This is a genomic window from Actinomadura sp. NPDC049382 (assembly GCF_040677125.1).
In the GTDB taxonomy this organism is placed as follows: domain Bacteria; phylum Actinomycetota; class Actinomycetes; order Streptosporangiales; family Streptosporangiaceae; genus Spirillospora; species Spirillospora geliboluensis.
This window is the reverse complement of sequence record NZ_JBFARO010000059.1, coordinates 1-47,226: the sequence shown is the minus strand read 5'-3', so window position 1 is coordinate 47,226 and position 47,226 is coordinate 1. Positions and strand designations below refer to the sequence as shown.

Genomic DNA, 47,226 nt, shown 5'->3' with positions numbered 1-47,226 from the left:
GGGGTGGCCTCGCTCCCGTGGGGGGGCCCCCGCCCCCCATCTGCCTCATTTCCCCGGGGGGGCCCCCCCCCGCCCCCCCGGGGGGGGGGCCCCCCCCCCCCACGCCCCCCTCCCGGCTCAGGTCTTTCTTTCTGTACCGGTTGGTGCGGGGTCTGTTTTTTTGGGGCTCCGCCCCTTGCCCCCTTCTGGTTCAGGTTCTTGGGATGGTGGCGACTTGCGCGGGGTTTGGGGCTTCGCCCCTTGGCCCCTCGTGGCTCAGGTGTTCAGCTCGTGCCGCTTGCGCGGTCTGTTCTTGGGGCTTCGCCCCTTGCCCCCTCGTGGCTCAGATCTTCGGTCTCTGACGCTTGGTGCGGGGTTCTGCTTATGGGGGGTTCGCCCCTTGGCCCTTGTGGTTCGGGTGTTCGACGGTGTTGCTGGTTCAGGGGTGGTGGGGGGCTAGTTTGCTGGCGGCCTTGTGGATTGCTTCTAGGTAGGGCTTGTCCTGGGCTTGTGTTTCCTGGGGCAGGGCGTTGAACGGGAGTAGGGCCGGGTGGGTCGGGTCTACCGTGAGCATCCAGGCTGACCAGGCGTCGTGGACGTCTTCGGCTGTTGTGGCTTTGCCCTTGGCTCGGGTCAGGAGCGCGTAGATGCGGAAGAGTGCTGCCGCGTCCTCGGGGGGACGGGCCTCTGGGGGGAGGCAGTCGCGTACTAGTGCGGCTACCTCGTCGATGTAGGTCACGGCAGCACTGTTCCACTTGTTACGGGCGGACCAGGAGTGCGTTGCCCAGGGAGCGTTGGCCCGTTGCGTCGGACGGGCGGTTCACTATGCCGTCGCGGGTCACCATGACGCTGGAGCCGCCGCCGTCCAGGTTGAGGGCCTCGCGTGCGCCCAGGAGCTTCATGAGCTCGGCTGTCTGGGCGATGCCCAGTCCTTCGCTGTAGCCGTCCTGGCGGCCGTCCACGACCACCAGCATGAGGCGGCCCTGGCGGTCCATGCCGATCATTGAGCGGGGGTTGCTCCGGACGGTCCAGTTGTAGGTGAAGGTCTGGTCGGTGCCCTCGCGGATCAGGCCGTCGGCGGCGGCGTTCACCGAGATCCTGCCGTCCCGGACGAGGGTTGGGCCGACCTGGAGGATCGTCGTGTCCGGAGTCAGCGGCACGCGGCGGCCCTTGCTGTCCTCGACGCGTTCGCTCAGGTGCAGGCGGTCGCCGGGCTTCACGTGGGTGCGCAGCCAGGCTGCGCTCTCGCCGGTGGCCTGGATGGTGGAGCCCCCGGTGGGGACGTGGGCGCCACGGGAAGTGTTCACTGCCGTCACCTTGTTGCGGGCGTCCAGGACTGCTTCTGCGCCTGTGCCGGTTGGCGGGGTGCCCCATTCGGGGGTGAACAGCACCAGTTCGCTGTCGTCGGTGCACTTCAGGTCGTGCTGCGGCTTCTCGGTCGGCTGGTCGCCGCCCACGCCGCCGCAGTTCCAGATCTCGCCCGGCAGGCGGTTCACGCCGTCGATCTCGGCGGTGGCCCGGCCGGTCCGGAGGGTCACGCGGGCCGTGTAGGCGTCCACGTCGACGCGGCGGCCGTCCTGGGTGATCTTGACGCCGCCCCTGCCCTGGGTTGCCGAGCCCAGGAGTTTTCCGTGCTTGACGTACATGCCGCCAGGGGCGCTGTTGTAGAACCACTGCCCGTTGATGCCGGCGATCGCGCCCGTGGCCAGGTCGGTCAGCTTCTCCGTGCCGTTCAGGGCCGGGCCGTGGTCGGGGCCGACCGTGCCTTTGAAGCTGCGGAAGTCGACGCGGAGTATGTGGACTTTCTGTGGGGCGCCTGGGTCGGTGCCGTCTTGGGCTGTGTAGCGGGTGCCGCCGGCGAAGCCGGTCTTCTTGATCGTGGAAAGCGCGCTGGACGCTTCGGCGGCGGTCTCGTAGCGGCCGACCCGGACGGTCCAGCCGAGGGGGCCTGCGGGGCGGTCCGCGTACGCGGGCGTGGAGATCTGCTCCAGGCGTGGCTCGAAGTTCTTTTCGCGGAGCGCGGCGGCGACTCGGTCGGCGATCGGTTTGGGGCCCAGGGCGGTGTTCGCCTTGTCGAGGGGCCCGTCGGTCGTGGGCGGTAGGTATACGTGGACCGTCCAGTAGTCGTCGGCGTCCTTGGCACCGAGGGAGAGGGAGGTCAGCGTCACTCCCGGCGCGATGGTGGTGTTCACCGGTGCCGCGGTGAGCGGCAGGCGTTCGCCGAAGAAGGAGTGGTGTGGGGGCGCTGTCGTTGTTGTTGTCGCTGCGGCGGGGGTGCTCAGGGTCAGGAGCGCGGCGGCGGTCGCTGTTAGGGCCGAGGGGGTCTTCACTGTTGTTCCTTCAATGATCGGTTTGGGTGCAAGATCATTGAAGGATGCGCAGGTTGCCGCCAGGTGTCCCCTGCGCGGCTACTGGGGCGCCAGCAGGCGGTCCATCAGGACGTGGAGGTGCTGGCGGAACGAGGCCACGGTCTCTGGGTCGTCGGATCGGCGCATGCCCACGGAGGGGCCCAGGACGCCCGAGCCCAGGAAGCCGTGGACGCACCAGATCATCGTGCCGAGCAGGTAGTAGGGGTTGACGTCCGGCGGTACCGCGTCGCGGATCTTACGGGCGGCCAGGTGCAGCAGCGGCCGGGCGTAGCGGTCCTCCAGTTCGGTGATGTCGGCGGCGTCGTCGACCCAGCGGTGCGCCCACAGGGACCGGTTCGGGTGCGCCACATGGAAGTCGAGGTAGGCGTCCACGATCTGGTGGACAGCGGCGCGGCCGGGTTCGGCCTGCGACACGACGGCTTCGAGCATGGCCCGTTCGGACTCGAACGCCTGGTCCATCACCTCCAGGTAGAGCGCGCGCTTGTCGCCGACGGCCTCGACGATCGCCCCGGGGTCGGTCCCCATGGCGTCCGCGATGAGCCGGACGGACGTGCCGTCGTAGCCGAGTTCGCTGAACAGGCGGGTCGCCACGTCGACGATCCGCTGCCGCTGGATGGCGTTCGCCATCCCGTCACCGTATGCAAGTTTAAGGGCACGTTCTGCAAAGGGCGCGACAAGTCCCGATAAAGCGCCCGCCTTTGGAGGAAGCACACCGATGATTACTGTTAGTTGTCGATTGATTGCTCAGTGTTGTAAGTTGCTACCCGGCGCGAGGAGGGCGGTGCCTCGATGGGAGATGTCAGGTGGCGCCGATTCGTCCTGATGCTGGTCCCCTCGCTGGGCGCGTTGGGCGTGCTCGGCGTGGGGATGGCGCAGGGGGCGGTGCCGGTGTCGTTCGCACTGTCGGGGCGGCGGATGCAGGTCTCCGCGGACCGGCTGTCCGGGCAGGGGTTCGGGCTGTATCCGGTCGTGGTGCGCTCGGCGGACGGCGAACGGCACCAGGTGCTGTCGCTGACGATGCGCTCGGCCGCCGTCTACGGGCTGTGCCAGTCCTCGGTCGTGGACACCCCGCTCGGGCGCTACGTCGTGCGGCTGAGCACGCGGGATCCCGCGCGGCCGTCGCAGGTGCGGGGGCTGACCATCTCGGCCCGGAGCATCGAGGCCGATGTCGACTTCGGCTCCCTGGTGCTCAACAAGGACGCGCGGACGCTGGGAGCCGACGGCCGTGCCGGTGACTACGGCGTCGGGGCCCTGGGGTTCACGGTGGAGCATGTGAAGGTCGACTCCTGGATGGTGGCCGGCGGGACGTTCCAGGTGACGGGGCTGAAGGTCGCCATCGGACGGGACGTGCCGACATGCTTCTGACACGGTGGCGGTGTCTGACACGGTGGCGGTGTCTGACACGGTGGCGGTGTCTGACACGGTGGCGGTGTCTGACGCGGTGGGGGCTTCTGACACGGTGGCGGCGGGCGCGGCCGTTCGGGGCGAGCTGCCTGGTGGCGGCGGCCGGTGTGGAGATCCTGCTGGTGCCGGTCGCGGGCGTGGGGCTGGTGGTGAACAGCGGTGTGGGCGGGTACGCGGGCTTCCTCGTGGGGGTGTTCCTGATCGCGATGGGCGCGGGGCTGTGCTGGGGCGGTCCGCGCGACGTCATCGCGGTGCTGGTGGTGATGGCCGCGCTGGTCGCGTTCGTGCTGTCGAACCTGGGCGGTCTGCTGCTCGGGTCGCTGATGGCGATCGTCGGCGCGGCCTGGGGCTTCGCCTGGACGCCGCCGGTCATTCGAGCATGAACCGGCGCAGCGCGATGAGCAGGTCGTCGCCGGCGTCCTCCACGACGAGATGGCCGGCGTGCGGGTAGAGGCGGACGCGGGCGCCGGGCAGGCGGACCCGCCATTCGCGCAGGAACGTCGGGTCGAAGACGGGGTCGTGGCGCCCCCAGGCGATCAGCGCGGGGAGGTCGGCGAACCGGCCCAGGGAGTCGCCGATCCCGCACAGCAGTGGCCAGGACGGGTCGCGGGGCCCCAGCGGGATGTCCTGGACGAAGCGCTGGATCGCCAGGCGTCCGCCCGGCTGGTCGGAGGGCGCCAGGTAGGCGGCCCGGACGGCGCGCGGGAGCGGCCTGCGCACGCCGCAGGGCGGGAGGGTCGCCAGCCGGACGAACGCGTTGTGCCGCTGGAAGATGCGCGTGCCGAGGCGGTCACCGCGCAGCATCCGGAAGGGGACCCGGAGTGAGGGGCGCACCCGGGCGCCGTGCGGGTTGGGGAAGGCGGCCGTGTTGAGGACGACCAGCCGGGACACGCGTCCGGGGTGCCGTCCGGCCCAGCCCATGCCGATCGGGCCGCCCCAGTCGTGCATCACCAGCGTCCAGCCGGTGGTGGGGGCGCCGCGGGCGGTGATGAGGTGGGTGGTGAGGGCGTCGAGGTCGTCGATACGGGCCGCGAGAGTGTGTGCGTAGCGGTCGCCGGCGGGCTTGTCGGACAGGCCCATGCCGATGTGGTCGGGCGCGATGCACCGGAACCGGTCGCGCAGCGCCAGCACGGGGCGGCGCCACATGTAGCTCCAGGTGGGGTTCCCGTGGACGAACAGCACCGGCGGGCCGTCGCCCTCGTCCACGTAGTGCTGGTCGAGGCCGTTCGCGCCGGGATGGGTGAACCAGTGCGAGTCGAACCGGTAGCCGGGGAAGAAGCTCACCTGACTGCTCCCAGGGGATGCTCGGCCAGGTGATCGGCGAGGCGGGCCAATCCCTGCGCGGTGCTGACGGAAGGGGTGTAGCCGAGGTCGCGGCGGGCCGCGGAGATGTCGAACCAGTGCGCCGTGGACGCCTGGTCGACCAGGAACCGGGTCAGCGGCGGTGCGGCGCGCACTCCGGGCAGGGCGAAGAGCAGTTCCAGCGCGGCGGCCGCCAGCATCGCCGGTGCGACCGGCACGCGGCGGGTGACCGGCGGGAGCCCTGCGGCCGCCAGGAGCCCGTTGATCCATTGCCCGAAGGGTGCGGGTTCGTCCTGGGTGATGAAGTAGGCGCGGCCGTTGACCGGCGACTCGGGGGCGAGCGTGTCCAGGGCGAGGAGGTGGGCGTCGGCGGCGTTGTCGATGTAGACGGTGTCGACGGTCTTGTCTCCCGCTCCGATCAGGCGCAAGCGGGAGCCCGCCGCGGCCAGGCCCGGGAGGAAGTGCGGGTCGCCCGGCCCCCAGATGAGGTGCGGGCGCAGCGCGGCGGCGGGGATCCCCCGGCCGGCGGCGCCCAGGACGAGCCCCTCGGCGGCGGCCTTGGTGCGCGGGTAGTGCGCCAGGAAGTGGCGGGCGTAGGGCAGCGACTCGTCCGCGCCCTCCAGGTCGTGTCCGTCGTGCACCACGCTGGGCGAGGACGTGTAGACGAGGCGGGCGCCCACGCGCGCGCACGCGGCCAGGACGTGCCGGGTCCCGTCCACGTTGATCTGCTCGTACTCGCGGCGGCGCCCGCCCACCCCGGCCTTGGCGGCGCAGTGCACGACCGCGTCGCACCAGTCGGCGGCGGCCAGGACCGCGTCCCGGTCGCGGATGTCGGCCAGGTGCTGGACGACGCCGAGGTCGTCCAGCTCGCGCGAACGGCGGCGCTGCAGGGCGTGGACGGTGTCGCCGCGCACCGCGAGCCGCCGGCAGACCGCCGCGCCCAGGAACCCGCCGCCCCCGGTGACCAGGACCTTCATCGGCCGCGCCCGTCCAGCTTGCGGGCGGCCCAGCGGGCCAGCTCATGGCGGCGGATCTTGCTCTGGTGGCGGGCGTCCACGGGCAGGTCGCGGCGCACCAGGACGTCGTGGATCCCGGCGGCCGGTGCCCGCTCCTCCGCAGCGTCCAGCACCGCGGCGATGAGGCCGGGGCGCTCCCGGCGGCCGAGTTCGGGCACCGGTTCGACGACCAGCACCGGCCGCTGCGCCCCCTCGGGGCCGACGCCGACCAGCGCGGCCCGCCGCAGGCCGGGGACGTCGGCGAAGAGCGGTTCGACCTGCTCGGTGCACAGGTCCCCGCGGCCGGTCCGGACCCGTTCGGACTTGCGGCCCGCGAACCACAGCCGGCCCTCGGCGTCGATCCGGCCGAGGTCGCCCGTGCGGTGCCAGTCGCCGCCGCCGTCGGGGATGCGGGCCAGGGCGGTCGCGGCCGGGTCGTCCAGGTAGGGGTCGGCGACCATGGGGGCCGACACGGCGATCTCTCCGAGGGCGCCGGCCGGCACGGGCAGGTTCTCGCTCCAGCGGCGGATCGGGCCGTCGGTGACGGGGATGACGCGGACCCGGACGCCGGGCAGCGGCTCGCCGAGGCAGGTCCCCTTCCCGGCGGCGGTGGCCGCGTCGGTGCCGGCGTGCTCGCGGCTCTCGATCGCCGCGACCGGCAGGCACTCGGTGGCCCCGTACACCGACAGCAGCCGCGCCCGGTCGCGGATCACCGCGCGCATCCGCTCGCGGGTTCCGGCGGGCAGCGGCGCGCCGGCGGCCAGCACGTGCCGCAGCGGCTCCAAGATGATGCCGCGGTCGAGGCAGTGGCGGGCCAGCCGGTCCAGCAGCGCGGGCGGCGCGAACATCGCGGTCACCCCGTGGCGCAGGACGGCGGTGCTCAGGGCGGCCGGGTCGGCCCGGCCCGGATGCCGCGGGTCGGTGTCCGGGACGAGCGCGGCGGCGCCGAACGCCGTCGCGGCCAGGGCGAACGGCGCGAACGCCGACAGCATCACCGAGCCGGGCGACACGACGTCCAGCGCCGCGAGCGCGTCCAGCTGCGCGGCCAGCTGCCGGTGCCGCAGCGGCACCCCCTTGGGCGGCCCGGTCGAGCCGGAGGTGTAGCCGATCAGCGCGACGTCGTCCACCCTCGGCTCCGGCCACTGCCGCGGGTCGCCGGACGCGGCGTCGCGCAGGGCGTCCATGCGGGCTCCCCAGGAAAGCCACCTGGGGCCGACGGTCACCACGACGCGCGCGCTTCTGGCCCAGCCCAGCAGCAGGCGGGCGGCCTGCGCGCGCGGTATCGCGATGTACGCCTCCGGCCGGGCCCGCCGAAGGCACCGGCGGATCTCACCGAACGGCAGGCCCGGGTCCACCAGGACCGGGACGGCTCGCAGGCGGGCCAGCGCCAGGACGGCCGCCCACAACTGCGGCCCCGGCGGCACCATCACGGCCGTGCGCGTGCCCTCGCGCACCCCGGCGCGGGCCAGCGCCGCCGCGGTCTCGGCGACCAGTTCCGACAGCTGCGCGAACGTCGTCGCCTCGCCGTCGGGGCAGCGGCAGGCGACCGCGTCCGGCCGCCGGTGGCGCCACCATCCGGCGCGCAGGTACAGGGGGCTGACGGCCGGGGACCGCTCCTGGATCATGATCACCACCGGGCCAGGACGATTCCGGCGCTGACCCCGCTGGCCAGGCCGACGAGGGCGACGAGGTCACCGCGCCGCACGCGGCCGGTCTCCACCGCGATGGCCAGCTGCACGGGCAGGGTGGCGGCGACCATGTTGCCGTGCTGGACGATCGTGACGACGACCTTGCCCGGCGGGATCCCGGCGTGGTCGCAGAACTTCCACAGCATGGGCAGCGACGCCTGGTGGACGCAGACGGCCGCGCAGTCGTCCCAGGTCAGGCCGAGGTCGGTGAGCGGCTTGCGGAAGAGGGCGGGGTCGATGCTCTCGAAGCCCCGCAGCAGGGCGCGGGCGTCGACCAGGAGCGGGCCGTAGTGCGGCGCCGGGGTCGCCGGATCGCTGGAGGCGTCCAGCACGCGGACGACCGCGCCCTCCCACGCGGCGGAGTGGGCGGCGGAGCGGTGCGCCAGCACGCCGGGGGCGGACCCCGCCTCCAGCAGCAGGGCGGCGCCGACGTCGCTGACGGTGTAGCCGGCCGCGACGGCGTAGAACTCCTCGACGCCGCCGACGCGCCACGGGGTGATGGCGCTGGGCAGCTCGCCGCAGCAGACGAGCACGCGCCGGTACCGGCCGCCGGTGATCAGCGCGTCGGCCAGCTCGATGGCCGTCAGCACGCCGTTGCAGGCGTTGCGCACGTCGAAGACGGGGCACTGGGCGCCGAGCCGTGCCGCGACGAGGTGCGCGGTCGCGGGCTCCACGACGTCGGCCGACACTCCCGCGTAGATCAGCAGGTCGACGTCGTCGGCGGCGACGCCGGCGCCGTCCAGGAGTTTGCGGCAGGCCGCGGCGGCCAGGTCGGACGGCCCGTCCTCCGGCGCGGCGACGTGCCTGCGCCGCACCCCGCTGGCCTTGAGGATCAGGCCGCGCGGGACGTCCAGGCCCGGGTTGCGCTCGGCGAGCCGGTCCTCCAGCTCCGCGGTGGTCAGCGTGGTCTCCGGCAGGTGCGCGGCCACCGCCGCCAGCCGGGTGAACGGCGCGCCCTCGACGGTCATTCCGTCCCGCCCGTCTGCGCCGCCGCCAGCGTCTCCGGGGCCTTGTCTGGGGCCGGGTCCGGCTCCGGTGGTCGGGGGCGGGGCGGTGAGGGAGGCGGGGGCGCCGCGGCCTCGGTCGCCGACAGCCCCAGGCGGACCAGGACGATCTGGGCGATGTCGGCGATGGTTCCGCCGCTGCGCAGCAGTTCCAGGGGCGGGATGTCGATGCCGTACCGGGTCCGCACGGAGGCCATCAGCTCGCCGCCCATCAGGGAGTCCATCCCGTACTCGTCCAGCCGGCGGTCGACGGCGATCTGGTCGGCCGGGAGCAGCAGCACCTCCGAGAGCACCTGCCTGATCTCCGCGACGAGGAAGGCGAGGGCCTGCTCGCGGTCCATCGCGGCGAGCGCCTCCAGCACCCGCGTCCGGTCGGTGCCCTCCTCGTCGAGGCCGGCGGGCAGCAGCGACGCCGTCATCGGCCGCCGCAGGCCGGGCATGACCTGGCTGAGCCGGCCCCAGTCGCACCGGCCCACCATCGCCACGTCGGCCTGCTCGGCCAGCATGTCCTCGATGGCGGCGAGCGCCTCCGCCGGGCGCGTCGCCTCGCCGCCGAACACCGCCGCCAGCGTCCCGCCCTGGGCGTCGCGGGCCAGCACGCCGGTCTCGCTGAGCGCCCCCAGCGCCACCGTGAGCGCGGTCCCGCCGCGCCGGCGGCGGAGGCGGGCCAGCGCCTCCAGGTACAGGTTGGCCGCCGCGTACGCCGACTGGCCGATGTTGCCGAGCGCGGAGACGGAGGAGTACATGACGAACATGTCCAGGTCGCGGTGGCGGGTGAGGTCGTCCAGCACCAGGGCCCCGGCGACCTTCGGGTGCAGGACGGCGCGGACCCGGTCGTCGGGCAGTTCGGCGAGCGGCGCGTCGTCCAGGTGCATCGCCGCGTGGACGACGCCGCGCAGCGGGCGGCCGTCGGCGTCCATGCCGCGCAGGATCCGCTCCATGGCGGCGCGGTCGGCGGCGTCCGCCGCGTAGGCGCGGGCGTCGGCGCCCAGGGCGCGCAGGTCGGCGAGCAGGCCCGGCGCCTCGGGCGTCTCGGCGCCCCGGCGGCCGACGAGGGCCAGGTGGCGGGCGCCGCGGCGGGCCAGCCAGCGGGCGGTCGCGGCGCCGAACCCGGTCAGCCCGCCGGTGACCAGGTAGGTGCCCTCGGGGTCCAGGACCGGCACCGTCCGCCGGGGCCGCACGCGGAACGGCTCGTCGTGCTCGGCGAACGAGACGACGATCTTCCCGATGTGGCGGGACGAGCCCATCAGCGCGAACGCCTCGTCCACCCGGGCGGCGGGGAAGACCGTGTGCGGCAGCGCGGTGACGCCGCCCGTCCGCACCAGGGGGTAGCAGGCGGTGATCTCCCGGGCCGCGCGCTCGGGGTCCTTCCACTGCAGGGTGCCGACGTCCACCCCGAACATCGAGATGTTGTCGCCGAACGGCCGCAGCAGCAGCGGCTTGTTCTCGAAGATGTCGCGCTTGCCCAGCTCGATGAACCGGCCGCCGTGCCGCAGCACCTCCAGGCCGCGGGTGATCGCCTCCCCGGCGAGGGAGTTGAGGACAACGTCCACGCCGCGCCCCTCCGTCAGCTCCATGACCCGGTCCGCGAAGCGGAGGCTCCGCGAGTCCAGGACGTGCTCGGCGCCCAGCGCGCGCAGCAGGTCGCGCTTGGCGGGCGAGCCGGCCGTGGCGATCACGCGGGCCCCGCAGGCGCGGGCGACCTGGAGCGCGGCCAGTCCGACGCCGCCGGCGCCGCCGTGCACCAGGACGGTCTCGCCCGTCCGCACGCGGGCGCAGTGGATGAGCGAGTGGGTCGCCGTCACGAACGCCATCGGCAGGGTGGCCGCCTGGGTGTAGGTCAGCCCGTCGGGGACCGGCATCGCCATCCAGGCGGGGACGACGGCGTGGTCGCCGATGCCGACGGGGCCGGCGGTCAGCACCCGGTCGCCCGGCGCCAGGTCGGCGACGCCGGCGCCGACGGCGCTGACGACCCCGGCGCACTCCAGCCCGAGTTCGTGCCATCCGTGCACCGCCTCGATGGCCTCCACCGGCAGCAGGCCCGCCGTGCGCATCACGTCGCGGTAGTTGAGCCCGGCCGCGCGGACCTCGATGGCGACCTCGCCGGCGCGGGGCTCGGCCTTGCGTTTCTGCCGCCAGTCCAGGGTGAACGTCCGCCCGGGGTCGCGGACCGCGAGTTCGCAGCCGTCCCCGATTCCGGTGGACGGGACGGTGGCGGCCGGCGCCTCCCGGAGCCGCGGGACGAAGCGGCCGCGGCGGGTCAGGAGGATCTCCTCCTCGTCGTCCGGCGCGAGCATCTCCGCCGCCAGGCGCTCGGCGTCCAGGGCGGGGTCGCCGGTCGGGCTGAGGCAGACGCGCCGGACCCGCAGGTTCGGATGCTCGTTGCCGAGGGAGCGCGCGGCGCCCCAGACGGCGGCGTCCTGCGGATGCGTCCCGGCTTCCGGCTCGGCCGCCCCCGGCCCGCCCGTCTCCGGTAGGGCACCGGAGGGGCGGGCGGCGAGCCACAGGGAGACCTCCAGGTCATGGGGCAGTTGCTCGCAGGCCAGCGCGACGGCGCGGAGTGCCGCGATCCGCCGGGTGATCCGCTCCACCTCCGCGGCCGGGTCGGGTGGGGGCTCGGCGGCGTTTCCGGCGTCGTTTTCTGGGGCGTCGGCGTCGTCCAGGAGGATGCAGAAGGCGGCCTTGCGTGCGTCGGCGGGCACCTTCAGGGCCCAGTCTCCGGGGTCGGTGCCGATGCCGGATCTGGCGACCTGGGCGCCTCGGTCCCGCAGGACGTCCTCAAGCGCGTCGGCCACGCCTTGGTCGCCCTCGGCGGCGATGATCCAGGCGTCGCCCTCCCCCGCCTGCGGCAACCGCGCCGGGGTCGCGGGACGGGCCTCCCCGGACGCGGGCTCCGGGGCCGCGGCCAGCAGGACGGAGAAGTCGCCGGGCTCGGACTCCCCGCCCTCGCCGGTGGCGCCGATGGCGGTGAACCCCGCGTCGACCAGCAGTTCCGACCACTGCTCGCGCGGCAGGAGCGGCGAGTCGGGACGCACGTCGCGGTCCGCGAAGCGCCAGAACTCCGGCAGGAGGCCGAAGACCGGCAGCAGCGCACCCAGCCGGTGCGGCTCGGCGGCCAGCAGCAGGCCGCCGGGCGCCAGGAGGGTGCGCGCGTGGTCGAGCGCGGCGGTGACGTCCTCGGCCAGGTGCAGGACGTTCACCGCGACCACGAGGTCGAACGCGCCCTCGGCCACGTCCTGCCCGGCGGGCGCCCGGTCGATGTCCAGGGCCGCGCATTCGACGAGGTCGGACGCGGCGAACCGCTGCCGCAGCCGGGTGAGGACGGTCTCGTCCGCGTCGGTGGCCGTGTAGCGGGTGCGGTCGGCGGGCAGCACCGGCAGCAGCGCGTCGGTGGTGCCGCCGGTCCCGGCGCCGATCTCCAGGACGCGCAGCGGCCGGTCGGCGGGCCACCGCCGGACGATCCCCTCCACCACCGCGCGCACGACCCGGTTGGCGGCCGTGCACAGCGGCCCGGTGCGGTGGAACTGCTCCAGCAGGTCGGCGCCTCCCCCCGCGAGGAGGTCGGCGGCGGTCTCGCGCCCGGCGAGCAGTTCGGGCAGGTGCGTGCCGACGAGCACCGTCAGGGCGGCGTGCGCGGCGAAGGCGTTCCCGCGCCAGATGAGTTCCTCGTGCAGGGTGTCCAGGTCGGCCGGCGGGGTCGCCCAGCGGAGTTGCCGTGGGCCCAGCCGTCCCAGCAGGCCGTGCCGTTCGAGGAGCGGCAGCGCCGACTCCAGCAGCCGCCGGTGGTCCGGCGCGGGATGGGACCGGAGGAGTTCCTGCGGGTCGAACGGGCGGGCGCGGCCGTCGGCGCCCGGTGCCCGCAGCGCGCGGGCGACCGCGTGCGCGAACGCCTCCTCGGCCTGCGCGGCGAACCGGGGGTAGTCGAGCTCGCGCCACGCCACAAGGGCCCGGTCGGCGGTGCGGGCCGCCTCGTCGAGGAGCACTCGCGGCTCCGCCACGGGGGTGCCGCCGTCCGCGAGGCTCCGGTCGTCGGCTGCGAGGCTCGGGTGGTGGGCGGCGCCGGGTCGGGGTGCGGCGCGCAGCACCGTCTCGTAGCGGGTCAGCCGGGTCGCGATGCCCCGGACGGCGCGCAGCCGGCAGCCGAGGATCTCGGCGCTGACGTTGCCGTCGAGGTCGGTGATGGTGATGTCCCAGCAGACCTCGTCCTCGTACCTCGAACGTTCCCGGACGTGCAGCAGCCCCTGCGGGGAGGGCCGGTCCCACAGCCGCATCGAGGCGATCGCCGCGGGCATGTAGTGCTTCCCCGCGAGCATCTCGTCCACCAGCCACACCACTCCGGCCTGGAGCGCGCTGTCCAGGACGACCGGATGCGCCTGGTAGGCGCAGCCCTCCTGCGCGTCGCACGAGTAGGAGCCGAGGATTTCCCTACCGGCGCGCCACAGGCCGGTCAGCACGCGGAAGTGCGGGCCCCACTCCATGTGTCCTTTGGCGGCGCGCGCGTAGAAGTCCGCGACGTCGACCGGCTCGCTGATGCGGGAGCGCAGCGCCTCCACGTCCACCGGCGGCGGAGCCGGGCGCAGCATGCGGCGGACCCGTCCCCGGCAGTTCTCCCGCGGCTGCCTGGTGCGGTCCTCGGCGCCGGCCACGACGACCACGCCGGTCTCGGGGTACAGCGTGGTGCTCGCGCACGTCGGCTCGGTACCGGTCGCCGCCGACAGCACCAGCGCCCGGACGATGTCGACCCGGTCGACCTCCACCGTGCCGGCGGCCTCCGGCAGCCCGAGCCGCCCGGCGGCGGCCATCATCTCCAGGTAGCCGGTGGCGGGCATGACGGGGGGTCCGCCCGCCTTGTGGTCCAGCAGCCAGCCGAGCCGTCCCGGGTCGAGTTCGGCCGCCCACGAGGGGAACGGCACCGGCAGCCGCTCGCCCAGCAGCGGATGCTGGATCGCCGGGTCGCCGAACCGGCTGATCCAGGTGCCGGGGCCGCCGATCCAGTACCGCTCGCGCTGCCACGGGTAGGCGGGCAGCGGCCGCACCCGGCCGGGGCGCGGGAAGTGGCGGTCCCAGTCCAGGCGGGCACCGGACGCGATCAGGTGCGCGACCGCCGCGCGCATGCGGGACGGGCCGGACTCGCCGCGCCGCAGGGTCGCGGTGACGGCCGCGCGGGCCCGCGTCTTACCGGTGACGCGGCGCAGGTAGGACCGCAGCACCGGATGCGGCCCGACCTCCACCAGCACGTCGCAGCCCTCGTCCGCCACCCGTTCGACGGCGGCGGCGAACCGGACGGGCTCGCGGACGTTCCGCCACCAGTACGCCGAGGTCAGGTCGGGTCCGTCCACGAGGCCGCCGGTCACCGTGGACAGCAGCGGGATCCGGGTGCGGTCCGGCCGCAGCCCGGCCAGCGCCTCCAGCAGGCCGTCGCGGATCGGGTCCATGGCCGAGCTGTGGAAGGGGTACTCCAGGTCGAGCATCCGGAAGAAGGCGTCGCGGGCCGCCAGCTCCTCGCCGAGCGCGGCCAGGGCCTCCTCCGGGCCGGCGACGGTGACGTCCCGGTCGGTGTTGACCGCGGCGACCTCCACGCCGGGATGGTCGGCCAGCAGCCGCCGGACCGCGTCCTCCGGCAGGCCCACGGCGGCCATCCGTCCCCAGCCCCGCGCCTGCGCCTGCGCCGCGCTCCGCTCGGCGATGACCCGCGCCGCCTGCGCGGGCGACAGCGCCCCGGAGACGTAGGCGGCGGCTACCTCGCCCACGCTGTGCCCCAGCACGCAGCCCGGCCGCACGCCCGCCGCCTTCAGCATCTCCGCGAGCCCCGCCTGCACCGCGAACAGCAGGGGCTGCGCGACCTCCGTCGCCGCCAGGCACCACCGCTCGGCGGGCACGGCCAGTTCCTCCAGGACCGACCAGCCCAGCCGCGGCGCCAGCTCGGCGTCCAGCACCTCGACCGCCTCGCGGAACACCTCGTCGTCGAGCAGGTCGGCGGCCATTCCCGCCCACTGCGCACCGTTGCCCGAGAACACCAGCGCGACGCGGCCGTGCTCCACCGCCTCACCGAAGGCCGCTTCAGCGAACGCCGCCTCGCCCTCGCGGGCGTTGCCGTCGTCGCCCTCGTTCCCGTCCAGCAGGCGTGTCAGGGCTTGCGCGGCGTCGGCGGGCGAGTCCGCGACGACCGCGGCGCGGTGCGGGTGGAGGCCGCGACGACGGCAGGAGGTGTAGGCGAGGTCGTAGAAGTCCTGGTCGGCGGTCGACGCGAGCGCCCCGGCGGCCTGCCGGACCGCCTCGCGCAGCGCGGTCGGCGTCCGCGCCGACACCACCAGCGGCAGCGCCTCCGCTGTCGGCCCGCCCTCCTCGCCGGCTTCCTCGCCGGCCTCCTCTGACGGCGGCGGGACGGTCAGCGCGACATGGACGTTGGCGCCCCCGAACCCGAAGGAGTTGACCCCCGCCACCGGGCGGGCGGCGGCGCCGTCCAGCGGCACCGGCCGCGTCGCCACGCGCAGCCCCAGCCCGTCGAAGTCGATGGCCGGATTCAGCGTGCCGGCGTGCAGCGTCGGCGGCACCATCCGGTTCCGCAGGACCAGCATGGCCTTGAACAGGCCCGGCATGCCGGACGCCGGCTCCAGGTGCCCCATGTTCGACTTCACCGACCCGATCGGCAGCGGGCCGCCGGAGCGCTCCGCGCCGAGGGCCCGGCCGAGGGACAGGCACTCGGCCGGGTCCCCCGCCTGCGTCCCGGTGCCGTGCGCCTCGACGTACACGACCTCGTCGGGCGAGACGCCGGCCTCGGTGTACACCTGCCGCAGCAGCTGCTCCTGCGCCTCCGGGCTGGGCAGCGACAGCCCGAACGTGCGGCCGTCGTTGTTGGTGCCCGCGCCCACGATCACCCCGTGCACGCGGTCGCCGTCGGCGAGCGCGTCGGCCAGCCGCTTCAGCACCACCAGGCCCCCGCCCTCGGCCCGGACGAACCCGTCGGCGTCCGCGGAGAACGCCCGGCACCGGCCGGTCGGCGACAGCATCGACGCCTGGCTGAACCCGACGAACGAGCCGGGGCTCAGCAGCAGGTGCATCCCGCCGGCCAGCACGACCCGGCTCCGGCCCTCGACGAGCGTCCGCCAGCCGCGCTCCACCGCCAGCAGCGACGACGAGCACGCGGTGTCGATGCTCATGCTGGGGCCGCGCAGGTCGAACACCTGCGACAGCCGGTTCGACGCGATCGACAGCGTCGACCCCGACATCGTGTACGGGCCGATCCCGCACGGCTCCAGCATCTGCAGCACGCCGTAGGCGGGGTCGGAGATCCCGATGAACACGCCCGTGTCGGACCCGGCGAGGGACGCCGGGTCGATGCCGGCGTCGTCCAGCGCCTCCACGGCCGTCTCCAGCAGCAGCCGCTGCTGCGGGTCCATCGCCGCGGCCTCCTTCGGCGAGATCCCGAAGAAGGCCGCGTCGAAACCGCCCGGGTCGCCCGCCAGGAACCCGCCCGCGCGGGTGTAGCTGCGGCTCGCCCGGGGCATCCGCTCGTCGACGAACCGGTCGGCCTCGAACCGCTCCGGCGGCACCTGGCCGACCAGGTCGTCACCGCGCTCCAGCGCGGCCCACAGACCGTCCAGGCCGGTGATGCCGCCCGGCAGCCGGCACCCCACCCCGACGACCGCGACCGCGCGCCCGTCGATCCCGCCAGGCCGTTCCCCCATGCGCGCACCCTCTCGCGATTACATTCAGTAGTCGTACGGCCACTAAATGCTGCGACGGGTCCGGCGCGGCGGCAACAGACGCGGAAGCGCCGAAGCCCTACCCCCGGGGTAGCGGGGGCGTCACCGCCGGGGGCGCGTGTCAGTCGTAGGACGCGAGGGCGCGGGCGTGCATGCCGAGGACGTGCGTGAACAGGGCGGGGGCCTGCGCGCCGGCGGCGTCGGGGAGGACGTCGGGGGTGAGCGTCCAGTCCGTGCCGACCCACGAGTCGGCGATGGCGTCCGCGCTGGACGGGAGGTTGTTGCACGCCTGCCGGAGCCGGACGGCGCGCACGGACTCGGCGGCCGGGGTGTCGGTCTCCACCAGCAGCACCGGGACGCCGGCCGAGGGGCCGTCCTCCACCAGGCGCAGCAGCCCGTGCGCGTCGTCGCCGTCGAGCGCGGCGCCGGCGTCGAGGATCACCACCAGCCGGATCGGCGGGCCGCCGCCGGGCAGGTCGTCGCCGCCGCCGATGCGGCGCAGGTCGACCAGGTCCAGCAGGCGGCGGACGCGTTCGGCCGCGCCGGTGCCGACGGCCACGCCGCCGCCGAGGAGCCGGGCGGACGTGGCCGGGTCGAAGCCCTGCAGCCAGCCCGCGCCCGACAGGCCCGGCGCGTCGACGACGTCCAGCCCGACGAGCCCCGGCGGGGCCGCGGCGAGGAACCGGGTCGCCAGCGACCAGGCGTAGGCGGTGGAGTCGCCCGGCATGGTGCCCTGGGAGATCCACACGGCGCGCCGCCACGGCAGCCGCAGGACGAGCGGGATCCGCAGGTCCGGCAGCTCGGCGGTGGACAGCCGGCCGAGCAGCACGCCGCCGGCCAGGTCGGTGCGGGGCCGCCAGGTCAGCCAGGACGGCGCGTCGAACGGCGCGACCTCCGCCTCGACGTGCGGCTCCACCCGGGCCAGCTCGTCGCGGAGCTGGGCGGCGTCGGCGCGCAGCCGCTGGTCGGCGGTGGCCATCAGCTCGTCGAAGCGGCCGCGGGGCCGCCGCCCGGCGATCTCCTCGTTGCGGACGGTCAGCGCGTGCTCGGTCGCGGCGCGGAACGCGGCCAGCGAGCGGCTCGCGTCCTCCCAGACGAGCCAGCAGCGTTCGAGGTAGTCGACCTCCGAATCGGGCGGCGGCGCCGGAGGCGGTACCGGCGGCGGTACCGGCGGCGGTGCGGCCGCTGACGGCGGCCGCACGGGCTGCGGCTGGACGGGCGGCGGCTGCGGGGCTTGTACCGACTGTGCCTCTGCGGGCGGCGGGGGCCCCGGGTCGTCCACCTCTATGCCGTGCGCGGCGACCAGTTCGGCGAGGCCGCCGGCGTAGCCCTGGCCCACCGCGCGCACCTTCCATCCGCCGGCGCGGCGGTAGACCTCCAGGCCGATGATCGCCTGCTCGGGGCCGAGGCCGGGGACGGTGAACGCGGCGACCGCGGCGCCGTCGGCGGTCAGCAGCACCCGCGGGGGCTCCGCCCCGAACGACGTGCCCCCGGCGAGGCTGACCGCGATGAGCACCGCGGCGACCTCGGCGGGGACCGCGTCGAGGTCGAGGTCGACGCGCTGGCCGCCGGCGTCCGACCAGCGGACGCCCGGCGCCTGCGGGGCGTTGAAGAACACCAGGTCGGCGTCCGAGCGGACGCGCAGGTCGGGGCCGACGAGCAGGGCGCTGACGTCGACGGGCACGGCGCTGGAGACCGTCGCGGTCACCCGCCGGGCGGTCAGTGCCGCGTTGGCGCCGCGGGCGAGTTCGGTCATCGGCGTCAGGCGTGGGCCGCGATCGCCGGGAGCATGTCCTGGAACGTGCGGCCGTGGCAGGGCTCGCCGATCGCGTTCATCTTCCAGGCGCCGCCGTGCCGGTAGATGCGGGCCATGACCATCGCGGTGTGGGCGCCGCCGCCGGTCAGCGTGTACCGGGCGAGCTCGCCGCCGTCCATCTCGTTGACGAGCCGGCAGAACGCGTTCTCCACCTCGTTGAACGTCTGGCCGTTGAACGAGCTGACCGTGAACACCAGCGAGGTGACGTGCACCGGGAGGCGGTTCAGGTCGACGATGACCGACTCGTCGTCGCCGTCGCCCGCCCCGGTCAGGTTGTCGCCGGTGTGCCGGACGGAGCCGTCGTCGCTGACGAGCTTGCCGAAGTAGACGACGTCCGCGAGGTTCTGGTCGGCGAACAGGACGCAGGACGCGTCGAGGTCGATGTCCCGCTCACGGGAGCCGAAGAACCCCTTCTTCTTCACCGCATCCCAGCCCAGGCCCATCCGGACCATGCTGAGCGCGCCGCCGGGCTTCTCCAGCGAGATCCGCTGGCCCTTCACCATCGACACCGTCACAGCCGTCGCCTCCTCGCCGTCCTGTGCCGCGCTGACCCGAGAGTGCGCCGGCCCGGACGCAAAGCCTTCCAGTCCGCCCGCCGTGTTGTCACCTCGTTCCCGGTTCCGCCCGTGAAACCGGTGGAAGGTCGCTTGTCCATTCCGCGCGCGCCGCCGCATAGTGACGTTCCACCTGCGAATTGTGATCGGGAAAAGGGTGGTTCTGGTGCGGGTCTTACTGCTGCGGGTCTTAGGCGTGCTGATGGGCGTGTTGGTCGCGGCGGCGGCGGTGCTCGTGGGGCCGCCGGCCTCGGCGGCGGCCTTGACGGAGGTCACCAGTTTCGGGACGAACCCGACCGGGTTGCGAATGCACGTGTACATCCCCGACCGCGTCCAGGAGAAGCCTCCCGTCCTGCTGGCGATCCACTGGTGCACCGGGTCGGGGCCGGCGATGTACTCGGGCACGGAGTTCGCGCGGCTGGCCGACCAGTACGGGTTCGTCGTCGTCTACCCGTCCGCGACGCGCAGCGGAAGCTGCTTCGACGTGTCGTCGGCGCAGGCGCTGCGGCGCGACGGCGGGAGCGACCCGGTCGGGATCATGTCGATGGTCCGGTACGCGCTCCAGCGGTACGGCGGGGACGCGTCGCGCGTGTTCGTCACCGGGGTGTCGTCCGGCGCGATGATGACGAACGTGATGCTGGCGAACTACCCGGACGTGTTCGCCGCGGGCGCGGCGTTCGCGGGGGTGCCCGACGGCTGCTTCGCCACCGCCGACGGCTCCGGCTGGAACAGCGCGTGCGCCAACGGGACGGTCCTCAAGACGCCGCAGGAATGGGGCGACATCGCCCGCTCCGCCTACCCCGGCTACTCCGGGACCCGGCCGCGGGTGCAGCTGTGGCACGGCACCGCCGACGACACGCTGCGCTACCCCAACTTCGGCGAGGAGATCGACCAGTGGACGAACGTCCACGGCCTGTCGACGACGCCGACCTCGACCGACCAGCCGCAGCAGGGCTGGACCCGCACCCGCTACGGAGACAAGGTCGAGGCGTACTCCCTGCAGGGCGTCGGCCACAACCTGTTGGCGTCCGGCATGGCGCAGCGGGCGATCCAGTTCTTCGGCCTCGACCAGGGCGGCACCACCGAGCCGCCCGGGGACGGCGACTGCGCCGTCTCCTACGCGGTGAACGCGTGGAACACCGGGCTCGTGGCGAGCATCACCATCACCAACACCGGGTCCGCGGCGATCAACGGCTGGACGCTCGGCTTCACGCTCCCCGCCGGGCAGACGATCACCTCCGGGTGGGGCGCCGCCTACCGGCCGACGAGCGGCGCGGTGACCGCGACGAACGTGTCCTACAACGCCGCGATCCCCGCCGGAGGATCCGTCGGGATCGGCTTCCAGGCCACCCACACCGGCGGCACCGGCGCGCCGTCCGCGTTCACGCTCAACGGCGCCGCCTGCGCCGCCTCCTGACGGTTCGCGCCCGTGCGGGGCGGCCCGCCCCCGCTCCGCACGGGCCGGACACCGGGCTGTTGACAGCGGTCCGGGCGGCCCGTACGGTTCGCTTGATTCACGGTTGCCCGAGGGAAATCCGGTGAGATGCCGGTGCGGACGCGCCACTGTATCCGGGACGACGATCCCGGGAGCCAGGTCGCTCGGGTGGCCGCGACCTCATTGTCCGGGACGCGCTAGATCCCTCATGGAGGCTCCGTGAGCACGCTCAGTGCCCGCACCATCCCCCTTCCCCGAATCGCTCCGTGGCTGCTCGCGGTGCCCGTGCTGCTGCTGATCGGCTACCTCGTCCTGATGGACAACGGCGCCGTGTCGCAGGCGGGCGGCTACCTGCACGAGTTGATGCACGACGGCCGGCACCTGCTCGCCGTGCCCTGCCACTAGGCCGCCGCATGGTACGCACCCTGCTGGTCAGGGGCCTTCTTCTGGGCCTGCTGGCCGGCCTCGTCGCGGGCGTCTTCGCCTTCGCGGCCGGTGAGCCGCGCATCGACGAGGCGATCGCACTGGAGAACGCCGCCGCCGCCCACGAGCATGTTCACGAGCACAGTGGACAGGGGCACGGTGGACAGGGGCACGCTCACGAGGAAGAGGTGAGCCGCGGCACGCAGAAGGCCGGGCTGTTCCTCGCCACCGGCCTGTACGGGGTCGCCGTCGGCGGCGTGTTCGCGCTCGTCTACGCGGGGCTGCGCGGGCGGGTCGGTCCGGAGTCGGACGGTGGGCTCGCGCTCGCCGCCGCCGGGACCGGCTTCGCCGCCGTCATCCTCGTCCCGTTCCTGAAGTATCCGGCGAACCCGCCCGCGGTGGGCGATCCCGAGACCATCAACGGCCGCACCCTGCTGTACCTGGCGATGATCGGCGTCGGGCTGCTCGCGACCGCGATCGCGGTGACCACGGCGCGGCGCGTGCCCGGCGGGCCGTGGGCGCGGTGGCCGGCGGCCGTGCTCGCCTTCGTCGTCCCGGTGGCCGTCGCGTCGCTGCTGCTGCCGGGGGTGGACGAGGTGCCCGACGGGTTCCCCGCCACGCTGCTGTGGGAGTTCCGCATCACCTCGCTCGGGACGCAGCTGGTGTTCTGGGCGTCGTTCGGCGCGCTGTTCGGGTGGGCCTGCGACCGGGCCGCCCGTCGTCCCGCCCCGGTACCTGCTTGAACGGGGCGCCTGCTTGAACCGGGCGCCTGTTTGAACGGGGTGCCTGCCTGAATGGGGTGCCCGCCCCACGGGGGCTGTTCGTCCGGCACGTGGCGTCGGCGGCCTGGGTGCCGCCGGTGTCGGCCGCTTCGAGCTCGCGCCCCTGTCCACCACGCGGCTCGCCGCTGCTCCGAGCAGTCGGCGGGTCGTCCACGTCAACCGGAAGGTGGTTCCTTGACCGCCCTGTATCCGTTCAGCGCCGTCGTCGGCCTGGACGACCTGAAGCTGGCGCTGCTCCTCAACGCCGTCTCGCCGCGCGTCGGCGGGGTGCTGGTGCGGGGTGAGAAGGGCACCGCGAAGTCGACGATCGTGCGGGCGCTCGCGGCCCAGCTGCCCGCCGTGGACGTCGTCGCGGGCTGCCGCTTCGCGTGCGACCCGGCGGCGCCGGACCCGTCCTGCCCGGACGGCCCGCACGAGCCGGGCGGCCCGGCGGAGCGGCGGCCGTCCGCGCTGGTGGAGCTGCCGGTCGGCGCGTCCGAGGACCGGCTCGCCGGGTCGCTGGACGTGGAGCGGGCGCTGACCGAGGGCGTGAAGGCGTTCGAGCCGGGACTGCTCGCGGCGGCGCACCGGGGCGTCCTGTACGTCGACGAGGTGAACCTGCTGCACGACCACCTGGTGGACCTGCTCCTGGACGCCGCCGCGCTCGGCACCTGCTATGTGGAGCGCGAGTCGCTGTCGGTCCGGCACGCGGCCCGGTTCCTGCTGGTCGGGACGATGAATCCCGAGGAGGGCGAGCTGCGGCCGCAGCTCCTCGACCGGTTCGGGCTGACGGTGGAGGTGGCCGCGTCGCGGGAGCCGCGCGAGCGTGCGGAGGTCGTCCGGCGGCGGCTGGCGTTCGACGCTGCCCCGGAGGCGTTCGCGGCGCGGTGGGCCGGCGCCGAGTCCGATCTCGCCGCGCGGATCGCGGAGGCCCGCGCGCGGCTCGGCGGCGTCCGGCTGCCGGACGAGCGGCTGGAGCAGATCGCGGCCGTGTGCGCGGGATTCGAGGTGGACGGGCTGCGCGCCGACATCGTCACGGCGAACGCCGCGATGGCGCACGCGGCCTGGCGGGGCCGGAGCGAGGTGTCGGAGGAGGACGTCCGCGCCGCCGCCCGGCTGTCGCTGCCGCACCGGCGCCGCCGCGACCCGTTCGACGCGCCCGGCCTGGACGAGTCGCTGCTCGACGACCTTCTGGACCGCTCCTCCCCCGACGAGCCGCCCCCGCCCGGCGGCGGCCCGAAGGACGACGGCCCGCAGGATGAGGGCCCGCAGGACGACGGGCCGCGGGAGGACGGGCCGCAGGATGACGGGCCCCGGGATGACGGGCCGAGAGGTGACGGGACGCCCGGTGAGACCAGCTCGCCGGGGGATGACACCTCCACTGGCGGCGGGGGTGAGCGGGTCGTGGCGGCGGAGGCGCCGCATGCGGTGCCTCGGCTGGAGGTGCCCGGGGTCGGTGACGGTGCCGCCGGGCGGCGGTCGCGGGCGCGGACGGCGCGGGGACGGGTCACCGGGGCGCGGCGTCCGGCCGACCGGGTCCGCGATCCGCACCTGGTGGCGACGCTGCTGGCCGCCGCCCCCCACCAGCGGGAACGGGGCCGGTCCGGCTCGGGGCTCGTGCTGCGGCGGGGGGATCTGCGGGAGGCCGTGCGGGAGGGGCGCGAGGGCAACCTCGTGCTGTTCGTCGTGGACGCGAGCGGCTCGATGGCGGCGCGGCGCCGGATGACGGCGGTGAAGACGGCGGTGCTGAGCCTGCTGCTGGACGCCTACCAGCGCCGCGACAAGGTCGGGCTGATCACGTTCCGGGGCCGGACGGCGGAGGTGGTGCTGCCGCCGACGTCGTCGGTGGAGGCGGGGGCGGCGCGGCTGCGGGCGCTGCCGACCGGCGGCCGGACGCCGCTGGCGGCGGGGCTGGTCCGGGCCGCCGAGGTGCTGCGGGCGGAGCGGCTGCGCGATCCGGCGCGGCGCCCGCTGGTCGTGGTCGTCACCGACGGCCGCGCCACCGCGGGCGGCGACGTGGACCGGGCGGCCGGGCTGCTCGCCGGGACGGCGGGGATCGTCGTGGACTGCGAGGACGGCCCGGTCCGGCTCGGCCTCGCGGGCCGGCTCGCCGTGCGGATGGACGCGCGGCTCGTCCCGCTGCGGGAACTCGATGGAATCGTGCGCGAGCACAGGAAGGCGGCCTGAGATGCCCCAGGGGAAGCCCGTGTCCGTCCCCGACGACGGACTCACCACCCGGCAGCGCCGCAACCGGCCGCTGCTGATCGTCCACACCGGGCCGGGGAAGGGGAAGTCGACGGCGGCGTTCGGGATGGCGCTGCGGGCGTGGAACCAGGGCTGGCCGGTCGGGGTGTTCCAGTTCGTGAAGTCGGCGAAGTGGCGCATCGGGGAGGAGCGCGCGCTGCGGGTGCTCGGCGACAGCGGCGAGGGCGGGCCGGTCGCGTGGCACAAGATGGGCGAGGGCTGGTCGTGGATCCAGCGGCCCGGCAGCGAGGAGGACCACGCGGCCGACGCGCGGGAGGGCTGGGCGCAGATCAAGCGGGACCTCGCCGCGGAGACGTACCGTTTCTATGTGCTCGACGAATTCACCTACCCGCTCAAGTGGGGCTGGCTGGACGTGGACGACGTGGTGGAGACGCTCACCGCCCGGCCGGGCGTCCAGCATGTCGTCGTCACCGGGCGGGACGCGCCGGACGCGCTGGTCGGGGCCGCCGACCTGGTGACGGAGATGGGGAAGGTCCGGCATCCGATGGACGCCGGGCAGAAGGGGCAGCGGGGCATCGAGTGGTGATCCCGCGGCTGGTGGTCGCGGCGCCGTCGTCGGGGAGCGGGAAGACGACGGTCGCGACGGGGCTCATGGCGGCGCTGCGGGCGCGGGGGCTCGCGGTGTCGCCGCACAAGGTGGGGCCCGACTACATCGACCCCGGCTACCACGCGCTGGCGGCGGGGCGGCCGGGCCGCAACCTCGATCCGTGGCTGGTGGGCGAGGAGCGGGTGGCGCCGCTGTTCCGGCACGGCGCGGCCGGCTGCGACGTGGCCGTGGTCGAGGGGGTCATGGGCCTGTTCGACGGGCGCGGCGACACGGGGTTCGCGTCCACGGCGCATGTCGCGGAGCTGCTCGCGGCGCCGGTGGTGCTGGTCGTGGACGCGGCGCGGCAGAGCCGGTCGGTGGCGGCGCTGGTGCACGGCTTCGCGACGTTCGAGCCGGGGGTGCGGGTCGCCGGCGTCGTCCTCAACCGGGTCGGGTCGGACCGGCACGAGGAGCTGTGCCGGGGCGCGCTGGAGTCGGCGGGCGTGCCGGTGCTCGGCGCGATCCGGCGGGACGACGCCGTCGTGAACCCGTCCCGGCATCTCGGGCTGATCCCGGCGGCGGAGCGCGGGGCGGCGGCGGTGCGGGCGGTGGAGCGGCTCGGCGCGCTGGTCGAGCGGTCGTGCGATGTGGAGGCGCTGGTGCGGCTCGCGGGCACCGCTCCCCCGCTGCCGGGGCCGGTGTGGGACCCGGCCGTGGAGGTCGAGCCGGTGGCGGGGCGTCCGGTGGTGGCGGTGGCGGGCGGGCCGGCGTTCACCTTCTCTTATGGGGAGCATGTGGAGCTGCTGCGGGCGGCGGGCGCGGACGTGGCGGTGTTCGACCCGCTGCGGGACGCGGCGCTGCCGGACGGGACGGCCGCGCTCGTCATCGGCGGCGGGTTCCCCGAGGTGCACGCCGCGGAGCTGGCCGCCAACGCGCCGATGCTGGCGTCCGTGGCGGCGTTCGGCGGACCGGTCGCCGCCGAATGCGCGGGGCTCCTCTATCTCTGCGAGGAACTCGACGGTCAGGCGATGTGCGGGCTCGTGCCGGGGCGGGCGCGGATGACGCCGCGGCTCACGCTCGGCTACCGGGAGGCAGTCGCCGTCGGGTCCTCGCTGCTGACCCGTCCTGGCGAGCGGTTCCACGGCCACGAGTTCCACCGGACGGTCCTGACCGGCGGCGGCGAGCCGCTGTTCCGCTGGCGGGACGGCGGCGGGACCGGCGCGGACGGCTTCGGCGGCGACCGGATCACCGCGTCCTACCTGCACCTGCACTGGGCCGGGTGCCCGGAGGCGGCTCAGCGGCTCGTGTCGTCCTCCAGGTCGCCCTCGGTCTTGAGGTAGACCTCCTGGAGGCCCTGGAGGACCTCCGGGTCGGGGTGCTCCCACATGCCGCGCTCGGCCGCCTCCAGCAGCCGCTCGGCGATGCCGTGCAGCGCCCACGGGTTCGACTTCTCCATGAACTCGCGGTTCTCGTCGTCGAGGACGTAGGCGGCGGTGAGCCGGTCGTACATCCAGTCGGCCATGACGCCGGTGGTGGCGTCGTAGCCGAACAGGTAGTCGACGGTCGCGGCCAGCTCGAACGCGCCCTTGTAGCCGTGGCGGCGCATCGCGGCGAGCCACTGCGGGTTCACGACGCGGGCCCGGAAGACGCGGGCGGTCTCCTCCGAGAGGGTGCGGGTGCGGACGGCGTCAGGGCGGGTGCTGTCGCCGACGTAGGCTTCCGGCGCCTTCCCGGTCAGCGCCCGGACCGTGGCGATCATGCCGCCGTGGTACTGGAAGTAGTCGTCGGAGTCGGCGATGTCGTGCTCGCGGGTGTCGACGTTCTTGGCGGCGACCGCGATACGGCGGTAGGCGCTCTCCATGTCGTCGCGGGCGGGCACGCCGTCGAGGTCGCGGCCGTAGGCGTGGCCGCCCCACACCGCGTACACCTCGGCGAGGTCGGCGTCGTCGCGCCAGTTGCGGCTGTCGATGAGCGGCAGCAGCCCCGCCCCGTACGCGCCGGGCGGCGACCCGAAGATGCGGCGGGCGGCGCGCCGCTCGTCGCCGTGCTCCTCCCGGTCGGCCCGGACGTGGGCGCGGACGTGGTTGGCGGAGTCGGGCTCGTCGAGGCCCGCGACGAGCCGGACGGCGTCGTCCAGCATGGCGACGACGTGCGGGAACGCGTCCCGGAAGAAGCCGCTGATGCGGACGGTCACGTCGATGCGGGGCCGTCCCAGCTCGGCGAGGGGGATCGGCTCCAGGGCGGTGACGCGGCGGGACGCCTCGTCCCAGGCGGGGCGGACGCCGAGCAGCGCGAGCACCTCGGCGACGTCGTCCCCGGCGGTGCGCATCGCGCTCGTCCCCCACACCGACAGGCCGACGGAGCGGGGCCATTCGCCGTGGTCGGCGCGGTAGCGGTCCAGGAGGGAGTCGGCCATCGCCTGCCCGGTCTCCCAGGCGAGGCGGCTCGGGACGGCGCGCGGGTCCACCGAGTAGAAGTTGCGGCCGGTCGGCAGGACGTTGACGAGGCCGCGCAGCGGCGACCCGCTCGGCCCGGCCGGGATGTAGCCGCCGTCCAGCGCGTGCAGGACGTGGTCGAGCTCGTCGGACGTGCGGGCCAGCCGGGGGACGATCTCGGCGGCGGCGAACTCCAGCACGCGGGCCACGAGTTCGCGGCGCTCCTCGGGGATCTGCCGGGCGGCTTCGGCGACCGCGTCCACGGCCCAGCCGGCGTCCTCCATGGCCTGGACGAGGCCGCGGGCGGCGGTCTCGGCGGCGTCGACGGCGGTGAGGGCCTCGGTGCCGTCCTCGGTCAGGCCGAGCGCCTCGCGCAGGCCGGGCAGCGTCTCCCGTCCCGACCACATCTGCCGGGCGCGCAGCATCGCCAGCACCAGGTCGACGCGGGCCGCGCCCCGCGGGGCCTGCCCGAGGACGTGGAGGCCGTCGCGGATCTGCGCGTCCTTCACCTCGCACAGCCAGCCGTCCACGTGCAGGAGGAAGTCGTCGAACTCGGTGTCGTGCGGGCGGTCGTCCAGGCCGAGGTCGTGGTCGAGCTTCGCGGCCTGGATCAGCGTCCAGATCTGGGCGCGGATCGCGGGCAGCTTCGCCGGGTCCATCGCGGCGATCGTCGCGTGCTCGTCCAGCAGCTGTTCGAGGCGGGCGATGTCGCCGTAGGTCTCGGCGCGGGCCATCGGCGGGACCAGGTGGTCGACGAGGACGGCGTGCGCGCGGCGCTTGGCCTGCGTCCCCTCCCCCGGGTCGTTGACGAGGAACGGGTAGATCAGCGGGACGTCGCCGAGCGCGGCGTCGGTGCCGCACGACGCCGACATGCCCGCCGCCTTGCCCGGCAGCCATTCCAGGTTGCCGTGCTTGCCGACGTGGACGATCGCGTGCGCGCCGAACTCGTCCGACAGCCACCGGTAGGCGGCCAGGTAGTGGTGGCTGGGCGGCAGGTCGGGGTCGTGGTAGATCGCGATGGGGTTCTGCCCGAAGCCGCGCGGCGGCTGCACCATGACGACGACGTTCCCGGCGCGGAGCGCGGCGAGGACGATGTCGCCGTCCTGGACGAACAGCTGCCCGGGCGGCGGCCCCCAGTGCAGCTCCATCTCGCCGCGCAGCTCCTCGGGGAGCGTCCGGTACCAGCGCTCGTAGGACGCGGCGGAGATGCGGACCGGGTTGCCCGCGAGCTGCTCCTCGGTGAGCCAGTCCTCGTCCTGGCCGCCGGCGGCGATGAGCGCGTGGATCAGCGCGTCGCCGTCCAGGTCGCCGGCGGAGCCGTCCGCGGAGTCGCCGACGCCGGGGAAGCCCTCGCCGAGGTCGTGGCCCGCGTCGCGGAGGCGGGCCAGCAGCCGGACGGTGCTCGCCGGGGTGTCGAGCCCGACGGCGTTCCCGACGCGCGAGTGCTTGGTCGGGTACGCCGACAGCATCACGGCGACGCGGCGCTCGGGGGGCGGGGTGTGCCGCAGGCGGCCGTGCCGGACGGCGATCCCGGCGACGCGCGCGGCCCGCTCCGGGTCGGCCCGGTAGACGGTGAGGCCGTCCTCGTCGATCTCCTTGAACGAGAACGGGACGGTGATGATGCGGCCGTCGAACTCGGGGATCGCGACCTGCGACGCGGCGTCCAGCGGGGACAGCCCGTCGTCGCTCGCCTCCCAGTCGGCGCGGCTCGTGGTGAGGCACAGGCCCTGCAGGATCGGGACGTCGAGCGCGGCGAGGGCGCCGACGTCCCACGCCTCGTCGTCGCCGCCGGCCCCGGCGGTCGCGGGCTTGGACCCGCCCGCCGCGAGGACGGTCACGACCAGCACGTCCGCCCGGCGGAGGGTGTCGAGCAGCTCGGGTTCGGCGGTGCGCAGGGACGAGCAGAAGACGGGCATGGCCTGCCCGCCCGCGTCCTCGACGGCCGCGCACAGCGCCTCGGCGAACGCGGTGTTCCCGGCCATGTGGTGGGCGCGGTAGTAGAGCACGCCGACGACGGGGCCCTCGGTGGTGCGGGGCTCGCGTTCGAGCCGTCCCCACGTCGGCGTGGCGGCCGCGGGCGCGAACCCGCGCCCGGTCAGCAGCAGGGTGTCGGTGAGGAACGCGTGCAGCTCGGCGAGGTTGGCGGGCCCGCCGTGCGCGAGGTAGGCGTGGGCTTCGGCGCACACGCCGCCGGCGACCCCGCCGCTGAGCCGGGACAGCTCCATCAGCTCGGCGTCGGGGGCCTGCTCGCCGCCGAGGACGACGACCGGGCGGGGGCCGGCGAGCAGCGCGTCGAGCCCGTCCTCCCAGGCGCGCCGGCCGCCGAGCAGCCGGACCACGACGAGGTCGGCGCCCTCGGTCAGGCCGGGCAGGTCGGCGGCGGTGAGCCGGGCGGGATTGCCGAGGCGGTAGTCGGCGCCGGACGCGCGGGCGCTCAGCAGATCGGTGTCGGACGTCGACAGCAGCAGCACGGTGCCAGCGGACACGGCCGTTCCTCCCCTGGGGTCCTCGCCCCGGTAGCGGGTGTCGCGACGGCAGGAGTCTCCTGGCTCCCGGATCGATGCTCGCCCCGGCCTTCCCGTCCGTGCGGACAGTGGCCTCAAGCGGGGTTCGCTCCCCGGTCACAGTGGCGGGACCGCGCCGGATTCACACCGGCTTCCTCCCATTGCCATCGCCTGGGGAGAAGAGTACGGCAGCGCGGCCCGCCCGCAAAGTGTGGTTAACATCCTCCCCGTGCCGATTGCCAGACCGCACGCCGACGCGTGCCCCGGTGCGCTGCGCACCCACGACGCCGCCGACGGATCGCTGGCGCGCGTCCGGGTGCCGGGCGGCGCGGTGTCGTCCGCGCAGCTCGGAGTGCTCGGCGCCGCCGCCCGCGAGCTGGGCCGCGACGTGATCGAACTCACCTCGCGCGGCAACGCGCAGCTGCGCGGCGTCCGCGATCCGGCGGCGCTCGCGGCGCGCCTGGAGGCGGCGGGGCTGCTGCCGTCGCCGTCCCACGAGCGGGTGCGCAACATCGTCGCGTCCCCGCTCGGCGGGCGCGGCCCGCGCGGTGTGCTGGTGACGGATCCGCTGGTCACGGCCCTCGACCGGGCGCTGTGCGCGAACCCGCGGCTGGCCGGTCTGCCGGGCCGCTTCCTGTTCGCGCTGGACGACGGCACCGGCGACGCCGCCGGCCTGGACGCCGACCTGACCTACGCGCCGGACGGCCTCCACATCGCCGGGACGCGGGTCTCCCTTCCGGCCGGTGACGCGGTCGCGCTGCTGGTCGCGGCTGCGGAGGGATTCCTCGACGTCCGGGGGGACGCGTGGCGGGTGGCGGAGGTGCCGGACGGCGCGCGGCTCATCGCCGGGCGGCTCGGCGCGAGCGCGGAAGAGCCCGGCGCGCCTCCTGAGCCCCGGCCGCCGCACGCCGGGGTCGTCCGGCAGCGGGACGGGCTCGTCGCGCTGGAGGTCGTGCCGCCGCTCGGGCGGATGTCGGGCGCGCAGGCCGAGGCGCTCGCCGGGGTCTCCGGCAGCGTGCGGATCACGCCGTGGCGGAGCGCCGTGCTGCGGGACCTGGCCTCCGGCGAGGCCGGAGAGGTCGCGGCGGTGCTGGCTGAGGCGGGTTTCGCGGTCGACGCCGCGTCGCCGTGGGTCGGCGTCACGGCCTGCACCGGGAGCCCCGGCTGCGCGAAGTCGCGCGGCGATGTGCTGGGCGCGGCGCGGCGGTGGGTCGCCGGGCTGGAGCGCGCACCCGAGACGCCCGTCCACTGGACGGGATGCGAGCGGCACTGCGGGACGCCCCGCGGTCCCGTCGTGTTGAGAACGGCCGAGTCGGCTGAGAACGGCTGAGTCGTGCTGAACATGCTTGAGGAGCAGCGGTGATGGAGTACGTCCGGGACGGCGCCGAGATCTACCGGCGGTCCTTCGCGACGATCCGCGCGGAGGCCGACCTGTCGGGCCTGCCGGACGACGTCGCGCGGGTCGCGGTGCGGATGATCCACGCCTGCGGGATGACCGACCTCGTCCGGGATCTGGGCTGGTCGCCGGGGGTGGTGGCGCGGGCGCGGGCGGCGCTGCTCGACGGCGCGCCGGTCCTGTGCGACGCGCGGATGGTCGCGTCCGGTATCACGCGCGCGCGGCTGCCGGCGGGCAACGACGTGGTGTGCGCGCTGGGCGAGCCGGAGGTGCCCGCGCTGGCGGAGCGGCTCGGCACCACGCGCAGCGCGGCGGCGCTCGACCTGTGGCTGGACCGGCTGGAGGGGTCGGTCGTGGCGATCGGCAACGCGCCGACCGCGCTGTTCCGGCTGCTGGAGCTGGTGGCGGCGGGCGCGGGGCGTCCGGCGGCGGTGCTCGGGATCCCGGTCGGGTTCATCGGCGCGGCCGAGTCGAAGGAGGCGCTCGCCGCGAGCGGGCTCGACCACCTGGTGGTGCGCGGGCGGCGCGGCGGCAGCGCGATGACGGCGGCGGCGGTCAACGCCATCGCCAGTGAGGCGGAGTGATGGCGGGACGGCTGTTCGGCGTGGGCGTCGGCCCCGGCGATCCGGAGCTGGTCACGGTGAAGGCGGCGCGGCTGATCGGCGAGGCGGACGTGGTCGCCTTCCACTGCGCGCGGCACGGCCGCAGCATCGCCCGGTCGGCGGCCGAACCCTACCTGCGGGACGGCCGGATCGAGGAGCAGCTCGTCTACCCGGTGACGACGGAGACGACCGCCCATCCGGGCGGCTACCAGGGCGCGCTCGACGACTTCTACGCCGACTGCGCCGCCCGCCTCGCCGCGCACCTCGACGCGGGCCGGACGGTCGTGGTGCTGAGCGAGGGCGACCCGCTGTTCTACGGGTCCTACATGCACCTGCACAAGCGGCTCGCTCCGCACTACCCGGCCGAGGTGGTGCCCGGCGTGACGTCGGTGAGCGCGGCGTCGGCGGCGGCCGGGCGTCCGCTGGCGGAGCGGGAGGAGACGCTGACCGTCCTGCCGGGGACGCTGCCCGGCGACGAGCTGGCCGAGCGGCTGCGCGCGGCGGACGCGGCGGCCGTGCTCAAGCTCGGCCGGACGTTCCCCAAGGTCAGGCAGGCTTTCGAGGACGCGGGCCGGCTCGGCGACGCCTGGTACGTCGAGCGGGCGTCCACCGGCCGGCAGCGGGTCGCGCCGCTCGCCGAGGTCGACCCGGCGGACGTCCCGTACATGTCGCTCGCCCTGCTGACGAGCCCGGCGGAGCGGTCGTTCGAGGCGCCGCCCCCGGCCCGGCCGGAGGGCCCCGGCGGGGTGTGGGTGGTCGGGCTCGGCCCGGCGGGACGGGCCTGGCTCACCCCGGAGGCGCAGGACGTACTCGCGTCCGCGACCGACCTCGTCGGCTACGGCCCCTACCTGGACCGGGTGCCGCCGAACCCGCGGCAGCGGCGGCACGCGTCCGGGAACCGGGTGGAGGCCGACCGGGCCCGGCACGCGCTGGCGCTCGCGCGGGACGGGGCGCGCGTCGCCGTCGTCTCGTCCGGCGACCCGGGCGTGTTCGCGATGGCGGCGGCGGTGCTGGAGGCGGCGGCCGACGACGCGTTCGCGGACGTGCCGGTGCAGGTCGTGCCGGGGCTGACGGCGGCGCAGGCCGTCGCGGCGCGGGCGGGCGCGCCGCTCGGCCACGACTTCTGCGTGCTGTCGCTGTCGGACATCCTCAAACCGTGGGACGCGATCGCGCGGCGGCTGTCCGCGGCGGCCGCGGCCGACCTGGTCGTGGCGCTCTACAACCCGTCGTCCAGTCGGCGCAGGCACCAGCTCCCGGCGGCGCGGGACCTGCTGCTGGAGCACCGCTCCCCCGAGACGCCGGTGGTGATCGGACGCGACGTCGGCGGCCCCGAGGAGAGCGTGGCGGTGACGACGCTCGGCAAGCTCGACCCGGAGCGGGTCGACATGCGCTGCCTGGTCATCGTGGGGTCGTCCACCACGCGGGTCACCGACAAGGGCGTGGTCTACACGCCGCGCCGCTACCCCTGAGCCCAGGCGGCGGCCGCCGCCACGTCGTGGGTCGTCCGGACGCCTTCGGGGGGCGGCGGCCGGTCGACCATGACGACCGGGATGCCCGCGTCTCGGGCGGCGGTGAGCTTCGCGCGGGTCATGGCGCCGCCGCTGTCCTTGGTGACCAGCACGGTCAGGCGGTGGGCGCCGATCAGCGCGCGCTCGCCGTCCACGGTGTAGGGGCCGCGCGCGAGCAGGACCTCCACGTTGGACGGGACGGGCGGCTCCGGCGGGTCCACCGACCGGGCGAGGAACCACGCGTCGGCGCGGGCGGCGAACACCGGGATGCTGCGGCGGCCCGTGGTGAGGAACGCGCGGGCTCCTGCGGGCAGGGCCTCGGCGGCGGCCGGCAGGGACGGGACGCGGTGCCAGTCGTCGCCGTCCCCTTCCGTCCAGCCGGGGCGGCGCAGCGCGAGCAGCGGCACGCCGGTCAGCCGGGACGCCCGCGCGGCGGAGGCGCTCATCCGCTCCGCGAACGGGTGCGTGGCGTCCACGAGGCGGTCGGTCCGGTGGTCGCGGAGCCAGGCGGCGAGCCCTTCGGCGCCGCCGAACCCGCCGACGTGCACCTCCCCCACCGGCAGGCGCGGGTCGGTGACGCGCCCGGCGAGGGACGACACGACACGGACGTCCGGGCGCGCGTCCGCCAGCGCGGCGGCGAGGGCGCGGGCCTCGGCGGTGCCGCCGAGGATCAGGACGCGCCGCACGCCCGGTCCCGGCCCGCGCTGTAGAGGTGGCTGTCGGGGAACGCCGACGCGGTCAGCACCCGGCCGACCACGATCACGGCGGTGCGCTTCACCCCGGCCTCCCGGACCAGCCCCGCGATGTCGGCGAGGGTGCCGCGCAGCACCAGCTCGTCCGCGCGGCTGGCGCGGGCGACGACCGCGACCGGGCAGTCCGCGCCGTAGTGCGGCCGCAGCTCGGCCGCGACCTCGTCGATGCGCTGGACGGCGAGGTGCAGCACCATCGTGGCGCCGCTCGCGCCGAGGGTCGCGAGGTCCTCGCCGGGCGGCATCGGGGTGGCGCGCACGGCGGTGCGGGTCAGGATGACGGTCTGCCCGACGCCGGGGACGGTCAGCTCCCGCCCGAGCGAGGCCGCCGCCGCCGCGAACGCCGGGACGCCGGGGACGACCTCGTACGGCACGCCCGCCGCGTCGAGCCGCCGCATCTGCTCGGCGACCGCGCTGAACACCGACGGGTCGCCGGAGTGCAGCCGGGCGACGTCCAGGCCGGCGCGGTGCGCGGCGGTCAGCTCGGCGGTGATCTCGTCGAGGGTCAGGTTCGCGGTGTCGACGCGGCGGGCGCCGGGCGGGCACGCGTCCAGCAGCTCGCGCGGCACCAGCGACCCCGCGTACAGGCACACCAGCGCCGACTCCAGCACCCGCAGGCCGCGCACGGTGATGAGGTCGGCGGCGCCGGGGCCGGCGCCGACGAAGTACACGGTCACAGGGTGTCCTTCCGGGCCGTCCAGACGGTGACGGGCATCGCGGGGCGCCAGCCGGTGAACCCGCCGAGCGGCGCGGCGCGCTCCACGCCGAGGCGGACCAGCTCCCCGCCGTGGGTGCGGCGGTACTCGGCCACCTTCACCTCCGATTCGAGGGTGACGGCGTTGGCGACGAGGCGGCCGCCGGGCTGGAGCGCGTCCCAGCAGCGGTCCAGCAGGCCGGGGGTGGTGAGGCCGCCGCCGATGAACACCGCGTCCGGTCGCGGGAGGCCGTCGAGGGCCTCCGGGGCGCGGCCCTCCACGACGCGGACGCCCGGCACGCCGAGGGCCTTGGCGTTGCGGCCGATCCGCTCCACCCGCTCGGGACGGCTCTCGACCGCGACGGCCGCGCAGGACGGGTGCGCCCGCGCCCACTCGATCGCGACGCTGCCCGACCCGGCGCCGACGTCCCACAGCAGCTCGCCCGGCAGCGGCGCGAGCCGCGCCAGCGTCACCGCCCGGACCTCGCTCTTGGTGATCTGCCCGTCGTGCTCGTAGGCGTCGTCGGGCAGGCCCGCGACGCGGGGCAGCGGCGCCGCGTCCGGCCCGGGCACGCACTCGACGGCGACGACGGTGAGCGCGGAGGCGGCCGGGCCGCTCCACTGGGAGGCGACGCCGTGCGCCGCCGCCTCGTCCGCGCCGCCGAGGTCGGACAGGACGGTCATCCGGCTCGGGCCGAAGCCGCGGCCGGTGAGCAGCGCCGCGACGACCATCGGCGCCTCCCGCCCGGCGCCGAGGACGAGCACGCGGCGGCCCGGCGCGACGAGCGCGTTCAGCGTCTCGGCGGGGCGGCCGACGAAGCTGACGACATCGGTACGGTCCAGCGGCCAGCCGAGCCGGGCGCACGCCAGCGACGCCGACGACGGATGCGGCAGCACCCGCAGCCGTCCGGGGCCGACCAGGTCCGCGAGCGTGGAGCCGATCCCGTAGAACATGGGGTCGCCGCTCGCCAGCACGGCGACGGCGCGTCCCGCGTACCGCTCGACCAGCCCGGGAAGCGCCGGGAGCAGCGGAGACGGCCACGCGACCCGCTCGGCGCCCCCGTCCGGGACGAGCCCGAGCTGCCGGGCGCCGCCGAGCAGGACGTCCGCCTCCCGCAGCGCCGCGCGCGAGACCTCCGGGAGCCCGTCCCAGCCGTCGGCGCCGACGCCCACGACGGTGATCACACGCTGGTCCACTGGCCCCCCGGCCGCTCGGGTGAAATGCGGCGACAAGTCTATAGCTGGCACTATTGGCCAGGTGAAGCGGCTTTTGATCATCGGCATCGGCGCGGGCGACCCGGACCACCTGACGTTCCAGGCGGCCAAGGCCATCGCCGCCGCCGACGTGTTCCTCCTCGTCGGCAAGGGCGAGGCCAAACACGACCTGGCCGGGCTGCGGCACGACCTCATCGCCGCGCACGGCCGCACCCCGTACCGGATCGTCGAGGCCCGCGACCCCGAGCGCGACCGCACCGCCGACGGCCCCGCCTACACCGCCGCCGTCGAGGACTGGCGGTCCCGCCGCGCCCGCATCTACGAGGACTTCGTCCGGGACGAGCTGGCCGACGGGCAGACCGGCGCGCTCCTCGTCTGGGGCGACCCCGGGATCTACGACAGCACCCTCGCCGCGCTGGCGGAGGTCGACGCCGAGTTCGAGACCGAGGTGATCCCCGGCATCAGCAGCGTGTCGGCGCTGACCGCCCGGCACCGGATCGGGCTGACGCGGGTGGGCCGCCCCGTCCACCTGACGACGGGCCGCCGCCTCGCCGCCGAGGGCGCCACCGCCGACGACGTCCTCGTCATGCTCGACGCGCACTGCTCCTTCACCGGCGCCGGCGACGACTTCCACATCTACTGGGGCGCCTACCTCGGCACGCCGGACGAGATCCTCATCTCCGGCCCGGTACGCGAGGTGGCCGACGAGATCCGCACCGCCCGCGCCGAGGCCCGCGCCCGCAAGGGCTGGATCATGGACACCTACCTCCTGCGCCGCGAACCCCCCGCTCACGACTGAACCGGCAGGGCTCGCACCACGCGGAGCCCATTTCCTCGCGCACCCCGTCAGCGAACTGTCTGACTACCGTCGTCGGTGGTGATGCGGAGCAGGTGGGGATGTATTCTCGGCAATTCATTGATCGCCGTTACAGACGTGCCTAGATTGGGCAGGACCACGTTCTTTCCCGTGGAAGGAGCACCGTCTTGTCTCTGCGCACCCTGCCCCCGTTCCGCGCCGACCACGTCGGCAGCCTGCTGCGTCCGCCGGAGTTGCTGGCGGCCCGGGGCGAGCACGCCGCCGGCCGCATCGACGACGCGGCGCTGGCCGCGGCCGAGGACGCCGCCATCCGCGACGTGGTCGCCATGCAGCGCGAGGCGGGGCTGCGGTCGGCGACCGACGGGGAGTTCCGCCGCACGTCGTGGCACATGGACTTCATCTACCGGCTCGGCGGGATCAGCCCGGCGGACGAGAAGATCAAGGTGCGGTTCCACGGCGACGCCGGGGACATCGAATTCACCACGGCGGCGCTGCGGGTGCACGGCAAGGTCCGGCTGGAGGAGACGATCTTCGCCGACCACTTCGCGTTCCTGCGGGACGCCGCCGGGGACGGGGTGACGCCGAAGCTGACGATCCCGTCGCCGAACATGGTCCACTACCGGGGCGGGCCCGCCGCGATCGACCCGGCGGTCTACCCCGACGTCGAGGAGTTCTGGTCCGACCTCGCCGCCGCGTACGCCGAGCAGGTGCGGCGGCTCGGCGAACTCGGGTGCCGGTACCTGCAGCTCGACGACACCAGCCTCGCCTACCTCAACGACCCGGCGCAGCGCGCCATGATCAGCGAGCGGGGCGACGACGCCGAGCACCTGCACCTGCGCTACATCCGGCAGATCAACGCCGCGCTGGCCGGGCGCCCCGAGGGGATGAACGTCACCACGCACATGTGCCGGGGCAACTTCCGCTCCTCCTGGACGGCCGAGGGCGGCTACGACTTCGTCGCCGAGGCGCTGTTCGGGGAACTGGACGTGGACGGCTTCTTCCTGGAGTACGACGACGCGAGGTCGGGCGGGTTCGAGCCGCTGCGGTTCGTCCCGCCGGGGAAGATGGTCGTGCTCGGGCTCGTCACCACCAAGCGCGGGGAGCTGGAGTCGAAGGACGACCTCAAGCGCCGCGTCGACGAGGCGGCGCGGTTCGTGCCGCTGGAGCAGATCTGCCTGTCGCCGCAGTGCGGTTTCTCCTCCACGGTCGAGGGGAACGTGCTGACCGCCGAGCAGCAGGCGGCGAAGCTGCGCCTCATCGCGGAGACCGCCGAGGAGATCTGGGGCTAGGCCGCCCGCGGTCCGCGGCGGCCGGCGCCTGACCTTTCGGTTAATGATGGGTGAAGTTATCTCCTTGAGCGCAGGTCGCGCCCGGCGCCCGGCGTAGCCTCGGTGCGGATCCCGCAGGGCCGGAGCGGGGACGGGGCTGGAGAGGAACGTCGTTGAGCGTCATCAATGTCGGGCAGGCGATCGTCCTCGGGATCGTGGAGGGCCTGACCGAGTTCCTCCCGGTGTCCTCGACCGGGCACCTGAAGATCACCGAGGGCCTGATGGGCATCCCGGTGGACGACAAGGCGGTCGTCGGCTTCACCGCCGTCATCCAGGTCGGCGCCATCGCGGCCGTGCTGGTGTACTTCTTCTCCGACATCGTCCGGATCGTGAAGGCGTGGGGCCGCGGCATCGTCGACCCGAACGCGCGGTACCACCACGACTACAAGTTCGGCTGGTGGGTCATCTTCGCCACCATCCCGGTGGTGGTCGTCGGCGTCGCCGCCAAGGACGCCATCGAGGGGCCGCTCGCCTCGCTGTGGGTGGTCGCCGGGTCGCTGCTCGGCGGGAGCGTCGTGATGTGGCTCGCCGACCGGCTCGGCCGGCACAAGCGCGGCGAGGACGACACCTCGTTCACCGACGCGATGCTGATCGGGTCGGCGCAGATCCTCGCCATGCTGTTCCCCGGCTTCTCCCGGTCCGGCGCGACGATGTCGGTCGGGCTGATGCTCGGCCTCGACCGGGTCGCCGCGACCCGGCTGTCGTTCTTCCTCGGCATCCCCGCGCTGACCGGCGCCGGCATCTACGAGCTGCCGTCCGCGCTCGGCACGTCGGTGGACGCGCTGCCGCTCGCCGTCGGCACGGTGGTGTCGTTCGTCGTCGCCTACGCGTCCATCGCCTGGCTGCTGCGCTTCGTCGCGCGGCACAGCTTCACGTCGTTCGTGGTCTACCGGATCGTCATCGGGCTGCTGCTGTTCGGGCTGCTCGGCGCCGGCACGTTGAACGCCTGAGGACCGCCCCGGATGGGGAAGACTGTCACGGTCCACGGACCGATATGAAAGTGGAGCACTGACAGTCATGAACGATGCGATGTGGGCCGGGACCGTCGCCTTCGGCGGGCACGACGGCGCCGAGCTGGAGGGGTACCTGGCGCGTCCGCTGAACGACGCCCCGCGCGGCGGCGTGGTGCTGATCCACCACCTGCCCGGGTACGACGCCGGGACGAAGGAGTTCGCCCGCACGTTCGCCGCGCACGGGTACGCGGCGGTCGTCCCGAACCTGTACTCGCGGGAGGGCGCCGGCGTCAGCCCGGACGACCAGGCCGCCGCCGCCCGCGCGAAGGGCGGCGTGCCGGACGAGCAGCTCGTCGGGGACGTCGCCGGCGCCGCCGCGTACCTGAACTCGCTGGAGCACGCCAACGGGCGGATCGGCGTGATCGGGCACTGCTCCGGCGGGCGGCAGGCGTTCCTCGCCGCCTGCTCGCTGGACATCGACGCCGCCGTCGACTGCTACGGCGCGTTCGTCGTCAGCGAGCCGCCGGCGGACGCCGGGCTGAAGATGACACCGCTGCTGTCGAAGGCGCCGGACCTGTCGTGCCCGCTGCTCGGCCTGTTCGGCGAGGACGACAAGGCCCCGCCGCCGGACGAGGTCGCCGTGCTGGACGCGGAGCTGACCAAGCTGGGCAAGGAGCACGAGTTCCACACCTATCCGGGCGCCGGGCACGCGTTCTTCGCCGTCGAGCGGCCCGCGTTCCGGCCCGCCGCCGCCAAGGACGGCTGGGAGAAGATCTTCGCGTTCTTCGGCCGCCACCTGGCCGCCTGACCACCCGACCGCCTGAGAGGAGACGCCATGTGCACCTACCAGACCTTCAAGGTCGAGCTCGACGGCGCGGCGAAGGGCGCGGCCGGCTGGTTCACGCTGACCGACGGCGCCGTCTACGTCGACCACCCGTACCACGCGTGCCACGAGCACACGGTGAACATCGACTTCACCAATCCGGGCGCCGGGCCGTCGGCGCGCGTCGCGGTCGAGCTGACCGAGGAGGCGGCGCTGGCGCTGGTGGCGGCGATCCAGCAGGCGCTCGCGGCCGCCCCGCCCGGTCTCGCGTCCGGGCGGGACTCCACGGCGGCCTGACGCTCCGCGGGCGGCGCGGCCCCTGTGTCGCGCCGCCCCCGCCGGTCCCTCCCCGGCATGGGCGCGGCGCGACTCGGCGATGTCGGTATCGACCGGGCGCGCTCCCGGAACTCATCGGTCCCCGGGAAGGATCACCTCCGCGGGGGCCGGGTCGGTGTGCAGGAGGCCGACCATGTCGGCGCGGCGGTCGAGCACGGCACGCTGGTTGACGTACCCCTTGTCGGTCAGCTCACCGTGGGCGAGTGAGGCCGGGTCGTCCAGGACGAGCAGCCGGACGATCCGCCGGGACGCCCCGGTCGCGCCCGCGTTCAGCCGGTGCAGCGCCGCGCGGACGTCGGCGCACGCCGCCGCCCTGGCCGGGTCCAGCCAGACCATCGCGCCGACGCCGGCGCTGTCATGCCCGGTCAGGACGGCGTCCGAAACGAGCCGACGCGGGCGAAGTGGTCGTCCACCGCGCCGGTCGGCTCGGTGGCGGCCCCCGCCTGGAAGGCGTCGCGGCCGGCGAGGGGCGTCCCGCCGGCCGCGTCCAGGGCGGTCGCGTAGGCGTCCGCGTCGTCGTGCTCGACGGAGTTGCCGGACAGGATCATCACGGGGCGGCCGGACGCGCCCCGGTCCAGCAGTGCCTGTGCGAGGCCGTCGGCCTTCCGCCGCGCCTCGCCGTAGCCGACGCGCCGCCACGCGCCGCGGTCCCGGTCGGCGACGAGGAGCCGGCCGGGACGCGCGGCGGCGGCGTCCCGGAAGAGGTGCACCATGCTCGCGGCAGGGGGGACGGGCGCGAGCGCGGACTCCAGGACGATCGAGCCGTCCGCGCGCCGGTCGGCGAGCGTCGTCGGTGCGGCGAACAGGTCCATCGGTCACCTCGGTTCGCGGCCGGCGTGCGGGGCGCGGGCGGCTCGGAGCCGTGCTCCGCGAAGTTATACAGTTTTTTGAAGGAGCGCCAAGAGAACGTCGAGCCCCTTCCGGCGGGCGCGCGGCTCACCGGGTGCGGGTGGCGTCGCTGCGGTAGTCCGTGTAGGTGTACGGGTTGTCGAGGATCTTGGTCTCGGGGACGTCGGGGTTCATGCCCGCCGCCCACGCCTCCTCGCCCATCGACCCGCGCAGGTACTCCACCGTCGCCTCGACCTCGCGGCGCGCGGCGGCCAGGTCGACGCCCACCAGCCGGTGGTCGTGCTTGACCACGCGCCCGTTCACCACGACGGTGTGGACGTCCCCGCGCTGCGCCTGGAACGCGACGTGCCCGTAGGGGTTGAGGACGGGGAACGACACCGGCGAGTGGTCGTTCTTGATCAGGACGACGTCGGCCTTCTTGCCGGGTTCGAGACTGCCGAGGTCGGCGCGGCCCAGCGTGCGGGCGCCGCCGCGGGTGGCCCAGTCCACGACCTGGTCGGCGCGCAGGCTGCAGTGGGTGACGGTGTCGCCGTTGCCGTGCGCCTCCAGGTGCATGCGGGAGCGGTCGGCGCCGAGCGTCGCGCGCATCGCGGAGAACAGGTCGCCGCTCCACCACACGCTCGTGTCCATCGACAGCGACACCGGGATGCCGTGCGAGCGCAGCGCCCAGGTGGGCGGGTAGCCCTGCCCGGCGCTCTGCTCGCTCTCCGTCGACACCGAGATGGAGCCGCCGGTGGCGGCGATGCGGTGGTAGGAGTCCGCGGACAGGGACGCGGCGTGCACGTACACCGTCTCGGGCGTCATGAACCCGTGGTCGTGCATCTGCTTGATGCCCTCGTCGCTGGTCGCGCCCCAGACGCCGGCGTGGGTGGTGACGGGGACGCCGAGGTCGCGGGCGGTCTCGAAGGCGGGCCGCTCCGGGAACGAGGGGTCGCCGAGCACGTCGAACGCGACCTGGAAGCCGAGCATGTCACCCCCGGCGAGCTTTCCCGCGAGGTCGCGGAACTCCGGCGTCGCGGTCCACTCGGCGGGCGGCGCCTGGATGTTGCCGTAGGCGAGGACGAACCGCCCGGGGACCGCGCGCAGCGCGTCCACGGCCGCGTCGGCGTGGCCGGGGGTCTGCAGGCCGTGCGACCAGTCGACGACCGTGGTGACCCCGGCGTCGATCGCCTCGATCGCCGCGAGCAGGTTCCCGGCGTGCACGTCCTCGGGCCGGAACCGCTTGCCGTGCTCCAGGTAGTACCAGACGAAGTACTGGGTCAGCGTCCAGTCGGCGCCGTAGCCGCGCATCGCGGTCTGCCACATGTGCCGGTGCGTGTCGATCATCCCGGGCATGACGACGCCGCCGGACGCGTCGATCTCGGCGGTGCCGTCCGGCACCGGGAGGCCGGGGCCGACCGCGGTGATCCGGTCGCCCTCGATGAGGACGTCGGCGCCGTCCAGGACCGCGCGTCCGTCGGTCATCGGCAGCACCGTGCCGCCGCGCAGCACCAGGGGGCGCCCCGGCTCGAACTCGCTCATCATCGCTCTCCTCGTCTTGGGGCCCGACCGCCGGGAGCTGCCACGGACCGATGTCCGCTCTACGGTCACACCTGCTGGGAGCCACTCTCGTCACCGCTAGTCAAAGTGTCAACCACTTGACCGCTACGGATGCGGGCATGCCAGAATCAAAGAGGCGGACGACTGTCCGTTGAACGGACGAGCACGGCGTGAACGCGAGAGAGCAAGGGAGCCGGATGACTGACGACACCGCGCGCGGCGGGCCGCTCTCGGGGGTGCTGGTGGCGGACTTCTCCCGGATCCTGGCGGGGCCCTACGCCACCATGCTGCTGGCCGACCTCGGCGCGGACGTGATCAAGGTCGAGGGGCCGGGCGGCGACGACACCCGCACCTGGACGCCGCCCGCGCGCGGCGACGCGGCGACCTACTACCTCGGCGTCAACCGCGGCAAGCGCTCGATCGCGCTCAACCTCCGCGCCCCGGAGGACGCCGCCGCGGCCCGCGAGCTGGCCCGCCGCGCCGACGTCCTGATCGAGAACTTCAAGCCCGGCGACCTCGCCCGCTTCGGCCTCGACTACGCCGCGGTCCGCGCCGCCAACCCCGGCATCGTCTACGGCTCGATCACCGGGTTCGGGTCGGGCGCCGGGCGGAAGGTCCCCGGCTACGACCTGATGGTGCAGGCGATCTCCGGGCTGATGAGCCTCACCGGCGACCCGGACGGCCCGCCGTACCGGGCGGGCATCTCGGTGTTCGACGTGATGGCGGGCAACCACGCGGCGATCGGCATCCTCGCGGCGCTGCGGCACCGGGACGCGACCGGCGAGGGCCAGCTCGTCGAGGTGAACCTGCTGTCGTCGGCGCTGACCGGGCTCGTCAACCACAGCTCCGCCTACGTCGCCGGCGGCACCGTCCCGTACCGGATGGGCAACGCGCACCCGAGCGTGTTCCCCTACGAGCCGCTGCCGACCGCCGACAACGACCTGATCGTCACGGCGGCGAACGACGGCCAGTTCCGCCGGCTCTGCGTCGTGCTCGGCATCCCGGAGGTCCCCGACGACCCGCGCTTCGCGACCAACGCCGACCGGACCGCCAACCGCGCCGAGCTGCGCCCGATCCTGGTGGAGCGGCTGAAGCGGCGCGGCGCGGTCGAGTGGTTCGAGCTGCTGGTGGACGCGGGCGTGCCGAGCGGGCCGATCAACACCATCGACGGCGGCTTCGCGATGGCCGAGCGGTTCGAGCTGGACCCGGTCGTGGTGGTCGGCGAGGGCGACCACGCGGTGCCGACGACCCGGCACCCGATCCGCTTCTCCCGGACGCCCGCGACCTACCGGCTCCCGCCGCCGGACCTGGACGAACACGGCGCCGAACTGCGTCAATGGCTGTCAGAGCCGCAGGGCGCGAACGGATCCGAGGGGGACGACGACCGTGGCTGACGCACCCGGGTACCCGACGGCGCTGGGCGCCTCCAGCCGGGAGACGATCACGCTGCTCGGCCACGACCTCGCCCGGGACGTGATGGGCGAGGTCGGGTTCGGCGAGCTGGCGTTCTGGCTGGCGGCGCAGCGGCGGCCCGCGCCCGGCGAGACGCGGGTCTTCGAGGCGGTCCTCGCCGCGCTCGCCGACCACGGCTTCACCCCGACCGCGATCGTCACCCGGCTGACGTACCTGTCGGCGCCCGACTCGGTGCAGGGCGCGCTCGCCGCCGGGCTGCTGGGCGGCGGGTCCCGCTTCCTCGGCGTCACCGAGGACACGGGCCGCTTCCTCCACGGCGTCCTGGCCTCGGTGGTGGGCGGCCTCCCGTCCGACGACGCCGGGTGGGACGCGCTCGCGCTGCGGACCCTCCAGGTGGAGCGGGAGGCGAAGCGGTTCGTCCCCGGCCTCGGCCACCACGTGCACAAGGACGGCGATCCCCGCACTCCCCGGCTGATGCAGATCGCCACCGAGGAGGGCCTGTTCGGCCCGCACCTGTCGCTGTTCGCCGCGATCGGCCGCGTCCACCCCGAGGTGCTCGGCAGGACGCTGCCGCTGAACGGGGCCGGCGTGTGCGGCGCCGCGCTCGCCGACCTCGGCCTGCCGCTGGAGCTGCTGCGCGGGTTCGCGCTGCTCGCCCGCACCGCCGGCCTCATCGGGCAGCTCGCCGAGGAGCTGCGCCGCCCCGTCGGCAACGAGATCTTCCTGTCGGTGGACCTCAACAACCGGTCCGTCGCCCCCGACCCCTACACCCCCGAGGACCGTCATGGCTGAACTGGTCGCTGTGATCGCTTCGACCCACCACCCCTTCTACCACCGCGCGAGCACCGCGACCGGCGAGGACCGCCCGGACTTCGCGGACGAGTGGGTCCGCAAGGTCGAGGCGTTCCGCGCGACGCTGACCAAGGCCCGCCCGGACGTCCTGGTGATGGTCGGCTCCGACCACTTCCACCAGCTGTGGCTGGACAACATGCCGCAGTTCCTCATCGGCAAGGCGCCGTTCTACGACGCCAACTGGTACAACGAGGAACGCGAGTTCGGGCTGCCGCGCATGCTGCTGAAGGGCCAGGAGGACCTGTCGGCCTACCTGCTGCGCGAGGGCATCGACGCGGGCTTCGACCTCGCGTTCTCCAACGAGCTGCGCATCGACCACTCGATCACGTGCCCGATCATCACGCTGCGCCCGCAGAACGACCTGCCGATCGTCCCCGTCTACACCAACATCTTCGCGCCGCCGCTGCCGCGGCCGAAGCGGTTCGTCCAGCTCGGGCGGACCATCCGGGAGCTGGTCGAGTCGTGGCCCGGGGATCGGCGCGTCGCGGTGATCGGCACCGGGCACCTGTCCCTGGAACTGGGCGGGCCGCGCCAGTTCGGCCCGCACGGCCCCGACCCGGAGTTCGACGCGAAGGCCGTCGAATGGATCTCCTCCGGCGACATCGAGGGCTGCCTGGCGGAGGTCACCCTCGACAGCCTGCACGCCCCCGGCAACGCCACCCACGGGTTCATGGACTTCATGCTGATGATGGGCGTCGCGGGCGAGGGCCGGAAGGCCGACTACGTCGACACCTACGACCTGTTCCACACGATGGAGGCGTACTTCACCTGGTACCCAGAAGCAGGCCCGAAATGAACTCCCATTCCATCATGAGCCGCCTGGTGCAGCCGAAACAGTCGGAGAACGAAGTCGAGCGACATGCCACTCCGGCATCCACCACACGCATCTTGCTTTTTTGTAAAGTGCCGGTCATGCGGACGGCGTACAAGTGCCGGGCCTACCCCGACCCTGAGCAGGCGGCCATGTTCGGCCGCACGTTCGGCTGCGTCCGTCTGGTCTGGAACAAGACACTTGCCGAACGCCGGCGCGCCTACCGCACCGACGGCAAGCGCACCTCCTACAAGGAGACCGACGCCGCGCTGACCATGTGGAAGAAGACCGAAGAGCTGGCGTTCCTAAGCGAGGTGTCGTCGGTCCCTCTGCAGCAGGCACTGCGGCACCAGCACGCCGCGTTCGCCAACTTCTACGCCGGACGCGCTCGCCACCCGCGATTCAAGTCGCGGCACTCCCGCCAGTCCGCGCATTACACCCGCTCGGCTTTTCGGATGAAGAACGCCGAGTTGTGGATGGCCAAGAGCACTGCGCCGCTTAAGTTCGTGTGGTCGTTCGACGATGTGGACCCGGCCACCCTCACCCCCACCATGGTGGTGATCTCGCGTGATCCGGACGGCCGCTGGTACGTGACCTTCGCTGCCGACATCGACACCCCCGAAGCCCTGCCCGCCGCCGGGCACGCCATCGGCATCGACCTGGGCGTAAAGGACTTCGCCGTCACCAGCGACGGGGACCGTGTCGCCAACCCCCCCGGCATCTGGAGCGCAAGGCCGCGAACCTGGCTCGGTACCAGCGGCGGATGGCCCGGAAGCAGCCCGGGTCGGTCAACCGCCGCAAGGCCAAGGAGAAGGTCGCCCGCGCCTGCCGCAAAGTCCGGAACGCCCGGCGAGACTTCCTACACCGCACCAGCACCGACCTCATCCGCCGGGCGGACGTGATCGTGATCGAGGACCTCGCGGTCGCCAACATGGTGCGCAACCGCAGCCTTGCCCGTGCCATCTCCGACTGCGGGTGGGGAGAGTTCCGCCGCCAGTTGGAGTACAAAGCCGAGCGTGCCGGGCGCACCCTGGTCGTGATCGACCGGTGGTACCCCTCGTCCAAGACCTGCTCGGCCTGCGGCCACCTGCTGGATGAGTTGAGCCTGTCGACCCGGCGCTGGACGTGTCCGGGCTGCCGCACCCGGCATGACCGGGACCACAACGCGGCCAAGAACATTCTTGCGGCTGGTCGAGTCGCAGCCGGAGGCGGCGCCTCCGGCGATGTCTGTGGAGCTGATGTCAGACGGCAGGGGTCCTCCCTTCCGCGGTCGGCCGCGAAGCAGAAACCCCTACAGCGCGAGCCGTAGGAGTCCCTCCCCGCGGGGAGGCGACGAAGTCAACTGGTATCCGAACGGAGCGGACGCGTGAGCAAGTACCTGCTGAACAAGTTCCTCTACACCGTCGACCGCGACCCCGTCCTCGTCGAGCGCTACCGGGAGGAGCCGGAGGCGACCGTGGCCTGGTGGGAGGAGGAGCAGGCCAACCGCATCATCAACTGCCACGGCGGCGAGTCGTCCACCTGGCTGCGGTTCGAGGACGACGAGCGGGCGGCGCTCGCCGGGCACGACTACCCGAAGCTGTTCGAGCTGGGCGCGCACCCGTTCCTGACGCTGACGCTGTTCATCGCGATGTTCGAGCGCGACCACGCCGAGCCGCTCGGCTTCCAGCTGGAGTACGCGCGGCGGCTCGGGCACTTCGCGCTCCCCTACCCCGACATCGCGACCTGAGCCGATGCGCGCCGCGGAGATCAGGGAGCCCGGCCGCCCGCCCGTCGTGGCGGACCGGACGCCTCCCGTGCCGGGGGACGGCGAGGTCCTGGTGGACGTCCTCGCCGCGCCCATCACGCCGCTCGACCTGCTGTGCGCGAGCGGGACGTCCTACTTCGGGACGCCCGCGACACCGTACGTGCCGGGCGTCCAGGGCGTCGGGACGTCCGGGGGCCGGACGGTCTGGTTCCCGTCCCCGGCCGGGATGGCGCCGGGCGACGGCAGCATGGCCGAGGTCGCGGCCGTCCCGGCGGCGTCGCTCGTCGAGCTGCCGGACGGCGCCGACCCCGTGCGGCTGGCGGCGCTCGGGCTGTCGGCCGTCGCCGCGCACATGGCGCTGACCTGGCGCGGCGAGCTCGCCGCCGGTGAGCAGGTCATCGTGCTCGGCGCGGGCGGGGTCGTCGGCC

The 47,226-nt window shown here is 74.5% G+C and carries 37 protein-coding genes, 2 pseudogenes and 2 riboswitches; of the genes and pseudogenes, 22 read left to right on the top strand and 17 right to left on the bottom strand.

Annotated features, from left to right (window positions below; translation table 11 throughout):
• Nucleotides 1-418: 418 nt before the first annotated feature.
• From AB0K34_RS28445 to AB0K34_RS28435, 3 genes are all read right to left on the bottom strand, one after another.
• The gene (locus tag AB0K34_RS28445; RefSeq protein ID WP_301176078.1) at nucleotides 419-718 is read right to left on the bottom strand and encodes a hypothetical protein; all 300 of its coding nucleotides are present in this window, start codon (nucleotides 716-718) and stop codon (nucleotides 419-421) included.
• A gap of 19 nt (nucleotides 719-737) precedes the next feature.
• The gene (locus AB0K34_RS28440) at nucleotides 738-2,309 is read right to left on the bottom strand and encodes a phosphodiester glycosidase family protein (protein WP_138640951.1); all 1,572 of its coding nucleotides are present in this window, start codon (nucleotides 2,307-2,309) and stop codon (nucleotides 738-740) included.
• 78 nt (nucleotides 2,310-2,387) lie between these two features.
• Nucleotides 2,388-2,975, bottom strand: a complete 588-nt coding sequence (locus tag AB0K34_RS28435; protein WP_138640952.1) for a TetR/AcrR family transcriptional regulator — start codon at nucleotides 2,973-2,975, stop codon at nucleotides 2,388-2,390.
• Nucleotides 2,976-3,137: 162 nt separating this feature from the next.
• Here AB0K34_RS28435 and AB0K34_RS28430 point away from each other — a divergent pair, with 162 nt between their 5' ends.
• Both AB0K34_RS28430 and AB0K34_RS28425 read left to right on the top strand, forming a co-directional pair.
• Nucleotides 3,138-3,713 (top strand): DUF6230 family protein, encoded by a 576-nt coding sequence (locus AB0K34_RS28430; protein WP_138640953.1) that lies wholly within the window; start codon nucleotides 3,138-3,140, stop codon nucleotides 3,711-3,713.
• A complete protein-coding gene (locus tag AB0K34_RS28425; RefSeq protein ID WP_274704673.1) occupies nucleotides 3,704-4,135 on the top strand; it encodes a DUF6114 domain-containing protein in 432 nt (143 codons plus the stop codon). The genes AB0K34_RS28430 and AB0K34_RS28425 overlap by 10 nt, the downstream gene beginning before the upstream one ends.
• On the opposite strand, the gene AB0K34_RS28420 is transcribed toward AB0K34_RS28425, so the two are convergent.
• From AB0K34_RS28420 to AB0K34_RS28390, 7 genes are all read right to left on the bottom strand, one after another.
• Complete coding sequence (locus tag AB0K34_RS28420; RefSeq protein ID WP_205719611.1) at nucleotides 4,122-5,036, bottom strand: alpha/beta fold hydrolase; 915 nt, start codon at nucleotides 5,034-5,036, stop codon at nucleotides 4,122-4,124. The two genes, AB0K34_RS28425 and AB0K34_RS28420, sit on opposite strands and share 14 nt — an antisense overlap.
• Nucleotides 5,033-6,031 carry an NAD-dependent epimerase/dehydratase family protein gene (locus tag AB0K34_RS28415; RefSeq protein ID WP_138640955.1) on the bottom strand — a complete coding sequence of 333 codons (999 nt, stop codon included), beginning with the start codon at nucleotides 6,029-6,031 and terminating at the stop codon, nucleotides 5,033-5,035. The genes AB0K34_RS28420 and AB0K34_RS28415 overlap by 4 nt, the downstream gene beginning before the upstream one ends.
• The gene (locus AB0K34_RS28410) at nucleotides 6,028-7,674 is read right to left on the bottom strand and encodes a fatty acid CoA ligase family protein (RefSeq protein WP_240808482.1); all 1,647 of its coding nucleotides are present in this window, start codon (nucleotides 7,672-7,674) and stop codon (nucleotides 6,028-6,030) included. Before AB0K34_RS28410 ends, AB0K34_RS28415 begins: the two co-directional genes overlap by 4 nt.
• Before the next feature lie 2 nt (nucleotides 7,675-7,676).
• Nucleotides 7,677-8,705, bottom strand: coding sequence for a ketoacyl-ACP synthase III (locus AB0K34_RS28405; RefSeq protein ID WP_138640957.1), 1,029 nt, complete (start codon nucleotides 8,703-8,705; stop codon nucleotides 7,677-7,679).
• Nucleotides 8,702-16,429, bottom strand: a complete 7,728-nt coding sequence (locus AB0K34_RS28400) for a type I polyketide synthase (protein WP_301176079.1) — start codon at nucleotides 16,427-16,429, stop codon at nucleotides 8,702-8,704. Before AB0K34_RS28400 ends, AB0K34_RS28405 begins: the two co-directional genes overlap by 4 nt.
• Nucleotides 16,430-16,568: 139 nt before the next feature.
• Nucleotides 16,569-18,203, bottom strand: a complete 1,635-nt coding sequence (locus tag AB0K34_RS28395) for a TerD family protein (protein WP_138639528.1) — start codon at nucleotides 18,201-18,203, stop codon at nucleotides 16,569-16,571.
• A gap of 5 nt (nucleotides 18,204-18,208) precedes the next feature.
• Nucleotides 18,209-18,778: a TerD family protein gene (locus tag AB0K34_RS28390; RefSeq protein WP_138639529.1), complete on the bottom strand. Its 570-nt coding sequence runs from the start codon at nucleotides 18,776-18,778 to the stop codon at nucleotides 18,209-18,211.
• Nucleotides 18,779-18,983: 205 nt separating this feature from the next.
• Between AB0K34_RS28390 and AB0K34_RS28385 the strand changes: the two genes are divergently transcribed.
• From AB0K34_RS28385 to AB0K34_RS28360, 6 genes are all read left to right on the top strand, one after another.
• Nucleotides 18,984-20,234, top strand: coding sequence for a PHB depolymerase family esterase (locus AB0K34_RS28385; protein WP_240808286.1), 1,251 nt, complete (start codon nucleotides 18,984-18,986; stop codon nucleotides 20,232-20,234).
• A 55-nt stretch (nucleotides 20,235-20,289) separates the two neighbouring features.
• Nucleotides 20,290-20,435: riboswitch (cobalamin riboswitch) on the top strand.
• 36 nt (nucleotides 20,436-20,471) lie between these two features.
• The gene (locus AB0K34_RS28380; RefSeq protein WP_138639530.1) at nucleotides 20,472-20,657 is read left to right on the top strand and encodes a CbtB-domain containing protein; all 186 of its coding nucleotides are present in this window, start codon (nucleotides 20,472-20,474) and stop codon (nucleotides 20,655-20,657) included.
• A gap of 8 nt (nucleotides 20,658-20,665) precedes the next feature.
• Complete coding sequence (locus AB0K34_RS28375) at nucleotides 20,666-21,418, top strand: CbtA family protein (RefSeq protein WP_138639531.1); 753 nt, start codon at nucleotides 20,666-20,668, stop codon at nucleotides 21,416-21,418.
• A 213-nt stretch (nucleotides 21,419-21,631) separates the two neighbouring features.
• Nucleotides 21,632-23,623 carry a VWA domain-containing protein gene (locus AB0K34_RS28370; protein ID WP_301176080.1) on the top strand — a complete coding sequence of 664 codons (1,992 nt, stop codon included), beginning with the start codon at nucleotides 21,632-21,634 and terminating at the stop codon, nucleotides 23,621-23,623.
• A 1-nt stretch (nucleotide 23,624) separates the two neighbouring features.
• On the top strand, nucleotides 23,625-24,227 hold the full coding sequence (gene cobO / locus AB0K34_RS28365; RefSeq protein ID WP_301176081.1) for a cob(I)yrinic acid a,c-diamide adenosyltransferase: 603 nt from the start codon (nucleotides 23,625-23,627) through the stop codon (nucleotides 24,225-24,227).
• Nucleotides 24,224-25,567 (top strand): cobyrinate a,c-diamide synthase, encoded by a 1,344-nt coding sequence (locus AB0K34_RS28360; protein ID WP_301176082.1) that lies wholly within the window; start codon nucleotides 24,224-24,226, stop codon nucleotides 25,565-25,567. The genes cobO and AB0K34_RS28360 overlap by 4 nt, the downstream gene beginning before the upstream one ends.
• Here the strand turns inward: AB0K34_RS28360 and cobN are convergent.
• Nucleotides 25,522-29,148: a cobaltochelatase subunit CobN gene (gene cobN / locus AB0K34_RS28355; RefSeq protein WP_364551981.1), complete on the bottom strand. Its 3,627-nt coding sequence runs from the start codon at nucleotides 29,146-29,148 to the stop codon at nucleotides 25,522-25,524. The two genes, AB0K34_RS28360 and cobN, sit on opposite strands and share 46 nt — an antisense overlap.
• Before the next feature lie 52 nt (nucleotides 29,149-29,200).
• Nucleotides 29,201-29,324: riboswitch (cobalamin riboswitch) on the bottom strand.
• A gap of 71 nt (nucleotides 29,325-29,395) precedes the next feature.
• Between cobN and AB0K34_RS28350 the strand changes: the two genes are divergently transcribed.
• Genes AB0K34_RS28350 through AB0K34_RS28340 form a run of 3 tightly spaced genes read left to right on the top strand, consistent with a single transcriptional unit; the run spans nucleotide 29,396 to nucleotide 32,633 of the window.
• Nucleotides 29,396-30,496 (top strand): precorrin-3B synthase, encoded by a 1,101-nt coding sequence (locus tag AB0K34_RS28350; RefSeq protein ID WP_138635274.1) that lies wholly within the window; start codon nucleotides 29,396-29,398, stop codon nucleotides 30,494-30,496.
• 29 nt (nucleotides 30,497-30,525) lie between these two features.
• A complete protein-coding gene (locus tag AB0K34_RS28345; RefSeq protein WP_205719125.1) occupies nucleotides 30,526-31,146 on the top strand; it encodes a precorrin-8X methylmutase in 621 nt (206 codons plus the stop codon).
• Nucleotides 31,146-32,633: a precorrin-2 C(20)-methyltransferase gene (locus AB0K34_RS28340; RefSeq protein WP_138635272.1), complete on the top strand. Its 1,488-nt coding sequence runs from the start codon at nucleotides 31,146-31,148 to the stop codon at nucleotides 32,631-32,633. Before AB0K34_RS28345 ends, AB0K34_RS28340 begins: the two co-directional genes overlap by 1 nt.
• On the opposite strand, the gene AB0K34_RS28335 is transcribed toward AB0K34_RS28340, so the two are convergent.
• The 3 genes from AB0K34_RS28335 to cbiE are packed head-to-tail and all read right to left on the bottom strand — an operon-like array spanning nucleotide 32,624 to nucleotide 35,300.
• Nucleotides 32,624-33,358, bottom strand: coding sequence for a cobalt-precorrin-6A reductase (locus tag AB0K34_RS28335; RefSeq protein WP_301176083.1), 735 nt, complete (start codon nucleotides 33,356-33,358; stop codon nucleotides 32,624-32,626). The genes AB0K34_RS28340 and AB0K34_RS28335 overlap by 10 nt on opposite strands.
• Nucleotides 33,343-34,098 (bottom strand): precorrin-4 C(11)-methyltransferase, encoded by a 756-nt coding sequence (gene cobM / locus AB0K34_RS28330; protein WP_301176084.1) that lies wholly within the window; start codon nucleotides 34,096-34,098, stop codon nucleotides 33,343-33,345. Before cobM ends, AB0K34_RS28335 begins: the two co-directional genes overlap by 16 nt.
• Nucleotides 34,095-35,300 carry a precorrin-6y C5,15-methyltransferase (decarboxylating) subunit CbiE gene (gene cbiE / locus AB0K34_RS28325; protein ID WP_301176085.1) on the bottom strand — a complete coding sequence of 402 codons (1,206 nt, stop codon included), beginning with the start codon at nucleotides 35,298-35,300 and terminating at the stop codon, nucleotides 34,095-34,097. Before cbiE ends, cobM begins: the two co-directional genes overlap by 4 nt.
• A 73-nt stretch (nucleotides 35,301-35,373) precedes the next feature.
• On the opposite strand from cbiE, the gene cobF reads away from it, so the two are divergent.
• The 5 genes from cobF (at nucleotide 35,374) to AB0K34_RS28300 (ending at nucleotide 39,548) form a co-directional block, all read left to right on the top strand.
• Nucleotides 35,374-36,129 carry a precorrin-6A synthase (deacetylating) gene (gene cobF, locus AB0K34_RS28320; RefSeq protein ID WP_301176086.1) on the top strand — a complete coding sequence of 252 codons (756 nt, stop codon included), beginning with the start codon at nucleotides 35,374-35,376 and terminating at the stop codon, nucleotides 36,127-36,129.
• 185 nt (nucleotides 36,130-36,314) lie between these two features.
• The gene (locus AB0K34_RS28315; protein ID WP_301176087.1) at nucleotides 36,315-37,436 is read left to right on the top strand and encodes a 5-methyltetrahydropteroyltriglutamate--homocysteine S-methyltransferase; all 1,122 of its coding nucleotides are present in this window, start codon (nucleotides 36,315-36,317) and stop codon (nucleotides 37,434-37,436) included.
• Between the two features lie 152 nt (nucleotides 37,437-37,588).
• Nucleotides 37,589-38,425, top strand: coding sequence for an undecaprenyl-diphosphate phosphatase (locus AB0K34_RS28310; RefSeq protein ID WP_138635266.1), 837 nt, complete (start codon nucleotides 37,589-37,591; stop codon nucleotides 38,423-38,425).
• Between the two features lie 67 nt (nucleotides 38,426-38,492).
• Nucleotides 38,493-39,236, top strand: coding sequence for a dienelactone hydrolase family protein (locus tag AB0K34_RS28305; RefSeq protein ID WP_138635265.1), 744 nt, complete (start codon nucleotides 38,493-38,495; stop codon nucleotides 39,234-39,236).
• Nucleotides 39,237-39,263: 27 nt separating this feature from the next.
• On the top strand, nucleotides 39,264-39,548 hold the full coding sequence (locus AB0K34_RS28300; protein ID WP_138635264.1) for a DUF6295 family protein: 285 nt from the start codon (nucleotides 39,264-39,266) through the stop codon (nucleotides 39,546-39,548).
• Nucleotides 39,549-39,659: 111 nt separating this feature from the next.
• Here the strand turns inward: AB0K34_RS28300 and AB0K34_RS28295 are convergent, their stop codons facing one another.
• The 3 genes from AB0K34_RS28295 to AB0K34_RS28285 form a co-directional block, all read right to left on the bottom strand.
• Nucleotides 39,660-39,923, bottom strand: coding sequence for a hypothetical protein (locus AB0K34_RS28295; RefSeq protein ID WP_138635263.1), 264 nt, complete (start codon nucleotides 39,921-39,923; stop codon nucleotides 39,660-39,662).
• 29 nt (nucleotides 39,924-39,952) lie between these two features.
• On the bottom strand, nucleotides 39,953-40,399 hold the full coding sequence (locus AB0K34_RS28290) for a hypothetical protein (protein WP_138635262.1): 447 nt from the start codon (nucleotides 40,397-40,399) through the stop codon (nucleotides 39,953-39,955).
• Between the two features lie 124 nt (nucleotides 40,400-40,523).
• Complete coding sequence (locus tag AB0K34_RS28285; RefSeq protein WP_301176088.1) at nucleotides 40,524-41,957, bottom strand: amidohydrolase family protein; 1,434 nt, start codon at nucleotides 41,955-41,957, stop codon at nucleotides 40,524-40,526.
• Between the two features lie 215 nt (nucleotides 41,958-42,172).
• Between AB0K34_RS28285 and AB0K34_RS28280 the strand changes: the two genes are divergently transcribed.
• From AB0K34_RS28280 to AB0K34_RS28255, 6 genes and pseudogenes are all read left to right on the top strand, one after another.
• A complete protein-coding gene (locus tag AB0K34_RS28280; RefSeq protein ID WP_301176089.1) occupies nucleotides 42,173-43,369 on the top strand; it encodes a CoA transferase in 1,197 nt (398 codons plus the stop codon).
• Nucleotides 43,362-44,180: a citryl-CoA lyase gene (locus tag AB0K34_RS28275; protein WP_364551972.1), complete on the top strand. Its 819-nt coding sequence runs from the start codon at nucleotides 43,362-43,364 to the stop codon at nucleotides 44,178-44,180. Before AB0K34_RS28280 ends, AB0K34_RS28275 begins: the two co-directional genes overlap by 8 nt.
• The gene (locus tag AB0K34_RS28270; protein WP_301176091.1) at nucleotides 44,173-45,036 is read left to right on the top strand and encodes an extradiol ring-cleavage dioxygenase; all 864 of its coding nucleotides are present in this window, start codon (nucleotides 44,173-44,175) and stop codon (nucleotides 45,034-45,036) included. The genes AB0K34_RS28275 and AB0K34_RS28270 overlap by 8 nt, the downstream gene beginning before the upstream one ends.
• A 116-nt stretch (nucleotides 45,037-45,152) precedes the next feature.
• A pseudogene (locus AB0K34_RS28265) lies at nucleotides 45,153-46,360 on the top strand (RNA-guided endonuclease TnpB family protein).
• 57 nt (nucleotides 46,361-46,417) lie between these two features.
• Nucleotides 46,418-46,780: a hypothetical protein gene (locus tag AB0K34_RS28260; RefSeq protein WP_301176092.1), complete on the top strand. Its 363-nt coding sequence runs from the start codon at nucleotides 46,418-46,420 to the stop codon at nucleotides 46,778-46,780.
• A 4-nt stretch (nucleotides 46,781-46,784) separates the two neighbouring features.
• Nucleotides 46,785-47,226 (top strand): annotated as a pseudogene (locus AB0K34_RS28255) (zinc-binding alcohol dehydrogenase family protein); the annotation flags it as partial.

Bases quoted from the DNA above. Each gene is read 5' to 3' on its own strand.
- AB0K34_RS28285 (WP_301176088.1), bottom strand. From the start codon at position 41,957: ATGAGCGAGTTCGAGCCGGGGCGCCCCCTGGTGCTGCGCGGCGGCACG.
- AB0K34_RS28290 (WP_138635262.1), bottom strand. From the start codon at position 40,399: ATGGACCTGTTCGCCGCACCGACGACGCTCGCCGACCGGCGCGCGGAC.
- AB0K34_RS28340 (WP_138635272.1), top strand. From the start codon at position 31,146: ATGGCGGGACGGCTGTTCGGCGTGGGCGTCGGCCCCGGCGATCCGGAG.
- AB0K34_RS28405 (WP_138640957.1), bottom strand. From the start codon at position 8,705: ATGACCGTCGAGGGCGCGCCGTTCACCCGGCTGGCGGCGGTGGCCGCG.
- AB0K34_RS28270 (WP_301176091.1), top strand. From the start codon at position 44,173: ATGGCTGAACTGGTCGCTGTGATCGCTTCGACCCACCACCCCTTCTAC.
- AB0K34_RS28305 (WP_138635265.1), top strand. From the start codon at position 38,493: ATGAACGATGCGATGTGGGCCGGGACCGTCGCCTTCGGCGGGCACGAC.
- AB0K34_RS28295 (WP_138635263.1), bottom strand. From the start codon at position 39,923: ATGGTCTGGCTGGACCCGGCCAGGGCGGCGGCGTGCGCCGACGTCCGC.
- AB0K34_RS28430 (WP_138640953.1), top strand. From the start codon at position 3,138: ATGGGAGATGTCAGGTGGCGCCGATTCGTCCTGATGCTGGTCCCCTCG.
- AB0K34_RS28375 (WP_138639531.1), top strand. From the start codon at position 20,666: ATGGTACGCACCCTGCTGGTCAGGGGCCTTCTTCTGGGCCTGCTGGCC.
- cobO (WP_301176081.1), top strand. From the start codon at position 23,625: ATGCCCCAGGGGAAGCCCGTGTCCGTCCCCGACGACGGACTCACCACC.
- AB0K34_RS28415 (WP_138640955.1), bottom strand. From the start codon at position 6,031: ATGAAGGTCCTGGTCACCGGGGGCGGCGGGTTCCTGGGCGCGGCGGTC.
- AB0K34_RS28395 (WP_138639528.1), bottom strand. From the start codon at position 18,203: ATGACCGAACTCGCCCGCGGCGCCAACGCGGCACTGACCGCCCGGCGG.
- AB0K34_RS28400 (WP_301176079.1), bottom strand. From the start codon at position 16,429: ATGGGGGAACGGCCTGGCGGGATCGACGGGCGCGCGGTCGCGGTCGTC.
- AB0K34_RS28435 (WP_138640952.1), bottom strand. From the start codon at position 2,975: ATGGCGAACGCCATCCAGCGGCAGCGGATCGTCGACGTGGCGACCCGC.
- AB0K34_RS28280 (WP_301176089.1), top strand. From the start codon at position 42,173: ATGACTGACGACACCGCGCGCGGCGGGCCGCTCTCGGGGGTGCTGGTG.
- AB0K34_RS28425 (WP_274704673.1), top strand. From the start codon at position 3,704: ATGCTTCTGACACGGTGGCGGTGTCTGACACGGTGGCGGTGTCTGACA.
- AB0K34_RS28410 (WP_240808482.1), bottom strand. From the start codon at position 7,674: ATGATCCAGGAGCGGTCCCCGGCCGTCAGCCCCCTGTACCTGCGCGCC.
- AB0K34_RS28300 (WP_138635264.1), top strand. From the start codon at position 39,264: ATGTGCACCTACCAGACCTTCAAGGTCGAGCTCGACGGCGCGGCGAAG.